Source organism: Sphaerisporangium sp. NPDC004334 (assembly GCF_053602655.1).
The window spans coordinates 1-54631 of sequence record NZ_JBSGDZ010000045.1 but is presented as its reverse complement, the minus strand read 5'-3'; the positions used below and the strand labels follow the sequence as shown (position 1 = coordinate 54631).

Here is a 54631-nt window from a genome sequence, read left to right as displayed (position 1 = left end):
GCCGGCACGGCGGGCACGGCGGCCGTGGCGCCGCCCGGCGCGGGGGCGGCGGGCGGCGGGGCCTGGGCCGGGGCGGGAAGTGTCATGGCTCAGGCCCTCCGCACGGTGATGAGCGTCCAGGCTCCGACGTGCACGCGGTCGCCGTCGGCGATCGGGACCGGCACGTTGACCTCCAGGAGCTCGCCGTTGACCAGGGTGCCGTTCGCCGAGCCGGGGTCGACGAGCTGCCAGGAGCCGTCGGGCTGGGCCAGCAGCACGGCGTGCAGGTGGGAGACGCCGGGGTCCTCCGGCGGCCCGGACAGGTCGATCTCGGGAACCAGCGACCGGGACTGGCTGCGCCGCCCGATGCGCATCTCGGGACCGGCGAGAGGCAGGGTGCGCTCGGGACAGTAGGGCGGGAAGGCGACCCGCGCGGCGTCCGGGCCGCCTTGGCCGATCATGGCCTCGTAGTGCGCGCGGTCGGCGGCGACCACCGCCACCCAGCCCGCCCGAGCGGGGCGGCCCTGCGCCGTGCCGCCGGTCGCCGCCTGGCCGGTCGCCGGGCCGTTCGCGCCGGCCGGGCCGTTCGCGCCCTGCGGCGCGGGCGGCGACGGCTGCCACGACGAGGACCGCGACGAGGGCTGCACGGGCTGCGACGGCTGCCAGGACGGGGCCGCCTGCACCGGCTGGGACGGCTGCCAGGACGGGGCCGCCTGTTGGGGGCCCCGCACCGGCTGCGCCGGCTGCCACGGCTGGGCGGGCGCGGCGGCGGCGCCCGTGCCGGTCTGCGTGGCCGGTTGCGGCGGGGCGGCGGACCGGGACGACGCGCCGCCGCCGCCGAGCACGAAGTCGTACCCGCAGGTCTCGCAGAACCGGCCGGTGCGCTCGGCCCCGCAGTCGGGGCAGTCGCCGGTCGCCGCGCCGCCCTGCCCGGCCGCGGCCCCGGGGGACGCCGCGCCGGAGGCCGGGCCCGCGGGCGCCCCGGAGGCGGCCGGCGCCGGGCTTCCCGACATCAGCGCGCCGCAGATGTCGCAGTATTCCTCGTCGGCGGAGTCGTGCCCCACAGGGCAGATGGCCATCCTCAGTTCTCCGGGTCCTTGCGCATGCGGACGGTTCGGACGGAACGGGTGTCGAGCGCGATCTCGTCCGCCTTGTCAACGACGCGCTTGAGGCGGGCGGTTCCCGTCTCGGGGTCGACGTCGATGACCTTGTCGAGCAGTTTGGCGGTCTCCTCGTTGCCGGCCTGCTGGGCGATGCCGCGCGCCCTGCCGAGCCGGGCGGTCGCGGTGTCCAGGTCGCCCTCGTTGCGGGCCTGCAGGCCCTCCTGGATCAGCGAGGCGAGCTCCTGCTGGCCGGTGTAGTGGGCGACCCTGGGGTTGATGCGCGTGGACTGGACGGGGTCGTCGCTCCACTGCGCCAGGATGTTGCCGCCGGCCAGCACCTCCCCGGTGTCGGGCACCACCAGCTTGACCAGGCCGGCGCGCATCTCCTGGCCGACGTTGCCGGCCGGCACGCGCACGCTGACGTGGTACTCGCGGGTCTCCCCGCCCCAGGAGCCGGTCGGGTAGTCGCCGGTGAGCGCGTCGACCTCCGTGCGGCGGCCGGTCAGGTCCTCGAGGGTCGGCGACACCTGCTTGACGAAGTTGAGGGTCGCCGCCCGGGGCGTCCACACGCGCAGCGCGACGTCGGCGACGGTCTTGCCCATGGCGGCCTCGGTCATGGCGCGGAAGTCGGCCTCCAGCTCCTCGGGCCTGCGCACGTCCATCACGCTGCCGAGCAGGGTGGAGCCGATCCTGCGGACCTCGGCCACCACCCAGTCGGTGCCGACGCCGCGGCAGTCGCAGACGAACTTGCCGGCGCAATAGGCGAGGTTGGCGTCGAACTCGGGGGCGGGCTCGTGCTCGTTCTTGCCGTCGGTGAGCAGGATGGCGTGCCGGATCGCGCCCGGGTGGCTCATCTGGTGGGCGCTGAACAGGTCGGCGGCGCGGCGCAGCCAGCGGCCCATGGCCGTGCCGCCGTCGGCTCGAAGCTGGGCGACGGCGTCCTTGGCGGCCTGCCGGCTCTGCGGGGTGGCGGGCGCGAGCTGCCCGTTGGGCGGGAAGACGACCTCGGCCTGGTGGTCGCCGGAGATCACCGCGAAGTACACCCCGTCGCGCAGGGTGTCGATGGCGGCCTGCGCGGCCTTGCGGGCATCGGTGATCTTGCCGTACGCCATGGAGCCCGAAGTGTCGACGATGATCACCTCGGCCGCCTCGGCGACGGGCCCCCGGTCCACCGGGCCGCTCGCCTCGACCGTGATGATGCCGTGGACCTCCTGGCTCCCCGCGGGCAGGTACTTGTTCTGGTCCACACGGACGCTGAAGTCAGTCACTTGTCTCCTTCGGGAATGCCACCGTCGTCTCGCCCCGCTCCCCCTGTCCGAACGGGATCACCGCGACGGTGATGTTGTCGTGACCCCCGGCCTCGTTGGCCAGCCGCACGAGCCGCCGCGCCACCGCCAGAGAGGGGCCGCTCAGGGCCGTGGCGGCCAGCGCCTCCGGCTCGGGGTAGTAGTTCCACAGGCCGTCGCTGCACAGCAGCACCACGCCGGGACCGTCGGTGGTGAAGGTCCTGACGTGCGGCACGACCTCTCCCGCGTCGGCGCCGAGCCAGGCGGTGAGCATGTGGGTGCCCGGGGTGGCGTCGTCGGTGGTCAGCAGCGACGACTGCTCCCCCAGCCAGTACGCGCGGCTGTCGCCCACCCATCCGACGGTGACCCGCCGCCGCTCGACCACCGCGGACACCAGCGTGCAAGCGGGCGAGTCCTCCCCCGGCCGGGCGGCGGAGGCGACGGTGTCGGCGGCCAGCCGCACGGCCTCGCGGGTGGCCGTCTCGGGGCCCTCTCCCTCGGCCAGGCGCTTGGCGATGGTGACCGCCGCGATGTCGGCGGCCGCCTGGGAGGCCTCGTCGGGGCGCGGCGAGGTGGACACCCCGTCGCACACGACCGCGACGACGGCGTCCTCGCCGGCCGTGAGCAGCGCCATGGCGTCCTCGTTGCGGCTGTGCCGCAGGCCGCGGTCGCTGACGCCGGCCATCGGGCCGAGCTCCATCTCCACGTGGTCGCGGCCGGTGGGCTGGAGCATGCCGCAGTTCTCGCAGTAGCCGTCGGACCCGATGGCGGCCGACCCGCATACGGTGCAGGCCCTCCCCAAGGACGGCGCCGAGCCCCGCGGGGCACCTGGCGCCGAGCCCGGCGAGGCCGACCGCGCGGAGACCCGCGCGGCCGCGGACAGGTCGTGCCCGCACTGCTCGCAGAACGCCTCACCGGGCAGGACGTGGGTGCCGCACACGGGGCAGGAGCCGCTCACCTCTGCCCCGCTCGTCTCCGGGCCGCTCACCACATCGTCCTCGGCCGCACGGCGTTGGCCCTGCCGATGAGGGCGTGACGTTCCTCGGTGGACCCGGCCGAGCGGGCCAGGGACCGGTAGACCCGTTCGAGCTCGCCGCGCACGCCCTGCTCGCTGAGCGGGGTGCCGAGCAGCGTCCCGTTGCCGGGCACCGCCTGCCCGGTGACGAACCGGGCGAGCGCGCTCTCGAGCACCTCCGAGGCCAGCCCGGCGCGGTCGCGCGCGTCGAGCTTCAGGCCGCGCAGCCGATCCCCGGCGGCGACCAGCTCGGGCTCGGCGGGAGCCTGGCCGCGCACCACCACCGCGACGGCCGCCACCTGGGCGGCGGTGCGGTGGATGGAGGTGGGCGGCATCTGGTCGAGCACGCGGATCGCCCCCTGCGGATCGCCGGCGGCCAGCCGGATGCGCGCCTGGGCGAAGCAGGCGCTGACGTAGGAGCGGTCGGTCTGCCAGATGGCGGCGTAGTGCCGTTCGGCGTCGGCGAGGGCGCCGAGGTGCTCCAGGGCGAACGCCAGGGCCAGCCGGGGCGCCGCCTCTCCGGGGAACCACGAGTAGATGCCGTCGAAGAACTGCGCGGCGCCGCCGGCGTCCCCGGCGGCCAGCGCGGCGACGCCGCGGTACCACCACAGCCGCCAGTCGCCGGGCAGGTCCCTGGCCACGGCCGCGTACAGCTCGTCGGGCACCGGGCGGCCCTGCTCGCTCATCACCCTGATCAGCGCGAGCCTGGTCTCGGGGGTGGGCGGCGCGGACTCCAGCAGGCCGATCAGCTCCTCGGGGTTGCCGGCGGTGAGGCCGGCGAGCAGGCCGGCGGCCGGGTCGAGCGGGTCGACCAGCGGCACGGGGAGCGCGGAGGCGGCGTCGGCGGGGTCGAGCGCCGGGAAGGCCCGCCCGGTGGTGGCCGGGGCGAGCTCGGTGCCCACGGCGGCCCGCTCGGGGCCGAACACCCCCGACTGCGCCGGGTGCGGCGTGCCGTCCTCGATGGCCCTGACCTCGCGTAAGACGCCGACGAGCTGGTCGGACATCTCGGCCGCGCTCTGGAACCGCCTGCCGGGGTCGGGGTCGGCCGCTCGCCGCAGGAAGCGCTGGAAGGACTCCTGGCGGGGGCCCATGTCGGGCAGCGGGGCGCTCTTGCCGCCGCTGGTCGGGCTGAAGGGGAAGGCCAGCACCGCGAGCGTGCGGCCCACGGTGTACAGGTCGGAGGCGACGGAGGGGCCGTGGGAGGCGATCTCGGGCGCCTGGTAGCCGATGGTGCCGTAGATGGCGCTGTCGGCGTCGTCCACCCGCCGCACGGCGCCGAGGTCGATGAGCTTGAGCTGTTCCTCGACCTGGATGACGTTGGCCGGTTTGAGGTCGCAGTAGAGCATGCCGCGGTCGTGCAGGTATCCGAAGGCCCGCAGGATCTCAAGGCCGTAGGCGATGACCTGGGCCAGCGGCAGCGCCTCACGGTTGTCGGACTCCCGCAGCCTCCTGCGCAGCATCTCCTGCAGGGGCTCGCCGCCGACGTACTCCATGACGATGTAGCCGACCATCGTCCCGGTGCCCGGGTCGGGGTGGTTCACGAAGTTGAAGATCTTGACGATGTTCGGGTGGTCCATCGCCGTCAGGTAGCGCCGCTCGGCCTCGGCGGCGGCCAGCGCCTCCAGGTCCCCGGTGTCGAGCAGGCCCTTCATGACCACCCAGCGGCCGTCGAGGTTGCGGTCGGCGGCCAGGTAGATCCAGCCGAGACCGCCGTGGGCCAGGCACCCCTTGACCTCGTACTGGCCGGCGACCAGGTCGCCGGAGCGCAGTTTGGGGGTGAAGGAGAAGCGCTGGCCGCAGTGCGGGCAGAAGCCCTCGGGACGGCCCGGGCGGCCGTCCCGCGTGCGGCCCACGGGCTTGCCGCAGTCGGGGTTGCCGCAGAACCGGCGGTCCTCGGGCACGACCGGGTCGGAGAGCACGACCGCCGAGGGGTCGCGGTAGGGCACCGGGGGCACCTCGACCAGCCCCATGCCGAGCATGCCCCGGCGGGAGCGGCTGCTGGTGCGGCGCGAGCCGCTGGTGAAGCCGGTGATGCCGCTGGGCGCCGAGCCGGTGGGCATGGTGACGGGGGGCATGCCGGCGGAGGGCGCGGTCAGCGGCCCCGGGACGACGCCGGAGGGCGGCGCGCCCGTGGCGGAGGACGGCCAGGCCGTGCCCGGGCGTCCGGCGCCGCCCGCGGGGGCGTTGGGGATGCCGGGGGCGTTGGGCGGCGACGCGGAGGGCCAGGCGGTCCCGGGGTGGCCGGAGTTGCCGAACCCGGGAGGCGCCGGCGGCGCGCCCGGGGGCGCCCAGTGGCCGCCGGGCGGGCTCTGCGGCGCGCCGGGACCGCCGGGCGGCGGGGCCTGGGCGGGCGCCGAACCCGGGGACGAGCGCGCGGCCTCGGGAACGGGCGCCATGCCGCATGTGTCGCAGTACCCGTCCACCACCGTCCCGGCGCAGCCGGGTTGCGTGCATCTGGTCATCCGGCCGCTCCTATTCGAGTGATGGCCCGCTGGTATTCGGCGACCGCCACGGTCGCCCGCCGCAGATCGCACGGCGCCGTCCACAGAAGGTCCCGCGCCGCCCCGTACAGGCCGGCGAGGGCGAGGTCCTCGGCGTGCCCGAGGCGCACCGCCTTGGCCTGGTAGGCGGACAGGCGCCCGCGCAGTTCGTCGCGGCGGCCGATCAGGCCGGCGACCGACTCGGTGGTGCGCGTGGCGTGGGCCAGCGCCTCCTCCACGCCGCGTTCGAGGGAGGTCAGGCGCTCGGCCAGCTCCAGCCAGCGGCCCGTGCGGGTGTCCAGAGCGGCCAGCCGGTCGCGCAGCGTGGGCGCCTGGTCGGGCATCTGGGGCAGCGACGGCGACTGGATCTTGGTGAGGACCAGGTCGCGGACGCGCAGCGCCTCCCGCTCGGCCTCGGCGACCGCGTCGATGCGCTCCGCGAGCCGGCGGGCGCGGCCGTCGAACTCCTCGCGCACGCGAAGGGCCTGGTCCAGCTCGGCTCGGCGCGCGCCGGCGGCCCGGCCGAGCGCCTCCAGCTCGCCGAGCAGACCGGCCGACCCCAGCGGGTCGGTGGTGACCCGCGCGCGCAGCCGGGCGGCGGTGTCGTCGAGCCGGTCGAGCTCGGGGTCGGGCGCGCCGAGCGAGGTGGCGGCCTCGCGCGCGCCCCGGCGGGCGGCGTCGGCCGCGTCCAGCGCGGGCAGCAGGGTGTTCCACGCGGCGTCCACGGCGCCGATCAGCTCGGCGACCTCACGGTAGGCGCCGTCCATCCCGGCGAGGGCGAGGTCCAGGGTGATCCACTCGCCCTTCTCCCTGAGCAGGGAGCGCTTCTCGATGGGCACGTCGTCGGGCTTGAGCTCCACCGAGGGGCCGGTGAGCAGCGCGGTGAGCAGGCCGAGGTCGGGCCGGCCCGCGGCCCTGGCCTCCTGGGCGAGGTCGAGCACGCGGCGGTAGGCGTCGAACAGCCACCACAGCCTGACCAGGGTGACCTGCGCCTGGTCCCATCGGCGCGCGGTCTCCCCGGTGGGGGTCATGCCTTTGAGCAGCCGGTGGCTCGGGTGGTCGTCCAGGTCGAGCATGTCGCCGGCGACGCGGTCGCGTTCCTCCATGCGCCGGCGCAGGGCGTGGTCGACGCCCTCCAGGCTCATAGGCGGGCCGGCGGCCCCGGGCATCCCCAACGCTCCGCGCCTCCCCCGGTGCTGGGACGTACTAGTCCGTCTCTATCCACATTCTTTCCATAATTCAGGGGCGCGCGTGCGGTCCGGGAGGGCGGCGCAGGCGGGTATTCGATCACATACCGGTCACGCAGGTGTCACGGCGCGGTCGTCCGGCGCCAAACGGAGGGCGGGGCGGAGGGCGGTCAGCGGCCGACGAGCCAGTTCCACACGCTTCTGACCACGTCGGATCCCACCTCGGCCGGCGCTCCGAGCTCACGGGAGACCGCGTCCTTGATCAGCCGCTCCATGGCGGCCTCGTCGCGGTACTGGACGGCGTAGTCCAGCCGCGTGGCGTACTCGGCGTCCTCGCGGCGCCGTTCGTCCACGGCCCGCAGGATGTCGGCGTCGTCGATCATGGGCGTCAGAAGGGGAAGCGGGCGAGGTCGAACGCCTTGACGCCGCGCACGCCGTCCCACACCAGGAAGTTGCCGTATTCGCGCATCGCCTCCACCGGCACCCGGGCCAGCTCGGTGACGTCGCCCAGCAGCCGCTGGAAGCGGAAGACGGCCGCCGGCCCGAGCTTGTTGACCACGCCGGCCATCAGCCGCACGAGGTTGTAGCGGAACAGCGCCGAGCAGGGCAGGACGCGGTGGTCGTCGCGCAGGCGGGAGAACACCTCGGCGTGTTCGGGGTGGGCGGCGCGGTAGGCCTCGCACACCTCGGCGGAGAAGTGGCCGCGGTAGCGGACGGCGTGCCCGTCGAAGCTGAGCCGGTCGTCGCCGATCGCGAACTCGCCCGTGGTGTAGGTGGCGGCGCCCAGCAGGTCGGCCCACGGTTCCAGGAAGGCGCGCTCGAACCGGGCGGCCCTGGTTGAAAGGCGGTCGGCGAGCGCGGGGCTCGGCAGGAACGCGCCGTGCGACCCGCGCATGTCGAAGATCCAGGGCGGCGGGGTGAGGGTGTCGGCCTTGGTGAGCACGACGGTCAGCTTGGCCAGCAGCTCGGCCCTGGTCTGCCGGTCGGCGCCGGCGAGGAGCGCGCGCAGGCATCGGGCGTCGGCGGCGGTGGAGGCGCTGTCGGCGTGGAGGGCCCAGATGACGACATCGGATTCGACCAGCCGGTCGCGATACATGGCGTGATATCCGGGGTCCGCGGCCAGCGATTCTCCCATTCCAGGCATATCCCAAAATGTCAACATATGGCCGGAATTACCGGGGACGGAAATGCAACGCGGCTCACACGTTCCCGTTTTGCCGTCGCCGACCGGCAGCCGGGTGCCGAACAACGCGTTGAGCAGCGACGACTTCCCCACTCCCGCCTGCCCCATTATGGCCACGCTCAACGGCCTGCCCGATTCGGCGTCCCGCTCCCGGCGCACTCCCTGTCTGACCTTTTCCAGCCGCTCCTCACCGAGCGCGCCGACGGAAACACGCTCCATCCTTGCCACGGGCTCACCTCAGGTCATAGCGTTGACGACTGTTCAGGACCATTTCCCGCCCCGCCCATCGTGGCCACCGATCCTTGCGATGACCTTGCGGAAAGGCCGCCGACGTGACGATCGCGAACCGACCGCCTCGGTAAGACGTGGCGACCTTCGACATCCGCCTGCTCGGTGACGTATCGATCCTCGTCGACGGAACCGCGCGCAAATTACTGCCGCAGACGGCCAAGGCCCTGGCCATGCTCGTCTCCGCCAGGAACCCGGTGCCGCAGAACAACCTGGCCGCGGCGCTCGGCCAGGGTCCCGGCTGGCCGGTCACCGACGTGGCGCCCCCGCTGTCGCGGCTGCGCCAGGCGCTGACCGGCAGCGCCCTGGACATCCCTCCCGCCAAGTGGTCGCACGCCTACGAGCTGGTCGAGCGGGAGCCGGGCTATCTGGCCGCGACGGTGGACGCCGCCAGGTTCGAGGCCCGGCTGCGCCGGGGGCGCGAGCTGTACGACGACGGCGACCTGGCCGGAGCGCTGCCCGAGCTGCGCGCGGCCGCCGCCGAGTGGCGGGGCGCGCCGTTCGCCTCGCTGTCGGCCGGATGGACGCTGCCGTGGGTGTGCGAGACCTACCGCGCCAAGCTGGAGGACCAGCGCAAGGAGCTGGTGCGGCTGGTCGCCCGCGTCGCGCTGCGCCTGGGCCGCTACAACGAGGCGGCCTTCCTGTCCGAGGGCCCGGTCGGCGAGGGCGGCGAGGACACCACGGCCGTGTGGCTGCTGCGCTTCCTTGCCTCCCTGCGCGAGGACGGCCCGGCCGGCGCGCGGCGGGCCGTCGAACTGCGGCGCCGGGTCGCGCCCGGCGACGACGCGGCGCGCCGCGCCGAGGACCTGCTGGCGCTGCACGAGCACGGCTTCGACGTGTGCGCCCCGCTCGCCGCCGCGGCGGAGGCGGCCGGCGGTACCGGCGGCCCGGCCGTCCTGGTCGGCCGCCGCCGCGAGGTCACCGAGCTGTCGCGCCTGGTCGAGCGCCTGCGCGCGGGCGAACCCGCCTCGCTCGCCCTGTGCGGCCCGGGCGGCATCGGCAAGACGCGCCTGCTGAGGGAGGCCGCCCGCCTGGCGGCCCGCGCCCGGGTGGAGGCCGTCACCGTGATGTGCCGCGACCTGGACGGGCTGCAGCCGTGGCGCGAGCTGGCCGGCCTGCTCTGGGCGCACCTGCGGCGCGACCCGTCCAGCCCGCCCGAGCCGATCAGCGCCCAAGAACGCGACACCCTCGGCAAGCTCATGTCGGCGGGCACGCCCGGCTCTCCCGCCGGCCCCGGCCACGAACGCGACCCGCGTGAGCTGACCTTCCTGCTCACCGGCCTGGTGCGCCGGGCCGCCGGGCGGGGGCTGCTAGTGGCCTTCGACAACGCCCACCTGCTCAGCCCGTACGCCGAGGAGCTGCTCCAGCACGTCAGGCGGGGGCTCGGCGCGGTGCCGGCCGGGTTCCTGCTCGCCACCCGCGACGAGGCCGCGCACTGGAAGGAGGCCATGGAGTCCCTCGCCGTGGCACCGCTCACCCAGCCTGAGGTGGCGCAGTGGCTCGGCCGGGTGTGGCCGCGCGAGCCGACGCCGGGCGAGATCGAGCGGGCCGCACGGGTCACCTCCGGCGTCCCGCTGGAGCTGTGCTCCCTCAACGAGGCCGGCGACCTGCGCTCCACCCCGGCCGCGCCCCGCTCCGAGGCCGGGCCCGCGTTCCACTGGCTGGCCGCCGCGGCGGTCACCGCCCTGGGCCTGGACGTCGACGCCGCGCTGGTGGCCCGCATGCTCGGCCTGGAGCCCGCCGAGGCCGACCGCGCCCAGGCCCTCGCCGCCGCCGGCGGCGCCGTGGAGTGCCGCGACCGGGTGCGCTTCCCGCACGACCGCTCCCGCGAGGCCGTCCTGGACGAGCTCGACCGCGACCCGGCGCTCGCCCGCCACCTGCACCGCCGCGCCTTCGAGGCGCTGACCGACCGCATGGCCTCCGGCGGCTGGGCCGATCCCGCGCTTCCCGTCCGCGTCGCCCAGCACGCCCGGGCCGCCGGGTCCGACGTCCCGCAGGAGCGCGCCGCCGCCGCGTGCCTGGACGCCGCCCGCGCCGAGCAGCGCGGGTTCGGCGTCGAGACCGCCGTGGAGTGGGCCCAGTACGGCCTGCGGCTGCGCTGCGACCCCGCCACCCGCGTCGGCCTGCTCATCACGCTCGGGGACGCCCTCAGCGACGGCGGCGACATGGAGGAGGCCGGCCGCCGCTACCTGTCGGCCCACCAGGCCGCCGAAGGACTGCCCACGCTCGCCGCGGCGGCCGCCGTCCGGCTGGCCCGCAGGTGGTCGGCCCCCGGCCAGGTCGACCGGCAGCTCATCCACCTCATCGGCGAGAGCCTTGCGGCGCTGGAGCACGACCCGGGCGACGAGGCCGCTCTGCTGCGCCTGCAGCTCAAGGCCCACCTGGCCAAGAAGCAGACCATGGCGGTCGCCCGCAGCACCGCCGATCCCGTCCCCGACGGGCCGCCCGAGGGCGTCGAGCTCGCCCGCGCCACCCTGCGGGAACTGCCCGCGGACGTCGACCGCCTGGTGCGCTGTGAGGTGCTCAACGAGTGCCGGTGGGCGCTGTACGACCACGCCGACCCCAGGGAGCTGCTCGGCATCGCCGCCCGGCTCCGCGAGGCCGGCGTCCAGGCCGGGTCGGCCTACTTCCAGAGCGAGGGCCTGGTCGCGCTCGCCGTCGACCAGCTCAGGCTGGGGCTGCTCGGCGACGCCCTCGGGACGGTGGACGACCACCGCCGGCACGTGGCGCGCAACCCCCGCGCGCTCGGCCCCTGGCTGCAGGGCACGCTCGACACGGTCATGGACATGTGGAACGGCGACTTCCGCCGCGCCGAGGAGCGTCTCATGGGCGAGGCGCTGCGCATGGTGGAGGAGCTCACCGCCGGCCACGCCGTGCCGGGCGAGACGCTGCGCCAGACCTGGATGGGCCAGTACTTCTGGCTGCTGTACGAGAAGGGCAGGCTGGAGGAGCTGTTCACCTCCGGGATGACCCGGCAGATCGAGCAGCACGGGTACTTCCCGGTCTGGCGGGCCGCGCACGTGCTCGCGCTGTGCGAGACCGGCCGGCACGACGAGGCCGCCGACCGGCTGTCCGCCTTCGTCCGCGACACCTCCGGCCTGGCCGCGCTGCCGCCCCACGGGTGGGCCGTGTCCACCCTGGCCATGCTCGCCGAATCCTGCGCCCTCATCGCCGACGCCCTGTCCACCGCCCCGCCGGCGACCGCCCCCGCCACGGGCCACCTCGGCGCCGTGGACGACGGCGTGCCCCTCCCCGGACGTCCCGCCGACTCGGCCGGCGGCGTGTCCACCCCGGCTCACCTCACCGGCCTGAGCGGCGGCAGGTCGGCCCCAGGTCAACCCGGCGGGCTGGACGACGGTCCCGCCTCCTACGTGCCCCTGCTGCGCCGCCGGCTGGCCGCCCATGCCGACGAGATGGTGCTGGCGGGCTGGCCGGCGGTGCTCGTCGGGCCCGCGGCGCGGTTCCTCGGACTGCTGGCGATGATCACCGGGGACGCCCGGGAGGCGCTGCGCCACCTCGACCAGGCGACGCGCATGGTGTCGGCCGCTCCCCCGCACATGGCCAGGCTCCAGCTCGACCGCGCCAGAGCCCTGCGCCTGCTGGACCCCTCCGACGCCTCCGGCGAGGCCACCCGCCTGCTGCACCGTTCCCTGCGCCTGTCCGACCGCCTCGGCATGCCCACCCTCGCCGCGAAGGCCCGCGCCCTGCTCACTCCCTGACCGGCGCCCCGAGCCCGACCGCCGGCCGCCCATGGGCCCCGCCACCGGCCCAAGGGCCGTCACCGCCGGACAAGGCGGCGGGGTGGACCATAATGGCGGCATGGCGGTGGGGTTGCCGGGGCGGTATGACGATATCGCCGGCAGGGTGCCGCGGTCGCTGGGCGACCTGCGGGGGCCCTCGGCCGGTGAGGTGGCGTTGCCGCTGCATCTGTGCTGGTCGGGCATGCGCGTGTACGACGTAGGTGATCCGGCGATCCGCCTGGGCATGTACCAGGTCGTGATCGCCGAGGGCATGCTGGCCGACGTGGAGGCCCACCTGGACGCGCGCCTGCTCATGGAGGTCTGGCCGCGGCTGCGCCGTCTGATCCATTCGGCGGCGCGGGCCGAGTGGGAGTCGCGTTTCCCGGCGCTGGCCGAGCACGCGCGGGCGCACGCCGCCGAGGTCGCGGCGGAGCTGCGCCGGGCCCGCGAGGCGGTCCGCGCCCGGGCGGAGGAGGCGCGCTGATGGACATGCCGCCCTTCCACCGGCGCATCCTGGACGCCGCGCTGCAGGTGTGCGACGCCCACGGCCTGGTGCTCGCCGGCGGGTACGCCATGCGCGCGCACGGCCTGGTCGAGCGGCCGAGCCAGGACCTGGACTTCGCCACCGTCGCCTTCACCCCGCTGGAGGAGATCACCGGCGACCTCGCCCGGGCGCTCGAGCGCGACGGCCTGGAGGTCCGCCACCAGCGCGACAGCGCCCGGCTGGCCCGGCTCACCGTGAGCGACCCGGTCACCGCGCAGTCGGCCGCCGTCGACCTGATGAAGGAGCCGCTGCAACGCCCCGCGGTCGACATGGAGATCTGCCCGGTGGCGAGCATGGACGACGTGGTGGGCATGAAGGTCGGCGCCCTGTGCGGCCGGGCGCTCCCCCGCGACTTCATCGACGTGCTGTCGGTCGCCGACCGGTACGCCGACCGCTACGGCCTGCCCGACCTGGAGCGGCTCGGCGCGCTGTTCGAGGACGGCTTCTCCCTGGAGAACCTCGCCTTCAAGCTGGAAAGCGGCCTCACCCTCGACGACGCGCTTTTCGCCCAGTACGGGCTGGACGAGCGGGAGATCGCCCGGGTGAAGGCCTTCATCCTGTCCTGGTACGAGGACCTGTCCCTGCGCATCGCCGAGGAGACCGAACTCGACCCCGACCAGTGAGGCCCCGCCCACCACCCGCGCCGCCCCGGCTCCCACGGGACGCGACGGGTGCGATGCGGCGGGACGGACGGGACGGGGCGGCGGCGAGCCGAGGAGGCGGCGGGGTCACCACTCGACCGGCAGCGACTCCACTCCGTAGATGACCGAGAAGGCGCGGAAGGCGATCTCCTCGATCGGCACCGCGGCGCGCAGGCCGGGGAAGCGGCGCAGCAGCGCCGGATAGGCGATGCGCATCTCCATGCGCGCCAGCGAGGCGCCGAGGCAGTGGTGGACGCCGTGACCGAAGGCGACGTGCGGGATGATCTTGCGGGTGAGGTCCAGGTGGCCGGGGTCCTCCAGCAGGGCGGTGTCGTGGTTGGCGGCGGGGAGAGAGACGGCGATCATCTCCCCCGCCTTGATCTCCTGTCCGCCGAGCACCACGTCCTCGCGCGCGTAGCGGGGCATCACCGTGTGGACGACCGACAGGTGGCGCAGCAGTTCCTCGACCGCCGTCTCGACGTGCTCCTCCTCGCGCATCAGCGCGACGCGGGCGGGATCCTGGAGCAGGAACAGCGTGCCGAGCCCCAGCATGTTGGAGGTGGTCTCATGCCCGGCCAGCAGCAGCAGGTCGGCGACGCCGGTCAGCTCCTGGTCGTCCACCTCCTGTCCGTGCTCGCGCACCAGCATGCCGAGCATCTCCTCGCCCGGGTCCCTGCGCTCCTTGGCCACCAGGCCGGCCATGTACGCCTGCGACGCGCGCGCCGCCGCGGCGCGCTCCTCTAGAGGGAGCCCCATGTCGAGGCGGGCGCGGCTGAGCCGCTGGAAGTCCTCCCGGTCGGCGTAGGGGACGCCGAGCAGCTCGCAGATCACCAGCGAGGGGACGGGCAGCGCGAAGGCCGGCACCAGGTCGGCCGGGGGCCCTGCCTCCTCCATGGCGTCGAGGTGGTCGGTGACGATGCGCTCGATGCGCGGCGCCAGCCGCTGTATGCGCCGGACGGTGAACTCGGGGGTGAGCAGGCGGCGCAGCCTGGTGTGGTCCGGCGGGTCGTAGGCGAGCAGGAAGCCGTGCCGGGGCGGGGCCGTCCCGGCGCCCTCCCCGCTGTGGCCGGAGACGGCGATGGACGCGTAGGAGCGGTGGTCGACCGGGTCGTTGCCGAACCGGGTCGCGTCGCCGAGCACCTCGCGGACGTCCTCGTACCGGGTCACGAGCCAGGCGGTTCCCGCGGGCGTCGTCAACCTGGACACCGGCTGCTCCGCGCGCAGCCGGCCGAGCTCGGGCACCGACTCGAAGCGGTCGCGTGCGACGTGTACCGGTATGACCTGCGGCTCGGCCATCAGGCGAATCCTTTCGGTGGGCCGTTGGTACAGGAGGCGATGGTACGGGGCGAACCTGGGGGTCCCTGGACGGCCCCGCCCGGGGCCGGGCCGCGGCACCCTTCCCCCTGATGTGCCGGAAGATCACCGGGCGGGACCGTCGCGGCGGGAGGCCGGGTGCAGGGCGTAGCCGGCGGCGATGAGGGCGACCCCGCCGGCGACGGCCAGCAGGATCCACCCGGGGTGGAGGCGCCGGAGCAGCACCGCGCCCGCGCAGGCGCCGCAGAAGATGGCCAGGACCGAGACCGCCCGGCGCAGAGCGCGGGGGTCGGTCCCGCCGGCCAGGAAGGACTCGGCGGCCAGGCCCGTGAGCGTGCGGGTGAGCACGGTGGTCGTCATGTCCGGGACCCCGAGCACCCGCACGATCGCGTTCTGCAGCCCCATCCCGGCGGCGACCAGGGCGATCACCACGCTGCGGTGCCCCTCGGCGGACAGGCCGAGCACGGCCGACGCGCCGGCGGCCAGGCCGGCCAGCGCCGCCTCGGCGGCCAGGGTGATGACGATCCGGGAGCGGCGGGAGCGGGCGTGGCGGTGGATCCGGCCCCCCGCGACCGCCCCCGCGAGGAAGGCCAGCAGAGAGACGAGCGACCTGGACGCCGAGAATCCGGGCGCTCCCGCGGCGGCGAACCCGAGGATGACCACGTTGCCGGTCATGTTGGCGGTGAAGACGCGCCCGAGCGCCAGGAAGGCGACCGCGTCCACGCAGCCGCTCAGCACCGTCAGCAGCCCGAGAGCCACCGGCAGCGGGTCGCGCCCGCCGTCCCGCGCCCGCCGCCTCACGATCGGCCCCTCCGCGTCCGCACGTCCTTCGCGTGACGTTAACGCAGGTCAGCCTCATCTCACCGGACGATGCGCCCTCCGGCGTGTGGTGCCGTCCGCCACCGCGCGGGCGGCCATGGACCGCATCGCGCCCCCGGGAGACGCAGGTCACATTCGCAGGCTGTCACACCTGGCCCGGCCGTTCCGTCAATGGAGGTGCAAGCCACGAACGGACACGCAAGGAGATCACCATGGAAGCCCGTCTCAACCTCTTCGCCAACCCTGCCGCGGCGAAGTTCGCCAAGCACCTCAACGCGGCGGGCAGGGCGGTGTCGGAGTCGACGCTGCCGGCCGCGACCCAGGAGCTGGTGAAGATCCGCGCCAGCCAGATCAACGGCTGCGGCTTCTGCCTCGACATGCACACCAAGGAGGCCGCGCACGCCGGGGAGACCTCGGTGCGCCTGCACCTGGTCGCCTCATGGCGCGAGGCCACGGTCTTCACCGAGGCCGAGCGGGCCGCCCTGGAACTGGCCGAGCAGGGCACCCGCATCGCCGACGCCGCCGGCGGGGTCACCGACGAGGCGTGGGCGAACGCCGCCAAGCACTACGACGAGGACCAACTCGCCGCCCTGGTGTCCATCATCGCCGTCATCAACGCCTACAACCGCATGAACGTCATGGTCCAGCAGCCCGCGGGCGGCTACCAGGTCGGCCAGTTCGCCTGACCGGCGACCCCGGCCGTCTCTGAGCGGCCTCGTCCACGTCCGGGCACGGCCTCCCCGCCGTGCCCGGACGGGGTCCCCGGACTGACCGCCGGGCAGGGGGCCGGGACGGGGCCGTCGTCATCCTCAGGTTGGGGGATGAGGGCGGGGCGCGGACGGCGAAGGATGGGAGGCGGGCATGGTCCGTGCCCACTCGCACCCATGTCGGGAGGAGCGCGATGATCGGCATCGACATCCCTCTGTGGGCCGCGCGGCTGCGGGCGTGGCGGCGGGGCCGGCTGTGGAGCCGCGAGGACCTGGCCGGGCGGATGGCCGGCGCCGCGGACGACGACACCCGTGACCGCCTTCCCGCCGGGGAGGGCCTCACCGCCATGATCCGCGCGTGGGAGACCGGCGAGGCGCGACCGGCGCCCCGGTACGCCGAGCTGCTGTGCGGGGTGTTCGGCGCGCGGGAGCGGGAGCTGTTCGGCCAGGAGAGCGGGGAGCCCGCCGGCACCACGCTGTGGCACCACCTCACCGGCGTCCCGCTGCTGCCCGGGCGCTTCACCGCCGAGGAGGAGGAACGCACCGGGCGGGCGATCGAGGACCCGCGCCGGGCCGACGAGCCGACGGTGGCCTACCTGTCGGCCGTGGTCGAGGCCTGCGACCGGCCGGACCTGCGGCCCGGCGAGCAGGCGGGCGCGCTGTCGGCGGTGTTCGGCGTGCTCCGGGGGTTCCGCGGCGAGGCGGGGAGCGGCGTGCGCAGGTCGCTGATCACGCTGTCGTCCCGGGACGCCGACGCCGTGAGCCGCATGTGGTACGAGGCCGGCGACCTGCGGCGGGCTCTGTGGTGGTCCGACGTCGCCCGGCGCTCGGCCGCCCAAGCGCAGGACGAGCGGCTGGTGGCCTTCACGCTGGCGGGTCGCGCCGGGCTCACCGGCCCGGAGACCGACCCTGGAGAGGTGGTGGAGATCGCGGTGGCGGCGCGGGAGCGCCCGGCCCGCGAGCACGCCGTCCCCTCGCCGGGCCTCGCGGCGATGGCGCGCCTGCGCGAGGCGCTCGGTCACGCCATGGCCGGGGAGGAGGATCTGTGCCGCCGGCGCCTGGAGGAGTCCGCCGAGCCGCCCGGGGAGGAACCGGAGGAGCGCCCGAGGTTCGGGTGGGACTACTCCCGGACCCTGCACGACCTGCTGGCCGCCGACTGCCTGCTGGACCTCGGCCATACCGGCGACGCGATCGAGATTTTGGAGCGGGAGCTCGCCACGGCCGGGCGCAGCCGCGAGACGGCCTACGACCTGGCCCGCCTGGCCCACGCCTACGCCGACGCCCACGAGGGCGAGCGGTGCGCGCAGGCGGCGCGCCGCGCTCTCGATCTGGCCAGGCAGACCGGCGCGGCGCGCGCCCTGCGGGAGCTGGACCTCACGCTGGCAGCGAGGTCCCGAGCTCCAGTGTCGACGGCAGCTCCGCGCGGCTGGTGATGTCCAGCTTGCGGTAGGTGCGCGTCAGGTGCTGCTCGACGGTGCTCACGGTGACGTAGAGCTTGTCGGCGATCTCGCGGTTGGTGTATCCGGCCGCGGCCAGCACCGCGACCCGCCGCTCGGCGTCGCTGAGAATGGCCGTCACGTCGGCCGTCTCGGCGACCGCGCCCGGCGCCGGGGCGGCGTTCGCGTCGCCCTCGCGGGCGAGCGAGCGGGTCAGCGGGTCGGCGTGGCATTCCTGGGCGACGGCGCGCGCCCGCCCGCCGATCATGCCGGCCCGGCGGTACTCCCCGAGCGCCTGGAAGGCCTCGGTGAGGTCCACCAGCACGCGGGCCAGCTCGTACCGGTCGCCGCCGGACTGCAGCAGGTCACCGGCCTGGCGCAGCAGCATGGGGCGGTGCCGGGGCTCGCTGGTGGCGGCGAGCAGGCGCATGGCGATGCCGTGCACGCGGGGCGCGCTGGTCCCGCACCGCCTGATCTGCTCCTCCACCAGCCGGCGGGCCTGGTCGGGCCGGCCCAGGCGCAGGCACGCCTCGGCGGCCTCGGCCCGCCACGGGATGAGCCAGGGGACGTCCAGGTCCCAGCGGCCCATCAGTTCTCCGCAGCGCTGGAAGTCGCGCAGCGCGAGCTGGGGGTGGTCGGTGGCCATGCTGTACCGGCCGCGGGCGTGCAGGTAGTGCAGGCCCCACCGGGTCTGGAACATGGCCTCGGGCACCGGCTGGTCGAGCAGGTCGTTGACCACGTCGTACTTGCCCATGGCCGTCGAGGCGATGATCAGGCTGGACAGCGGGCCGCCGACGGCGACGCCCCAGCCGCTCAGCGGGATGATGTCCAGGGCCAGCCGCCCGTGGAACTCGGCGCCCAGCATGTCGCCCTGGCGCAGGGCGATCTCGGCGCGGATCGCCGACAGCCTGGCCTGCCTGCTCGGGGCGTGCCGGGAGGAGGCCTCGTCGATGAACAGGTCGCACCAGGGGGCGGCCTTGTCCGGACGGCCGCCGTAGGTGAGCGCGAGCAGGGCGCTCTCGACGGTGTCCATGGACATCTCGTCCAGGCGGGACCCGCGCAGGATGCGCTCGACCACGTTGACGATCTCGTCGCGCGGCCCGCGGGTGAGCACGGCGGCCAGCGTGATCGACGACTCCAGCCTGCGGTAGGCGGCCACGGACAGGATGGCCGCCCGTGACTGCTCGCCGCTCACCTGGGGCAGGTGGGACAGGAACGGGGTGTAGGAGCAGCGCAGCCACGGGCGGGTGACCACCAGTTCGGTGACGGCGTCGGCGTCGAGCTTCTCCCCCGCCTCCCCCGCCTCGCCCAGGTGCTTGAGCACCTCCTCGGCGTCGGCGAACCTGCCGTGCCACAGCAGGGCCTTGGCCAGCACGACGGCGTCGCTGCCGCGCAGCTGGCCGCGGTGCAGGGCGTCGGTCAGCTCGGAAAAGTGCCCGGTGGGCGTGCTGGGGTTGATCCGCCACTCGGCGCGCATCAGGGCGGTGGTGATCCTGACCCGCTGCTGGTCGTCGGTGCAGATGCGGCACGCGAGCCGCAGGTAGGCGACGGCGGGCTCGACGCGGCCCTCGCGCAGGGCGTGGCGCGCGGCGTCCTCCAGGACGTCGACGGCCCACGGTTCCTCCACGCGTCCGGCGTTGAGGATGTGGTCGGCGATGGTGGAGGTGGCGCCGCCGTCGTCGTAGGCCAGCACCGCGGCGCGGTGGTGCAGCTCGGCCCGCTGCTCCGGCTCCAGCTCTGCCAGGACGGCGGTCCGCGCCGACTCGTGCCGGAAGCGGCCCATGGACAGCAGGCCGGCGACCGACAGGGAGTGCAGCTCGCGGTTGACGTACTCCTGCCCGGTGCCGAGGAGCCGGTCCAGCGAGTCGGACTGGTTCAGAACGGCCAGGCCCGAGGCCACCTGGAGCATCTTGACGTCGGCACGGTGCAGGCAGGAGACGACCGCCTGCCCGTACCCCTCTCCGGGCACCAGCTCGGCGGGCGGCCGCCCGCTGCTTCTGGCCGCGGTCTGGTAGTCCTCGACCAGACCGGAGACCAGCAGGGCGTTGCCGCCGCTGAGCCCGTACCACTCCACGGCGAACCGCTCGGCGGCGTCCTTTCCGACCTGTTCGGCGACGACGCTCATGGTCCCGGCCTGAGTGAGCGGGGCGAGCTGGATGCGCCGGCAGTGCGGCTGGCGCAGAAGCTCGGTGGGGAAGGAGGTCTCCGCGTACCGGCCGTGGGTGGAGTGGCTGAAGACCGCGACGATGGAGGCGAAGCGCACCCGGCGCGAGAGGTAGGCCAGGCACAGCAGCGAGGCCCGGTCGGCGTGGTGCACGTCGTCCACGACGATCATGAGGGGGTAGCGCTCGGACAGTTCGAGCAGCACGGTGCACAGGGCATGGACGATCTGGGCGTCCACCTGGTTGAGCGGTTCGCCGCCGGGGGCCGACAGCATGACGGTGCGCGCCCCCTCCGCGAGAAGGGCCATGGCGCGGTCGCGCTCCTCCATGACCAGCGGGGCATCGTGAATGAGCTGCCCGAGCACGCCGAGGGGCAGATCCCTCTCCGCCAGCGAGCCGGTCGCGGTGATCGGCAGCGCGCCCAGCTCGGCGGCCTGCTCGGCGAAGGAGTGCAGCAGGTCGCTCTTACCGGTCGCGACGGTGCCGCTGACCAGCGCCACCCGTCCCTTGCCCATGATGGCGCTGGCGAGCAGACCTTCCAGAGAGGTCAACGCTTCCTGGCGTTCGATCAGGCTCATGACGAGCCTCCCTTTTTGACGTCTTCACATGTCGCCGCGTGGCGCCTTCCATTTGTCCGTACTTGTCCGTATTTGTTGTTACTTGCCACGCTAGGTCGGCGCGCCTTTCAGCTGTTATCGAGCGGCTATCCGGGGTGATGCCGGCGCCGGACGGGACGGACGGGAGCGGGGACGGCGGCAGGGACGGCGGCAGGGACGACGGGAGCGGCGGCGGCCGCGAGCGCCCGCACGCGCGCCGCCGGAGCCTCGCGCACGACGGGGGCCCCGGGAACGGCGGTGATGGCGTCCAGGCGGGCCCGGGTCATCGCCGAGCGGACGGCCGACAGGGCGGCCGCGCCGGCGTCGGGGGCCACGCCGGCGCCCCACGTCGACCTGCCCCCGGCCCTGCACTGGGCGTAGACCACCACCTCGGCGCTCGCCTCGCGACCTCCCCGCGCCCCCTCACGGGCGGTGTGGTGGACGGCCCGCACCTCGACGCCCCAGCCGGCCAGGGCCTCCTTCAGGCCGTTCAGGCGGGCCGTCCACGCGTCGCCGGGGTCGAAGCCGCCGGCGTCGATGTGCAGCTCGGCGCTCACCGGGTCACCGGCGAAGACCAGCGGGACGGGCAGCGCCGGGTACTCCAGGTACTCGCGGTCGAACAGGTCCTTGACCCGCTCGGGGGTGACCTCGCCGCCCTCGGCGTCGGCGTGCGCCTGCACGACGCGGGCGAAGTCGGCCTGGAGCGGGCGCGGCAGGTCCATCCCGTGCCAGGCGCCCATGATGTAGGCCACGCCGCCCTTGCCCGACTGGCTGTTGATCCGCACGACCGCCTCGTAGGTGCGGCCGACGTCCAGCGGGTCGATCGGCAGGTAGGGCATCTCCCACGGCAGCTCCCGCGGGTCGGCGCCGGTCTCGGCGGCGGCGCGCTCCAGGGCGTCGAAGCCCTTGTTGATGGCGTCCTGGTGGGAGCCGGAGAAGGAGGTGTAGACCAGGTCGCCGCCGTAGGGGTGACGAGGGTGGACGAGCAGTCCGTTGCACTCCTCCACGGTGTGGCGCACGCCGTCCAGGTCCGCGAAGTCGATGCCCGGGTCCACGCCCTGCGCGAGCATGTTCAGCCCCAGCGTGACCAGGCAGACGTTGCCGGCCCGCTCGCCGTTGCCGAACAGGCAGCCCTCGACGCGCTGCGCCCCGGCCAGCAGGGCCATCTCGGCCGAGGCGACGCCGGTGCCGCGGTCGTTGTGCGGGTGGACCGACAGGCAGACGTGCGCGCGGCGCGACAGGTGCCGGTCGAGCCACTCGATCTGGTCGGCGAAGACGTTCGGCATGGAACGCTCGACGGTCGTGGGGAAGTTCAGGATGATCCCCCGCGCTTCGCAGGGGTCCCACTCGTCCATCACCGCCTCGCACACCTCCAGCGAGAACTCCGGCTCGGTGTCGTTGAACAGCTCCGGCGAGTACTGGAAGCCCAGGTCGCAGCCGCCGAGCAGCCGGTCGGCGTACTTCATCACCAGCCGGGTGCCCTGCACCGCGAGGTCCTTGCACTCGTCGCGGTCCATTCCGAACACCACCCGCCGGAACAGCGGCGAGGTGGCGTTGTACAGGTGGATCGTGGCGGCGCGGGCGCCCTCCAGGCTCTCCACCGTGCGCCTGATCAGCTCGTCGCGCGCCTGCACCAGCACCGATATGCGCACGTCGTCGGGGATGAGGTCGCCGTCGATGAGGGCGCGCACGAAGGTGAAGTCGTCCTGGCTCGCCACCGGGAAGCCGATCTCGATCTCCCGGTAACCCATGCGCACCAGTAGGTCGAACATCGCCATCTTGCGCTCGGGCCCCATCGGGCGGGCCAGCGACTGGTTGCCGTCCCGAAGGTCGGTGGACAGCCAGCGCGGCGCGCGGGTGATGGCGTTGCCGGGCCAGCGGCGGCCGGGCAGGTCCACCTGCGCGGACGGGCGATAACGAGCGGCCGCGCGGGCGCCGGGGCCGGCGGGCGCGGGATCGGCTGTGGTCACTGTCGGGTTCCCTTCTCCCCTTACTCCGCTGTGCGCCGCCGCGCGCCGCCCGGGAGCGAGAAGGCCGGAACGGGCACGGCGGGAATACCGTCGCTCACGCGATCCGGAAATGCGTGGAATACGAATACGGGGACAGCATCACCTGGATCTGGTAGGCGTCCGTCTCGTCCTGCATTCGAAATGTCACGATTATTTCCGGGTACGCCGCGCTGACACCCAGGCCGACGAAGTAGTAGTCGCTGTCGAAGACGATGCGATAAAGGCCGCGCTCGAGCTTCTTGTCGCGCCACTCGCTGATGCGGCCCTCGCTGTCGGTCTCGGCGTCGGCGAGGTCGTGCCACCCGCCGAGGCCGTCGCGCTCCAGGCGTGCGCGTACGCCCGCGGCCGACCGGCCGTAGACGCCGTCCAGCGCCTGCGCGGTAACACTCATGTCCAGCACACCCATCTGCCGTGCCCGCCGCAACGGACAGCCTCCAGCACCATCGCGGTCGCGGGCTGCGGAGCGGCGCTCCTCACCGCGAGCACGCACGTGAGCCTGGGGCGTCTTTCGTCAGGACCACCGTCCCTGGCCCGACGCGCGTACGACGGGACGGACGGACGCCCCTGGGCGCCGGCCGATCCCGGCCTGGGGGCAAGAATGCCCAACGGCACTATCGATCCGCTTTCCATTTTCTATCCGTCGCCGCCTCCGGCGCGCTCCGCGAGAACGTCCGGGCAGCTCAGACCGCTTTTCGCCCGGCCCGGTGGGTGCTCTACCGGGCGATTTGTCCGGCGGTAACAGGAAAACGCACAAATAGGGGGCACGCAAACCCCTGAGCTGCCCCGATGGCCACGGAGAAGCGATCCGATAAGGACAGAATGGTGGCGGTTTCTACGTTGACGGTGTTCCCAGCGAACGGCTGATGGACGACCCGCACCACCGACACGGGAAGAGGCCAGGAAATGAGCGCTCAGAGCAGTGGCCGAGTGGCACGGTTCCTCCTCTCATCCGTCGCCATCGGCGGACGGGACGCCGCCGCGGGGACGCGAGGCCGCTCACACGGAGCGACCGCCCACCGCGCGGCCGCCGGCGGCAACACCCCCTGGGGATGACCGTCCCGCCCCCTCTTGCACGCCAGCGGCATGAATCAGACGTCCACATCCGGACACACCTCCCAGCGGACCTCCGGCACAGCCTTGACACAAATCCCCCACAACGGGACAAACCACCAAACAGATCGCCGCCTGCCCCCCGCGATCCCGTTGCACACGCGAATGAACACCGTCAGTGCGAGAAGTATCCGTCGACTCTCTATAGATCCGAACCTCGTATAGTTGTACGATCCAGACATAAGTGACATTGCCATAAGTAACCAGCTCGCACCCGACAGTAGATGCCGGGCAATGGTCATAAACTAAGAGGCGATGTTCACGACGAGAGCGGATCTCCTGGCGCCACGCGTTTGTCGTATCTCTCGCATCGGAGGGTGATCGAACACTTCCGGATGGGCCGCGAGTCTTATTGCGAGGAGATGCAGTGCAATTCGGGATTCTTGGGGCGCTTGAGGCGGTCGCCGCGGATCGCCGTCTCGACCTTGGCGGCATCCGGCAGCAGATCGTGCTCGCCGTGTTGCTCCTCGACGCCAACCGGGTGGTCACCATCGGCCGACTCATGGAGGCGATCTACGGCGACGAGCCGCCCAACACCTCCCGCGCCCAGGTCCAGATCTGCGTCTCCGCCCTGCGCCGGCTGTTCGCCGCCAACGGAAGTCCCGACATCATCACCACCCAGTCCCTGGGCTACTCCATCCGCGTCGCCGCCGACCAGGTCGACGCCCAGTGCTACGAGAGCCTGGTCCAGCGCGCGCGCCGCGCCCGCGAGGCCCGCAACCTCAACGAGGCCATCCGGCACTACCGCGAGGCCCTGTCGCTGTGGCGCGGGCCGGCTCTGGACGGCATCGAGAGCAGGCTCGTGCAGTCGGCGGCCAGCAGGCTGACCGAAAGCCGCATCACCGCCAACGAGGACTGCATCCAGCTCGAACTCGACCTCGGCCGCCACCACGAACTGGTGGGCGAGCTGAGCGAGCTGACCGAGGAGTACCCCCTGCGCGAGCGGCTGCGCGGCCTGCTGATGACCGCGCTGTACCGCTCGGGCCGCCAAGCCGAGGCGTTGCAGGTCTACCGCAACGCCCGCCGCACGATGATCGAAGAGCTGGGCATCGAGCCCAACGAGCGCCTCCAGCAGCTCGAGCACGCGATCCTCACCTCCGACGAGAGCCTGGCCGCCCCGGCCCCGCCCCCCTCGGAGAGGATCGAGGTGCAGGCGCCGACCGGGACGACGATGCCCAACGTCCCGGGGATGCTGCCGACCGACATCGCCGACTTCACCGGCCGCACCAAGCAGATCGAGGACATCCGCCAGCGCCTGATGCTGGCCTCGGAGGACCGCACGCGCTTCGCGGTCCCGATCATCGTGATCGTCGGCAAGCCCGGCGTCGGCAAGACCACCATCGCCGTGCACGCCTCCCACGCCATCGGAGAGCGCTTCCCGCACGGCACGCTGTTCGCCGACCTGCACGGCGGCGGCTCGCGTCCCACCAGCCCCATGCAGGTGCTCGAGCGCTTCCTGCGCGTGCTCGGCGTCGCCGGCACCGGCATCCCCGACGGCCTGGAGGAGCGGGCCGAGATGTACCGCGCGCTGCTGGCCGACCGCAAGATGCTCATCGTGCTCGACAACGCCGGCAGCGAGAGCCAGGTGCTGCCACTGCTGCCGGGCACCCCTTCCTCCGCGGTGCTCATGACGAGCCGGAGCCGCCTGGCCGGCCTGGCGGGTGCGAGCCACATCGACGTGGAGATCTTCGACTCCGACCAGTCGGTCAACCTGCTCTCCCGCATCGCGGGCATCGAGCGGGTGCAGTCGGAGATCGAGGCCGCCGAGGCGCTGGCCGAGCTGTGCGGCCATCTGCCGCTGGCGCTGCGCATCGCCGGCGCCCGGCTGTCGGCCCGCCCGCACTGGAGCATCGAGCAGCTGGTCAGCCGCCTGGAGGACGAGACCCGCCGGCTGGACGAGCTCAAGCACGGCGAGATGGGCATCCGGGCGAGCATCTCGCTGACCTACGACAGCGTCGGGGAGGACGCGCGCCGGCTGTTCCGGCGGCTGACGATCCTGGACTCCCAGATCTTCTCGGCCTGGGTGAGCGCCGCCCTGCTCGACCGGCCGCTGCCCATCGCGCAGGACCTGCTCGACGACCTGGCCGACGCCCAGCTCATCGAGACCACCGGCGTCGGGTACGGCGTGCACAGCCAGTACCGCCTGCACGACCTGATCCGGGTGTTCGCGCGCGAGCGCCTGGCGGCCGAGGAGACCGCGGCCGACCGCAACGCGGCGCTCGAACGCGTCCTCGGCGGCCTGCTGTTCCTGGCCGAGGCGGCCCACCGCCGCGAGTACGGCGGCGACTACGTGCAGATCCACAGCCACGCCCCGCGCTGGCCGCTGCCCGACAAGCTGGTCGGGCAGCTCGTCGCCTCCCCCCTGCAGTGGTACGAGCGCGAGCGCTCCATGCTGGTGTCGGGCATCCGCCAGGCGGCCCAGGCGGGGCTGGTGGACCTGTGCTGGGACCTGGCGATCAGCTCGGTGACGTTGTTCGAGTCCCGCGTGTACCTCGACGACTGGCGCGAGACCCACCAGATAGCGCTGGCGGCCACCCGGCAGGCCGACGACAGGTGCGGGCAGGCGGCCATGCTGTACTCCCGCGGGTCCCTCTACATCACCGAGCAGCGCTTCGGCGACGCCCGCTGCGACTTCGAGGCGGCGGTCCAGCTGTTCGAGGAGGTCGGCGACGGCCAGGGGACGGCCCTGGTCATCAGGAACATCGGCTTCCTGGACCGGCTGAGCGGCCGCTTCGCCGAGGCCGAGGCGCACTACCGGCGGGCCCTTGAGATCTTCCGCGGCAACGGCGACCAGGTGGCCTCGGCGTACGTGCTGCACAACCTGGCCCAGCTCCGGCTGGAGTTCGACGACCTGCCCGGCGCGCAGCGCCTGCTGACCGAGGCGCTGGAGCTGAGCCGCAGCAGCGGCAGCAGGCGGGTGGAGGCGCAGGTGCTGCACCGCATCGGCCACACCTACCTGCAGGCCGACCAAGCGGCGCTCGCGGTGGACGTGTTCGAGGAGGCCCTGACGGCGGTGCGCAACATCGGCGACCCCACCGGCGAGGCCTACGCCCTGCACGGGCTCGGCATCGCGCGCATGCGGCGCGGGGAGCTGGTGGAGTGCGAGAGCGCCCTGACCCGTGCGCTGATGCTGGCCAGCGCCTCCAGCGAGCACCTGGTCGAGGCGCGGGTGCAGCTCGGGCTGGGCGAGCTGGCCATGACCCGCGACGACGCCACCCAGGCGGTCATCTACCTGGAGCAGGCGCTGTCGCTGTTCCGCCAGATGCACATGCCCCTGCAGGAAGCGCGCACGCTGATCAGGCTGAGCGACGCCCAGCAGGCCGCCGGCGACCTGGAGGCCGCGCAGGACTCGCTGAACCAGGCCCTCACGCTGACCGACAAGATGGACGCCCCCGTGGCCGAGCAGATGCGCGGCCAGCTCGGCCAGCGCCTCGGCGAGGGCCGCTGAAACCGCCGCCCGGGCGGCTCAGCCGGTGGGGTCGCCGGGGCGGGCGGCCAGGGGGCGCAGGCGGTTGAGGCGCAGGGCGAGCTGGATCTCCAGGGCGCGTTCGGGAGACTGCCAGCCGTCGCCGAGCAGCCGGCCCACCCGGTCCAGGCGCTGGGTGACGGTGTTGACGTGGATGTGCAGCCGCTCGGCGGTGCGCGACAGGCTGGACCCGGTGCCGAAGTAGGTCTCCAGGGTCCGCACCAGCGCGGTGCCGCGGCGTAGGTCGTAGGCCAGCACCGGCCCGATGGCGCTGTGGAGGAACCCGCCGACGTCGCGGTCGCGGCCGATCAGCAGGCCGACGAAGCCCAGCTCGTCGCTGCCGGCGCCCTCGCCTTCGCGTCCGAGGGCGAGCAGGGCCTCGGCGCAGCGCCGGGCCTCGCGGTAGGCCTCGGCGACGGCGGCCGGGCCGTGGACCGGGCCCGCCGCGCCGGCGGTGACGGGGGTGCCGAGCGAAGCGCCGAGTTCTCTGGCCACCCGGCGGGCCGCCGCGGCCGGTTCGGTGCCGGGCAGCAGCAGGATGGTCTCCTCTCCCCTGGCGGCCACGAGCCCATGGCGCGAGGAAGCGTCGGAGGCGGCCCAGAAGGCCGTGCGCTGGGCGGAGAGCGGCTCCTCGGCGCGGTGGCGGGCGACGACGAGGATGTGCGGGGCGTCCAGGTCGACGCCCAGCAGCCGCGCCCGGCCGTGCAGGGCGTCGGAGTGGACGGCCCGTCCGGTGAGCAGGTCGTCCAGCAGCTCGCCGCGCACCCGGCCCTCGGCCGCCGCCGCGGTGCGGCGGAACAGCAGGAGCAGGGCGGTGACCAGGGCGGCGCGTTCGAGGATCCGCTGGTCGGCGCCGGAGACCTCGTCGGGGGTGCGCAGGGCGAGCGTGCCGAGGTTCTCGGCCCCGGAGGCGACCGAGGCCACCCACAGCTCGCCGCGCTGGACGGTGCGGCCGAGCCGGCGGGAGGCGGCGGCGGCCGCCGCCACCTCGGCCTCGTCCAGGTCGCCGGCCGACCCCACTTCGGCCAGCCGCCGCCCGTCGGCGTCCACCACCACGATGGCGCCGCCGAGGATGTCGGTGACCACCGCGGCGACGTCCTCCACCCCACCGCCGCGCACGACCAGGCCGGTCATGCGGTCGTGGGCCTGCGCGGCGCGCTCGACCGAGGCGCTGTGCGCCTGCAGGAGCCGGTTGGCGGCGCTCAGCTCGCCGAGCGCCGTGCGGGTCTCCTCCAGCAGGCGGGCGTTGTCCAGGGCGACGGCGGCGTGGGCGGCCAGCGAGGCCAGCAGCGCCACCTCCTCCTGAGCGAAGGGGCGGGCGCTGCGGTTGGCGGCGAACAGCACGCCGATGATCTGCGCGCCGAGCCGCATGGGGACGCCGAGGATGGCGACCAGCGCCTCCTCCTTGACGGCGGCGTCGATGTGGGTGCGGTGGCGGAAGCGCTCGTCGGAGAAGTAGTCGGCGCTGGCATACGGGGTGCCGGTCTGGGCGACCAGGCCGCCGAGACCGGCGCCCATGGGCAGGCGCAGCGCCCGGAAGGCCGCCGAGACCGATCCGTCGGTGACCCGCATGTAGGTGTCGCCGTGGTCGGGGTCGTGCAGGGTCATGTAGGAGATGTCGGCGTGCAGCAGCCGGCGGGCGCGGCGGACGATGGCCTCCAGGACGGCGCCGACGTCGCGCAGCCCCGCCAGGTCGCCCGCCGTCTCGAACAGCGCCGACAGCTCGGCCTCGCGGCGGGCGCGGTGCTCCAGCAGCGCGCGCACGCGCAGCGCGGCCAGTTTGGCCCGGTCCAGCTCGGCCAGCACCTCGGGGGCGGCGCCGGCGGCCCGCGCCTCGACCAGCGGGGCCTCGAACTCCACCGGCGGGGCCTCGCGGGCGAGCAGGTCGAGAAAGACGGTGCAGCTCATGGGGTTCATTGTCCCCTTGATCACGATATTTCCCCCGATGCGTCGGCTCGGGCCGCGGCCACGCCGGCGCGGCCCCGGATGACCCCCCTCAGTGCGCCGTCCACCCGCCGTCGATGGTCAGGGAGGCACCGGTGATCATGGACGCCTGCGGCGAGCACAGGTAGGCGACGGCCTCGGCGACCTCGTCCGGCTCGATCAGCCGCCTGATGGCCGCCGGGGCCAGCATGATCTGCTCGACGACCTCCTCGGGCGGCAGGCCGTGGACGCGCGCCTGGTCGGCGATCTGCTCCTCCACCAGCGGGGTCCGCACGTAGGCCGGGTTCACGCAGTTGGAGGTCACGCCGTGCTCGGCGCCCTCCAGCGCGATCACCTTGGACATCCCCTCCAGGGCGTGCTTGGCGGTGACGTAGGCGACCTTGTACGGCGAGGCGCGCAGCCCGTGCACCGAGGAGATGTTCACCACCCGCCCCCAGCCTCGCTCGTACATACCGGGCAGGACCCGCCTGACCAGCCGGAACGGCGCCTCCACCATGATCTTGAGAATGGCGGCGAAGATCTCCGGCGGGAACTCGGGGATCGGCGCGACGTGCTGGAAGCCCGCGTTGTTGACCAGGATGTCCACCGCGCCACAGTCGAGCGCGTCCACCGCCGCCATGTCGGTCAGGTCGGCGCCCAGCGCCATCCCGCCGATCTCCCCGGCGGTCTCGCGCGCCTCCCGCTCGCGGACGTCCAGGATGAGGACCTCCGCTCCCGCGTCCGCCAGCCGCCGGGCGCAGGCCCGCCCGATGCCGCTGGCCCCGCCGGTCACCAGGGCCCGCCGGCCCGTCAGGTCCACCTCGGCTACCTGCCCGGCGGTCACGCTCGTTGAAACCACAGCGAATGCTCCTAGAAGTACGGGGATGCGGTGAGCGGCCTGCGACCGGGCCGGTGCCGTCAGACCGGCGAGCCGACGCCCTCCGGCCGGGCGGGCGAGCCATCGGGCGCCTCGCCGGACGGTGGCTCGGCGCGCCCGCCGCCCGCGCGGGAGCGAAGCAGGTCGCGGGCCGTGCCCCAGATGCCGCGCCGGAAGACCAGGACGATGATCACGAAGATGGTGCCGGTGACGATGCCGATGCCCTCGAACCCGGAGGTGACCAGGTAGTCGTTCAGCTCGACCACCAGGGCCGCGCCGAGCACCCCGCCCCACAGCGTGCCGATGCCGCCGAGGACGACCATCATCACGACCTGGCCGGAGGTGGTCCAGTACACGCTCTCCAGGGAGGCGAAGCCGTGGCCGATCGCGAACAGCCCGCCGGCCAGCCCGGACAGCGCGGCCGACAGCACGAACGCCAGCAGCCGGTAGCGGTCCACCGGGTAACCGAGCGCCTGCGCCCGCGCGGGGTTGTCCCTGATCGAGGCGAGCACCCGCCCGAACGGCGAGCGCACGATGCGCCACACCACGACGAACCCGGCCAGCACCAGCGGCAGGCCCGCGTAATAGAAGACGAACGAGTCCGACAGGTCCAGGCCGAACAGTTCGCGCGGCACGCCCTGCAGGCCGTTCTCGCCGCCGGTCAGGTCGCGCCACTGGTTGACCACGAAGTACACCATCTGCGCGAACGCCAGGGTGACCATCGCGAAGTAGATGCCGCGCAGGCGCACCGACAGGTAGCCGATGGGCAGGGCCAGCACGGCGGCGAACGCCGCGCCGCCGAGCACGGCCACCGGGAAGGGCAGCCCGGTGCGCAGGGCGATGATGCCGGCGACGTAGGCGGCGCCGCCCCAGAAGGCGGCGTGCCCGAACGACAGCAGCCCGGTGAAGCCGAGCAGCAGGTCCAGCGCCGCCGCGAACAGCGCCCAGCAGGCGATGTCGAGCGCGACCGGCGGATAGACCATCCAGGGCAGCGCCAGGGCCAGCAGCAGCCCGGCGGCGAGCAGGAGGGGCCGGGCGGCGAGCCGGGAAAGGATCACGACGGCGACTCCTCGCGTCCGAACAGGCCGGCCGGGCGCCACAGCAGCACGGCCGCCATCAGGATGAACACCAGCGTCTGCGACAGCGCGGGCACATAGAGGTTGCCCAGCGCCGAGACCAGCCCGATGGCGAACCCCGCCGCCACCGAGCCGAAGATCGAGCCGAGGCCGCCGATGACCACGACCGCGAAGACCGTGATGATCAGGTCGGCGCCCATCAGCGGGTTGACCGCGCGCATCGGCGCGGCGAGCACCCCGGCGAAGCCGGCCAGCCCGATGCCGAACCCGAACACCGGCGTCACCCAGCGGCCCACGTCGATGCCGAGCGCGCGGGTGAGCTCGGGCCGTTCGGTCGACGCCCGCACGATCATGCCGACGCGGGTGCGGGTCAGCACCACCCAGACCGCCGCGCAGACGACCAGGGAGACCGCCAGCACGAACACCTGGTAGGCCGGGTAGGTGAACAGCCCGAGGTCCACGGTGCCCGACAGCAGCGCGGGGCGCGGGTAGGGCTGCGACTGCACGCCGTACTCCCGCTTGACCAGGTCCTGCAGGACGAGCGCGAGGCCGAAGGTGAACAGGAAGTTGTACAGCGGGTCCAGCGGGGCGAGCCTGCGGATGAACAGCCGCTCCAGCAGCGTGCCGGCGAGCCCGAGCACGACCGGGACCGCCACCAGCGCGACCCAGAAGTTCACGCCGAAGGAGTCCAGCAGCACGTACGACCCGAACGCGCCGAGCATGTAGAAGGCACCGTGGGCGAAGTTGACGACGCCCAGCATGCCGAAGATGACGGCCAGGCCCAGGGCGAGCAGGGCGTAGAAGGCGCCACCCACCAGGCCGTTGAACGCCTGTTGGAGCACGGTGACCTCCAGGGGGACGGGAAGGACGGGCGCGCGGGCCGGGGGGTGCCGGCGCGCCCGCCGGGGATCAGAGCTTGCAGGCGGGGCTGACCGGCTGGAACGCCTGGTCGGCCGGGATGGTGCTGAGCACCTTCTCGTAGTCCCAGGGCTCCTTGACCTCGCCGGCCGGCTTGACCTGCGCCAGCGAGACGTCGTGCAGCAGCAGGTGGTCCTGGGCGCGGATGGTGGCGTTCTTGGCGAAGGCGTCCTCGAACTTGTAGCCCTCGAGCTGCTTGACCACCGCGTCGGGGCCGTCGGTGCCGGCCCGCTGCACGGCCTCCAGGTACTGGGTGGCGGCCGAGTAGTTGGCGGCATTGGGGAAACTCGGCCGCTTGTTCGCCTTGGCCTGGAACTTGTCGGCCCAGGCGCGGTTGTCCGGCGTGGCGTTCCAGTACCAGGCGTCGGTGAACTTGGTGCCGGCCAGCGCGTCCGGGCCGAGGGAGTGGATGTCGGTGATGAACATCAGCCCGACGGCGAGCCCGACGCCCTTGTCGCGCAGCTTGTACTCGTTGTACTGCTTGACCAGGTTGACCAGGTCACCGCCGGCCTGCATGGCGCCGAGCACCTGCGGCTTGGGGTCCAGCCCCGGGGCCTTGAGCAGGAAGGTGGAGAAGTTGTCGTTGGGGAACGGCGCGGGGTCGCTCTGGATGACCTTGCCTCCGGCCCCGGTGACGGCGGCGGTGAAGTTCTTCTGCATGTCCTGCCCGAAGGCGTAGTCGGGGTAGACGATGTACCAGTTCTTCGAGCCGTCCTTGGTCACGGTGTCGCCGGTGCCGTGGGCCAGCATGTAGGTGTTGTACCCATAGTGGAAGGTGTACTTGTTGCACTGGGCGCCCTCCAGCTCGGTGGTGGCGGCGCCGATGTTCATGTAGATCTTCTTCTTGCTCTTGGCGACGCCCGCGACGGCGAGCGCCGCCGCCGAGGAGGGCACGTCCAAGATGACGTCGGCCTTCTGGCGGTCGTAGAGCTCCTGCGCCTTGGAGTTGGCCACCTCCGGCTTGTTCTGGTGGTCGGCGGACACCACCTCGACGTCCTTCACGACGGCCTTGTCGCCGTACTTGGCCTTGTAGTCCTCGACGGCCATCTGCACGGCCGTGACGCTGCTCTTGCCCGACAGGTCGGCGTAGACCGCCGACTGGTCGTTCAGCACGGCGAGCACGACCTTGCCGTCGCTGATCTTGTCCCCGCTCCCCCCGCCGCCCGGTCCGCCTGCGCAGCCGGCGAGCGTGGCTCCCGCCGCCACCAGGGCGGCGGCTCGGCCCAGAGCTTTCATATGTCTCTCCTTGCGATCTTTTCCGGGGCGTGGAACTCCGGGGGGTGCGGATGCCGGGCGGCGGGCCCGGGTCAGATGCCGAGGTGGTCGAGCAGCTCGTGCTCGCGGGCGCGCATCTCGTCGTTGTCCAGCGACTCGACGACCCGCCCCTCGGCGAGCAGGTAGTGGCGGTCGGCGACCGTCAGGGCGAAGTGGACGTTCTGCTCGATCAGCAGCACGGTCGTGCCCTGCCGCTTGACCTCGCGCAGGATGTCGCCGATCTGCTGGACGATCAGCGGCGACAGCCCCTCGGTGGGCTCGTCGCACAGCAGCAGCCGCGCCCCCATCCGCAGCACCCGCGCCAGGGCGAGCATCTGCTGCTCGCCGCCCGACAGCTTGGTGCCGGGGAACGCGCGCCGCTCGGCGAGGCGGGGGAAGGTCTCGTAGACCCGCGACAGCGGCCAGGGGTCGGGGCCGACGCGCGGCGGCAGGGTGAGGTTCTCCTCCACGGTGAGCGTCGAGTACACCCCCCGGTCGTCGGGGACGTAGCCCAGGCCCTGCCGGGCCCGGCGGTGCGCGGGCAGCCGGGTGATCTCCTGGCCGAGGAACGAGACGCTGCCCGAGTAGCGGCCCTGCAGGCCCATCAGGCAGCGCAGCAGCGTGGTCTTGCCGGCGCCGTTTCGACCGACGAGCGTGACGATCTCGCCCTGCCCTACCTGCAGGGACACCTCCCGTAGCACCTGGGCCTCGCCGTACCAGGCCGACAGGCCGCCGACGGCCAGCAGGGGGGCGGTGTCAGTCCTCGGCATGGGGGTCTCCCAGGTAGGCGCTGATGACCCGTGGGTCGTGGCGGATCTCGGCGTACGGCCCCTCGACGAGCACTCGGCCGCTCTGCAGGACGGTCACCCGGTCGGCCAGGCTGGACACGACGCTCATGTTGTGCTCGACCATCACGACGGTGCGCCCGGCCCGCACCTTCCTGACCAGTTCCACGGTGCGGTCGATGTCCTCGACGCCCATGCCGGCGGTCGGCTCGTCCAGCAGCAGCACGCGGGGGTCCAGTGCGAGGGCGAGGGCGAGCTCCAGCGCCCGCTTGTGGCCGTAGGCGAGGGTGCCGGCCGGGGTGCCGGCGTGCGCGCTCAGGCCGACCTCGGAGAGCAGCTCGGCGGCCCGATCGGCGTACCGGTCCAGCAGCCGCTCGGTGCGCCAGAAGCGCCAGGTGAGCCCGGTGGCGCCGGCCAGGGCCAGCTCCAGGTGCTCGCGCGGGGTCATCTGCGGGAACAGGCTGGTGATCTGGAAGGACCGGGCGACGCCGAGGCGGGCCACCTGCTCGGGCCGCCGGCCGGTCAGGTCGCGGTCGCCGAGCATGATGCGCCCGGCGGTGGGCTTGAGGAAGCCGGTCAGCAGGTTGAACAGCGTGGTCTTTCCGGCCCCGTTCGGCCCGACCAGCGCGTGGACGCTGCCCTCGGCGACGTCCAGGTCCACCCCGTCGACGGCGCGGAAGCCCCGGAACTCTTTGGCCAGGCCCTGCGCCCGCAGGACGGGACCGTCCATCTGGCCTTCCTCCTCGTCGTCTCGATCCGGCATCGCCGCCCCCGTCCCGGCCGGTGCGCGGTGTTACCCGCGGATAACCTGGCGGTTAACGGACGAAGTCGTTGTGACGCGGAACACTAAGTGAGCCGGCGGGGCCGTTCCATGTGGCGCCGGCACACAATCTCCGCCGCGAAGACGGGTTCGCGTCACATGTCCCGCAGGTCAGGGGGCACGCCACCCCGTCCGGTGCGCGTGTGTGTGGGGCCGCCACGTACGCCGGGCTCCCCCGGACGGAGGGCGCGGCACGCCGGATGGCGGTCCGGCACGGCGCCGGGCGGGAGGTCTCATGGGGGCGCCCGACATGATCGGCCGGGCGATTGTGGGGACGGGGGACGTGGCCCGGCCCACAACCGATGAGCACCATGGCGGACACGCTCGGGCCCGATGTCACCCGCGTTGTCACCCGCGATGCCACCCCGATGTCACCCGAGTGTCGCCGATATCGCCGCCTATGTGAGGAGCCCCCCATGCGATCCTTCCGACGACGCCCGGGCCGGCCGCCGGGCCTGGCCGCGGCCCTCCTGGCCGGCGCGGCACTGCTCGGGCCGGTGCCCGCGGCCGCGGCGGCCGTCGCCCCCTGCCCGGGACTGAACCGGATCACGGTGCCCGGGGCCGAGAAGCAGATCTCCGCCTCCCTCACCGACCTGACCACGGCCGCCACCGTCGCCTCCGGCCACTCGGTCGCCGCCGACTTCGCCGGGCTCACCTCGGCCGGCGCCAAGAACCCCACCGGCGTGCCCGGCGCGCAGATCGACGGCTACTTCCCCGACTCCTCCACCTTCAACACCGCCCACGGGTGGAACCACGACAGCCAGTTCGTGATCCGGCTGCCCGAGCACTGGAACGGCGGGCTGGTCGTCGCCGGCACCCCCGGCGTGCGCCGCCAGTACGCCAACGACTACGCCATCTCCGACTGGGTGCTGGCGCGCGGCTACGCCTACGCGGCGACCGACAAGGGCAACAGCGGCGCGACCTTCTACCAGGACGGCGTCAGGCCCGGCGACGCGCTGGTGGAGTGGAACACGCGGGTCACCCAGCTCACCCGCGCCGCCAAGGCCGTGGTCGCCCAGCGGTACGGCCGCGCACCGCGGCGCACCTACGCCGCCGGCATCAGCAACGGCGGCTACCTGGTGCGCTGGCAGCTGGAGAACCACCCCGAGCTCTACACCGGGGGCGTGGACTGGGAGGGCACCCTGTGGCGCGAGCAGGGCCCGAACCTGCTGGACTTCCTGCCGCCGGCCCTGCGCGAGTACCCGAAGTACGCCGCCACCGGCGACGCCGCCGCGCACGACGCGATCATCGCGGCGGGCTTCGCGCCCGGCTCGGAGCCGCTGTGGGACTACCACGCCAAGGTGTACTGGGACCTCACCCAGCGCATCTACCGCGAGGAACTCGACCCCTCCTACGACGGGGCGGCCGAGGCCGGCACGCCGTTCTGCGCGCCCGGGACGCCGGCCTGCGACGCCGACTACGACTACGCCTCCCGGCCCAGGGCCGTGCACTGGGCGGTCGGGCGCATCGCGCTGACCGGCCGCATCGGCCGGCCGCTCATCACCCTGCACGGCACGCTGGACACCCTGCTGCCGATCACCGAAGACTCCGACGTCTACGACGAACTGATCAGGGCGCGTGGCCGCGACCGGCTGCACCGCTACTACCGCATCGAGGGCGGCAACCACGTCGACGGTCTGTACGACGCCCAGCCGGGGCTGCTGCGGCCGATCCTGCCCTGCTTCCGTGACGCCTTCGAGGCTCTGGAGGGCTGGACGACCCGCGGCGAGGCGCCGCCCGCCGACGCGACCATCCCGCGCCCGGCCACCGGAGACCTCGCCAACTCCTGTTCCCTCACGGGCTGACGCCCGCGTCGGCGGCGGCGCACTTCACCGCGAACGCGGCTGAAACGGGCGCCGTCCGCCGATCGGTTGGGACGCCAGATCGGCCGGCGTGGCGCGCCGCGCCGGCCGGCGCGCTCCCCCACCGGAAACTCTCCGTGGTCATTTCATCACCCCCCGGTTTCCGGTCTCAGTCAGGGAGCACAATCGGATGACAACCATCGACCGCCGCGGGTTCGGGCGGCTGGCCGGACTCGGCGCCGCCGGGTCCCTCGTGGGCGCCGCCCCCGCCGCGCCCGCCGCCGCCTCCGCCACCCCCGTCCTTCCCGCGGCCCCGGCCCGCGGCCCCGCCGCGCCGAGCTGGCGCACCTGCCTCGACGTGGCGCGCGACCTGCTGCTCGTCGGCGAGGACGGCTCGGACCTCAAGCTCTCCTACCTTCGGGTCCTCATCGACACCGGCCTGCCCAGGGCCCGCAGGCCGAAGAAGGTCCTGATCATCGGGGCGGGCATCTCCGGCCTGGTGGCCGCCACGCTGCTGAAGCGGGCCGGCCACCAGGTCACGGTCATCGAGGCCAACGGCAACCGCGTCGGCGGCCGCATCAAGACCTTCCAGACCGGCTTCGCCGACCCCGCCCAGTACGCCGAGGCGGGCGCCATGCGCGTCCCGGACTTCCACCCGCTCACGCTCGCGCTGATCGACAAGCTGGGCATCCCGCGCCGGCCCTTCTACAACGTGGACGTGCGCCCGGGCTCGGCCCCGAGCGGCCCGGTCCCGCCCGTCGTCTACACCTCGCGCCGCGGCCGGGTGTGGCGCTCGGGCCCCGGCAGGGGCGAGTTCGTCGCGCCCCGGCGGCTCAACCACACCTGGATCCACGTCAACGGCATCCTCCAGCGCCGCGACGAGTACGCCGCCGACCCGCGCAGGATCAACGCCTCGTTCGGCCTGAAGGACCGCAGGACCACCGCCGACATCCTCGACCAGGCGCTGGACCCGGTGCGCGACCACTTCTCGGTGGTCCGTGGCGGCAAGCGGGCCGACAAGCCGCTCCCTGAGCTGATCAAGGGCTGGGCGCGGGTGCTGCACGAGTTCGACGGCTACTCGATGCGCCGCTTCCTCACCGAGCGGGCCCATCTGAGCGAGGCGGCGATCGACGCCATCGGCACCGTGGAGAACCTCACCTCGCGGCTGCCGCTGGCGTTCATGCACACCTTCCTGACCAGGAGCCTGGTCAACCCGTCGGCCACCTACTGGGAGATGGCGGGCGGCAGCCGCCTGCTGCCCTACCGGCTGCAGGCCGATCTGCGGCAGGAGATCCGCATGGACCGCCGGGCCGTGCGCATCTCCACCTCCGGCGGCGGCGTGCGCGTCGAGACGGTCACCGAGAAGGGCAGCGACGAGTCCTCCTCGGCGCCGCAGGCCAGGGCCGAGACCTTCCAGGGGGACGTGGCGATCATCACGGTCCCCTTCCCTGCGCTGCGGCACGTCGAGATCGCCCCGGCGCTGTCGTACCCCAAGCGCCGCGCGATCATCGAGCTGCACTACGACTCGGCGACCAAGGTGCTGCTGGAGTTCCGCAAGCGGTGGTGGGAGTTCGAGGAGGAGGACTGGAAGCGCGAGCTCGGCGCGCGCTACCGCCCGGGTCCGGTGACCCACGTGACCGGCGGCGGCTCGGTGGCCGACAACGCCAACCGGTTCACCTACTACCCCTCCCACCGGGTGCCGGGCAGCGAGGGCGGCGTGGTACTGGCCAGCTACGTGTGGGCCGACGACGCCTCCCGGTGGGACTCCATGGACGACCGCGAGCGGTACGGGTACGCGCTGCGGGGCCTGCAGGAGGTGCACGGCGACCGCGTCGCCGAGTTCTACACCGGGCACGGCCAGACCCAGAGCTGGCTGCGCAACCGGTACGCCTTCGGCGAGGCGGCCGTCTTCCTGCCCGGCCAGATGACCGAGATCCACCCCGCGATCGCGGTGCCCGAGGGTCCGCTGCACTTCGCCGGGGAGCACACCTCGCTCAAGCACGCCTGGATCGAGGGCTCGCTGGAGTCCGCCGTCCGCGCCGCGCTGGAGGTCAACGGCTGACGCCCGTCACCGGCGGCCCACCCGTGCGCCCGTTCCAGGCTCCGCGGGTGGGCCGCCGGCGGCGTTGACCGTCCTATTGCCTGTCGCGGGAATGGCAAAGGAAATGCCACGCGAAGGTGAAGTAAAGTCCGTTATATCGTCATGCGCATCCTTACAACACGGCGACATTGGCCAAATTGGGCTAACCGGTCTTGTAAATCGCCCATAACGTGATAACTTGAGTCTTTCCAGATAACCAACGATTATGCCGCCCGTAATGAACATGACGGGTGCGGCACGGACAGGCCTGGCCCGGCTGGAGGAGGGCGAGATTTCCGATGGAGTTCTCTGAGCAGCACCTCCGTCCCTCCCGTCCCGTCCGGCCGCCCCACGCGACCGGCCACCCGCGAACTTCGGGAACCCGAACGCCAACTACTATGGAAAGCGCTTTCCGTCTCTTGCATGCCCGGGGCAGACCCGCCGCAGCTGAACCCGTGGAGAGCAGGATGAAAGAGTCACCCGGTGATCCGCATCCGCGAACCGCATGGCGCATTCGCACGCGCGCGCTGATCCGCCCGCGCTCCATTCGCGGGCGGATCACCGCTTTGGTCGCCCTCCTCGCCGCCCTCCTGCTCATACCTTCGGGGCTGCTGGCCGGCATGGTTGCACATCAGTCCGTGGGCGGTGACACCTGGACGGCCGCACGGCGGGAGTCGGCGATCGTGGCCGCCGCCGATCGCCTCGGCCAGGTCACCGGACCCATCGGCCGGCACGTGCCGGGGGTGACGCTGGTCCAGGTGGTCGCCCCCGGACACCGGGTGATCGCCGCCTCGTCCATGGCGCGCGGGCTGCCGGCGCTGACCCGCGTGTGGCCGACGCCGCAGGAGCCGCAGCAGGACGTGCACACCTGCGCGCAGGCGCGCCTCGGCTGCGTCAACCTCTCGGCGCGGCGGGTCTCCGCCGCCCCCGACTCCCACGTCGTGTACGCGGGCAGCACCGCGCCGGCGGAGAGCATCACCGGCGTCATCGACTGGATCTTCGTCATCCAGGGCGTCGCGCTGATCCTGCTCGCCATCACCATGGCATGGAAGGTGACCGGCCGGACGCTGCGGCCGGTGGAGGCCATCCGGGCCGAGCTGGCCGCGATCAACGTCAACGATCTGAGCACCCGCGTCCCCGAGCCTCCCGGCTACGACGAGGTCGCCCGGCTCGCCCACACCATCAACGGCACGCTGTCGCGGCTGGAGCACGCCAAGGACGGGATGCAACGGACGCTGGACCATCAGAGGCGCTTCGCGGCGGACGCCTCGCACGAGCTGCGCACCCCGGTCGCGGGCCTGCGCGCGCAACTGGAGGAGGCCCAGCTGCATCCCGAGGACACCGACCTCAAGGAGCTGCTGAACCACTCCCTGCGGGACGTCGACCGGCTGCAGGCGATCATCGCCGACCTGCTGCTGCTGGAGAGGGTGGGCGCGGGTCCCTCGCAACCAGGGACCGGTCTCGACCTGGCCGACGTCGTCCGCTCGGAGGTCGCGCGACGCTCCGACCCGCACCATGTGCGCCTGGAGCTGGTCCCCGGCGTGAGGGTCGAGGCCGTGCGCACCCATATCGGCCGCGTCCTTGGCAACCTGATGGACAACGCCGCGCGGCACGCCAGGGGGACGGTGACCGTGACGGTCCGCCGGACGGGCGACGCCGCCGAGCTGATCGTCGACGACGACGGCGATGGCGTCGCGGTCGAGGACCGCGAGCGGATCTTCCAGCGGTTCACCCGGCTGGACGCCGCGCGCAGCCGGGACAAGGGAGGCACCGGACTCGGCCTGGCCATCGCGCGCGACCTGGCGCGGACCCATGGCGGCACGATCACGGTGGACGCCTCCCCGCAGGGCGGCGCGCGGTTCGTCGTCCGTCTGCCGTTGTCCCGGGACAACGCGCACGACCCTTCTCTACCGGGCAGCAGAGTGTGAGGAACGCGCGATCCCCGCCGGCCCGGAGGCTCAGAGCGGGTGCGGCCTCCGCGCCCGGGTGTGACAGGGGGTGCGCTTGACCGGTACGTGACATCACACCACTAGTCTTTTGTCTGGTTTGCACCCTTTTGGGGCTTCTGCTATGTTGGCTGTAGCCCTAGGAGACATCCGACGGGCCGTGCGGCATCACCGCCGTCCGTTCCCCGGGCCGCCGCACAGTTACGGCACCACGCCGTACCCCCTCCGGTGTCCCGCCCCGGAACTTCCGCCCGATCGGGCGCATCCCCCCCATCGCCCCTAGTGACCGGCGCCGCCGGTCACCGCGAGGAGGAGTCGCGTCCCATGAGATCGTCCTTCCGGCCCCCCGGGCGCCGCGTCCCCCGGCCGTGGCGCCCCCGGTCGATACGCGGGCAGGTCACCGCACTGGTCGCCCTGCTGTCGATGCTGCTGCTCGTCCCCTCCGGAGTGCTGGCCGGAATGGTCGCGCGCCAGGAGCTGGCCAACGCCGGCTGGCTGGACGCGCGCCGCGCCGCCGGCCTGATGGCCGCCGCCGACCGGGCCGGACGGCTGCACGACCCGGTGGTCACCAGCAGCGTGCCGGGCGTCAACGTGGTCCAGGTCGTCGCCGCCGACGGGCGGGTCCTGGCCTCCTCCCCCGACGCGCGCGGCCTGCCGCCCCTGTCCACCCTGCGGCCGACGGCCGACGACCCCCAGCGCGACGTGCAGACCTGCGCGAACACCCGCCTGGGATGCGTCCGCCTGTCGGCGGTGCGGGTCAGCGCCGACGACGATTCCACCGTCGTCTACGCCGGCGGGCCCGTCCGCACCGTCATCGCGACGGGCGTGTTCGACGCGCTGTTCGCGGTGCAGGTCGGGGTGCTCATCTCCATCGCCATCTGGGCCGCGTGGAAGATCACCGGCCGGACGCTGCGGCCGGTCGAGGCCATCCGCGCCGAGCTGGCCGCCACCAACGTCAACGACCTGAGCAGCCGCGTCCCCGAGCCGGCGGGCGACGACGAGATCTCCCGCCTGGCCCGCACGGTCAACAGCACGCTGGAACGCCTGGAGAACGCCAAGGGGCGCATGGAGCAGGCCCTTTCCGCCCAGCGGCAGTTCGCCTCCGACGCCTCCCACGAGCTGCGCACCCCGGTCGCCGGCCTGCGCGCCCAGCTGGAGGAGGCCAAGATGCATCCCCAGGACACCGACCTGGACGCCCTGCTGGACCGCACGCTGGGCGACGTCGACCGGCTGCAGGCCATCATGGCCGACCTGCTGCTGCTGGCCAAGATCGGCGGGACGCCGCCGGCGATGGGCGAGGTCGACCTGTCGGAGACCGTCCGCATGGAGGTCTCCCGCCGCGCCGACCGGCTCCCCGTCCGGCTGCGGCTGGCCAGGGCGACCATCGTCCAGGGCGTCGACACCCAGATCACCCGCATCCTCACCAACCTGCTGGACAACGCCCAGCGGCACGCCAGGAGCGCGGTGATGGTGGAGGTGCGCCACGACGACCGCCACGCCGAGCTGGTGATCTCCGACGACGGCGACGGCATCGCCGAGGCCGACCGGGAACGCATCTTCGAGCGGTTCACCCGGCTGGACGCCTCCCGCTGCCGCGACCGGGGCGGAACCGGCCTCGGCCTGGCGATCGTCCGCGACATCGTGCGCGCGCATGGCGGCACCATCGGCGTGGACACCGGCGACGCCGGAGGCGCCCGCTTCACCGTCCGCCTCCCCCTCCACCCCCGCCCCTCCGACGCCCGGGCTCCCTCGGGGACCACGATGAGCCTGGCCGCCTTCTCCGCCCACTGACGGAGGTGAGGGACCCGGCCATCGGCGACTCCCGGTGTCTCAGAATCCGATGGCCTCGCGCAGCAGCAGGACGGTGCCGCGCCCGGGGTGAGGTTCGGCGTTGAGGATGAGCAGGCGGTTGACGGCGCTGGGCTGCCCATAGGCCTGCTGGGCTCGGACGGTCTCCAGCGGGAGGGCGTGCTCCTCCACGCGGCGGAGGGCGGTGCTCAGGTCGGGCACGATCTTCTGCGCGCCGACGATCCAGATCGCGTGGGCGGCGCCGCCCGCGTAGGCGGGCAGCTGGCTGCCACTCGCGGAGGGGATCACCAGGGAGCCGGTCTCGGTGACCGCGGCGACACTGCCCACGACGACGTCAGGGCTGGCGAGCAGCCGGCGGATGTCGTCGGCCTCGGTGACGCGATCCATGCTAAGCAGGCGCGGCCTGAAGCCCTGATATCGCCCGCCGGCGTTGATGTCCTCGTCGATGCCGGACAGGCGCAGGGTCTCGCTGGCCGCGGTGAACACGCCGGTGCCCGCGGGGATCAGCTCTTGGACGCGGGTACGCGCGGCGGCGGCGTCGTCGAGGATCTCGACGGTGAAACGGTTGGCCCTCAGCGCGGCGGCCGCCCGCTCCAGGCGCTCCGCGGATGCCGGTTCGGTGAAGGACCCGTCCCCGGCCGGCGGGCCGGCGACCGTCTGCGGCACGTCGGGGGAGCCCGGGAGCGGAGTGGTGTCGAAGTACCTCACCTCGAAGACGCGTTCGGCGAACTTCCAACCGCCCGGAGTGCGCTGGTAGCGGTCGTGGAACAGGGCGTAGTTGAGAATCGAACCGCCGTCGCGCAGGCGCCCGAGCTCGAAGATGTAGGCGCGGCCGGACGCGATGTCGCCGTCGAACTCGACCGCGCCCGGGTGCGTGGTCTGCACGAAGTACTCCCACGCCTGCCCCATCCGCCCTGTCCCGGCGCGGATCTGCTCCCGGCCGACGTGCTCGATCCCCGCGTCAGGGATCCGGTACACGGCGTCGTCGGTGAACAGCGACACCAAGCGGTCGTGGTCCCCCATCATCGCCGCGTCGGTGAACTCGCCCCGTAGCGCCTCGATCTCGACGCGGTCGGCGATGGCCTGCATGTTGTTCACGGGTTTCCTCTTCGTCGAGTCGCAGGGTGTGGACAGCGGTACTCACCAGCACCCCGGCTCAGCGATGTCATCGGCGATGTCAACGGTGAACCCTGTGCCGCGGTGGCTGTCACACCTGACCGACGAGCAGGCTCGGCACGCCGGGACGCCCGCAGAACGTGACGTGCGTCACTCCCGTCCGGCGCCCGCGGCGCGTGCCGGCACATCGGCCGCGAGATGGGCAGGCCTTCTCGGCTGACACCCGACGCGCGCGCTCGAACCGTCAGCCCAGGTCGGGATGGGGGAGGTAGCGGTCGAGGCGGATCGCGGACGGGTCGGTGGCCATGAGGGTGTCCATGTCGTCGATCCGCCAGCCGGCCCGCACCAGCCGGGGCAGGATCGGGTGCGCCCCGGGCACGGCCACCTGGACCTCGTCGACGCCCGGGTGCGCGGCGACGGCCGCGGACAGCGCCTTGGCGCAGTCCTCCGGGGTCTCCCCGCCCGCCGGGCCCATCTCCAGGTCGCCGCCCTCGGTCACCCGGGCGAAGGCGTACCCCGTGCCTGTGGTGTGGACGGTGACCCCGGGCAGGCCCGCGTACCAGGACAGTGACCCGGCCCGGTCGCCGCCCGCGAGCCCGGCGTCCAGCATCGCGGCCTCCCGCACGTCCGGCCGGTCCCCCCGCGCGCGGGCCGCCCGGCGAACGGGCCGCCCGTCCGGCGCCGATGCCCGGGGCGTTTCGGGCGCGTCGGGGCGGGCGGAGCCGGGGGTGAAGGTGAGATAGAGCAGCGGGCAGACCGGACGCATGCCCTGTCTGACGTACAGGGCCAGGGCCCGGCCGTCGTCGGAGGCGAAGGTGACCCCGGGCGTGCCCGGCGGCAGCAGCAGGGCGAGGATCTCCCGGCCGATGCCCGACGACTGGTGCTCCGGCAGGACGAACAGGTCACCCAGATGGGAGACCCGGGCCCGCCGGAGGATCCCGCCGAAGCCCACGACCCGTCCGTCTGCCTCGCCGACGACCAGCGCCCCGAACTCCCGCTCGGCGTCCAGGAAGTCCGGCATGTCCGCCCAGTCGTCCAGCAGTTCGTAATGCGCGGCCACCTCCCGCACGCCCGGCATGTCCGCGTCCGTCGCGACCCGCACCACCGATCCGCCCATCACCGCGCCCCACCTGCCGCTATTCGCCACCACCCGCCCACCTTAGAGCGCCGGTGAGCCCCGCTCCCCCAAGGCGGGCGGGCAGCGTGTCGCGGCAGGTGTCACTTGGTGAGGGTGAAGGTGTCCACGTCGAACAGCGAGCCGGAGCCGCCGGTGAACACCAGGAACACCGGCCCGGACGCCGAGCCGGTCAGCGTCGTGGACACGGTGGTGAAGGTGTCCCAGCCGCCGGTGCTCGCGACGTTCACCGAGCCCAGCAGGGTGCCGGTGGCCGAGCCCGAGCGGATCTGGATGGTGCCGCCCGCGCCGCCCGAGGACACCCGCGAAGAGAACCCGGTCGCCCCGGCCGTGCTCACCGACGCGTACCCCGCCCAGTCGCCGTTGTCGATGTACCCCACCGTCTTGCCACCGCTGGCCCCGGCGTGACCGGCGACCTGCACCCCGGACTGGGAGGTGAACGCCTCGCCCTCGACCGGGGCGGCGGCGCTGGAGCGGGTGATGGTGAAGGTGTCCACGTCGAACAGCGAGCCGGAGCCGCCGGTGAACACCAGGAACACCGGCCCGGACGCCGAGCCGGTCAGCGTCGTGGAGACCGTGGTGAAGGTGTCCCAGTTCCCCGTGGACGGAACCTGCACCGACCCCAGCAACGTGCCGGTCGCCGACCCCGAACGCACCTGGATCGTCCCGCCCGGACCACCCGAGGACACCCGCGCCGAGAACCCGGTCGCCCCGGCCGTGCTCACCGACGCGTACCCCGCCCAGTCGCCGTTGTCGATGTACCCCACCGTCCTGCCGCCACTGGCCCCGGTGTGAGAGGCCGCCTGCACCCCGGACTGGGAGGTGAACGCCTCGCCCTCGACCGTGGTGGAGCCGCCGGGGTTGCCGGTCGGCGGGGCGCAGTTGGCCTGGACGGCGCCGGCCGCGTACTTGATGCCGCCGAGCAGCAGGTTGCGGAAGGCCGGGTCGGCGTAGGACTCGATGGTGTGGCCGAGACCGGTGTAGAAGGAGCGGCCGGACTGCTGCGGGTGGCACCAGGTGATCGGGTGGTCGCCGCTCATCTCGCCGCCGCTGTAGGTGGACTCGTCCAGGCTCTGCAGCACGTGGACCGAGGCGCGGGGGTTGGTGCGGTAGTTGTACCACTCGTCGGTGCGCGTCCAGGTGGCCGCCAGTCCCGAGGTCGCCGGGTGCGTGCGGTCCTCGTTCTTCACGGTCGCCTGCTGGATGGCCGGGTGGCTCTTGAACCAGGCGCCGACCAGGCCGCCGTAATAGGGCCAGTCGTACTCGGTGTCGGCGGCGGCGTGGACGCCCACATAGCCTCCGCCGCCGTCCACGTAGGAGGTGAAGGCGGTCTGCTGGGCGTCGTTGAGGACGTCGCCGGTGGTGCTGAGGAACACCACCGCCTTGTACTGGGCGAGGTTGGCCGCAGTGAAGGCGGCGGCGTCCTCGGTCGCGGTGACCGTGAAGCCGTTGGCCGTGCCGAGGTCACGGATGGCCTGGACGCCGGTGGGGATGGAGTCGTGCCTGAAACCGGCCGTCTTGGAGAAGACCAGCACCTGGTAGTCGGCCGCGTACGCGGCGGACGGGACGAACTGGGCGGCGATCACCGCGGTGGCGACCAGCGCCAGTCCGCGGCGGATGACGTTGAGCATTTCTGTCCCTAGGGGTCGGCGGGCCGTCGGCGCGGCGCGGGCACGTTCGCGAGGTGCCCGCGCCGCGCCGGTCCGGCTAGCGGGTGATGGTGAAGGTGTCGACGTCCAGCAGGGAGCCGGAGCCGCCGGTGAAGACCAGGAACACCGCCCCGGACGCCGAGCCGGTCAACGTCGCGGAGACCGTGGTGAAGGTGTCCCAGTTGCCGGTGTTGGCGACGTTCACCGAACCCAGCAGGGTGCCGGTGGCCGAGCCCGAGCGGATCTGGATGGTGCCGCCGGCTCCGCCGGAGGACACCCGGGCGGAGAATCCGGTGGCGCCCTGCGTCGTCACCGACGCGTACCCGGCCCAGTCGCCGCTGTCGATGTAGCCCAGCGTCTTGCCGCCGCTCGCGCCGGCGTGGTCGGCCGGCTGCACGCCGGACTGGGAGGTGTAGGCCTCGCCCTCGACCGTGGTGGAACCGCCGCCGGTCCCGGTGCCGAAGGTGAAGGCGTCCAGGTCGAACAGGTTGCCCTGGCCCGTCGGGCCCTTGAAGACCAGGTACAGCGTCGTGGTCCCGGACGGGGCGTTGGTGATGGACGCGCTGACGTCGGCGAAGGTGTCCCAGCCGCCGGTACTGGCGACGTTCACCGAGCCGAGCAGCGTGCCGGTCGCCGATCCGGCCCGCACCTCCAGGGTGCCGCCGGCGCCGCCGGAGGAGACCCGGGCGGTGAAGGTCTTGGCGTTGCCCAGGGCGTAGGGCGTGAAGGAGATCCAGTCGCCGTTGTCGGTGAAGCCCACGGTCTTGGCCCCCTCGGCGCCGGCGTGGTCGGCGAGCTGGACGCCGGACTGGGCGCCGTAGTGCTCGGCCTGGCGGTGCCGGGGCTGCAGGGTGCGGACGTTGTGGGTGACCAGGCCGCCCTTGTCGGTGTAGGCGGCGTCGAACACGCCGTAGATGTTGGCCGCCGCGTCGTGCTCGCCGTCGGTCGGGACGACCATCGAGCCGCTGCAGCCGGTCTTGGAGGTGATCTGGTGGCGGTGGCTGTCATGCCCGAGCAGGTAGGTGAGGCTCGCCCGGGTGCAGTCGATCGTGCCGTCCTCGGGGTCGGTGACCGTCATCTGGTACGGCACGGTGTCACCGAAGGAGAACAGCTGGCCGTCGATGGGCTGGGTGAGCGTCACCGTCGGCGCGGTGTTGCCGACCGTGATGACGACGCTCGCGGTCCCGGTGAGCCCCTGCGGGTCCCTGACGGTCAGCGTCGGGGTGTAGGTGCCGTTGGTGGTGTAGGTGTGGCTCGGGTTGGCCGCGGTGGAGGTGCCGCCGTCGCCGAAGGTCCACGAGTAGGTCAGCGTGCCGCCCTCGGGGTCGGAGCTGCCGGCGGAGGAGAAGGTCACGGCCAGCGGGTTCGGCCCGGAGGTCTTGTTCGCCGAGGCCTTGGCGATCGGGTTGCGGTTGGTGCCGCCGATGTACTCCACCCGGATCAGGGCCTGGTTGTCGCTGCCGGTGCCGTAGTCCAGCACGTACAGCGCGCCGTCGGGGCCGAAGGCCATGTCCATGACCTGCGTGCCGGTCCAGGGGAAGTCGCCGATGTCGCCGGGGGTGCCGTCGGACTTCACCTCGATCGCCTTGATCCACCGCCGGCCGTACTCGCCGGCGAAGTACCGCCCGTTCAGCGACTGGGGGAACTTCACGCTGGAGTTGAGCGCGGCGTCGTACCGGTAGACCGGGCCGCCCATCGGCGACTCCGAGCCGCCGCCGAACTCCGGCGGGGAGCCGGCGTCGCCGCCGTACTTGATCCAGCTCGGCTTGGCCGGGGGCAGCGTGGTCAGGCCGGTGTTGCGGAAGGAGTTGTTGGTCGGGCCGTTGGCGCAGTCGTACTTGGCGAGGGAGGGGCCGCTGGGGAAGGTGTACTCGTTGTAGGTCTCGCTGGTGGTGTTGGTGCCGGTGCAGTACGGCCAGCCGTAGTTGCCCGGGCCGGTGATGCGGTCGAACTCCACCTGCCCGCTCGGGCCGCGCGAGGCGTTGGTGCCGCCGGCGTCGGGGCCGTAGTCGCCGAGGTAGACGATGCCGGTGGCCTTGTCGACCGACATGCGGAACGGGTTGCGGAAGCCCATGGCGTAGATCTCCGGGCGGGTCTTGGCCGTCCCCGGGGGGAACAGGTTGCCCGAGGGGATCGTGTAGGTGCCGTCCGCCTGCGGCTTGATGCGCAGCACCTTGCCGCGCAGGTCGTTGGTATTGCCCGCGGAGCGCTGCGCGTCGAACTGCGGGTTGCGGTCGGTGCGCTCGTCGATCGGCGCGTAGGCGTCCGACTCGAAGGGGTTGGTGTCGTCGCCGGTCGTCAGGTACAGGTTGCCCGCGGCGTCGAAGTCGAGGTCGCCGCCGACGTGGCAGCACTGGCCGCGGTCGTTGGGCACCTTGAGCACGACCTTCTCGCTGGTCATGTCGATGGTGTCGTCGGACTTGAGCGTGAACCGCGACAGGTGCAGCTCGCCCTTCCACTGGTCGAAGTCGGCGGCGGTGCCGTTCTTGGGCGCGTCGCCGCCGGGCGTGCTCAGCTTGGGCGAGAAGTACAGGTAGATGTACCTGTTGGTGGCGAAGCCGGGGTCGGCCGCGACGCCCTGGAGCCCTTCTTCGTCGTGGGTGTAGACGTCCAGCCTGCCGGCGACCTTGGTGTTGCCGGCGGCGTCGGTGACGCGCACCGTGCCGTCGCGGGCGGTGTGCACCACCGAGCGGTTGGGGAGCACCGCGAGGGACATGGCCTCGCCCAGTTCGGCGCCTCCGGTGGCCAGGCTGACCTGCTGGTAGTCGGAGGCCGGGATGACCGAGGCGTGGGCCGCGGGGCCGGTGGCCGTGACCGTGGCCGCGCCGCCGACGACCAGCGAGATCGTGGCGAGCAGCCGTGCCCACGGCCGGGGACGTGGTGACATGGGAGTCCTTTCCTGACTTGGGGGGGAGTCAGGCAAGGCGCGCGCCGCCGCGCTTGCTGTCGGTCGTGCGGTGTCGTGAGGTTGTGGGTGACGCCTTCGGAGGGTGCCGCCTCCGGCTCGTGCGGTTCGTTGAGCAGGACGATGTCAACGGTTCCGCAATAATCGGATTGACCTTCGCAATTACCTGTTATAGAGCTGCCGGGCTGCGCAACCTCCCAACGACCGATGCCGAGGCGGCCTCGGGGCGAAGTCTTGAATGGAGTTCTAACACGGACGCACGGCGCCGTAAATCCCCGCTGCTCCACTGCTTCTCGCAACGGGCGTGAAACCTGACATCACCCCGGCCCGGCTCGGCGCGTTACAGAAGTGTTACAGACGCGATGGACTCCGGGCTTGCATCGGATGGGAGAGCGCTCTCTAATAGTCGGAAGGCATCGCAAAATCGCCTACTCTTCTTGCAACTTGCTCGATGATCGTTGCAAAAGATGAGCAGATGTCGCTCCATCGAGACTCCCGTCCGGCCGGCCGCCCCGATCTGTGCCGGGGCCGTCCCCGCCGACTTCGGCCTCGCCATGGTGGTGCCGCAGGCGCGGCCGGGCGGACGGGCACCCTCGTCCCGGCGAATCCCCCTTCGACGCGAGGAGTCACCATTCATGCGTAACTGGCGCCGAGCGACCGCGGCCGCCGTCCTGCTGGCGGCGTCGCTGCTGACGTCGGCCCCGGCGGGCCCGGCTCTGGCCGCCGCGGCCGCGCCCGTGGCGGCGGCCGTCCACACCTCCGCCGACGTGCACCTGTTCTACTACCCGTGGTACGGCTCCCCCGCCGTCGCCGGGAGCTACCGGCACTGGCCGCAGGGCGGCCACACCCCTCCGGCCGACATCGGCGCCGACTACTACCCCAAGCTCGGCCCCTACGACTCCGGCGACCTGTCCGGCGCCGTGGACCAGCACATGCGGTGGATCCAGCAGTCCGGCGCCGGCGTGATCGTCTACAGCTGGTGGGGCCAGGGGTCCTACGAGGACCAGCTCGCCGCCGGCGTGCTCTCCGCGGCCGCGCGCTTCGGGGTCAAGGTGGCCTGGCACCTGGAGCCGTACACCGGCCGCACCGCCGCCTCGACCGTCGCCGACATCCAGTACATCAACTCCCGGTACGGCGGCAGCCCGGCGTTCTACCGCGACGAGGCGCACGGGCGGCGGGGCGCGTTCTACGTGTTCGAGAGCCTGCGCGTCACCGACTGGTCCGCGCTGGACCAGGTGAGCTCCAGCAGCATCGTCCTGGCCCAGACCACCGACACCACCAAGGTGGCCCACTTCGGCGGCATGTACACCTACGACGGCATCGCCGGCGCGACCGCGCCCGGGTGGAAGGGCGCGAGCGACTACTGCAAGGCCAACGGCCTGATCTGGGCGCCGTCGGTCGCCCCCGGCTACATCGACGACCGGGCGGTGCCGGGCAACACCACGCCCACCCTCGGCCGCGCCGGCGGCGCCACCTACGACACCGAGTGGCAGAACGCCCTGACCCAGGGCGAGCCGAGCTGGGTCTCGGTCACCTCCTTCAACGAGTGGCACGAGGGGTCGGTGATCGAGCCGGCCACCTCCACCCCGCCGTCCGGGTTCGGCTACCAGACCTTCGACGGCGCCTACGGCAGGACCGGCGCCGCCGCCGAGACGGCCTACCTGGACCGGACCAGGTACTGGGTGGACCGCTTCGCCGGGACGAGCACCCCTCCCCCCGGCACCGACCTGGCGGCGGGCAGGCCGATCAGCGCCACCAGCCACACGCAGGGCTACGTCCCGGCCAACGCCAACGACGGCAACCCGGGCACGTACTGGGAGAGCGCCAACAACGCCTTCCCGCAGTCGCTCACCGTGGACCTGGGCGCCGTGACCGGCGTGTCCCGAGTCGTCCTCGCGCTGCCGCCTTCGTCCGCCTGGGGAGCGCGGACGCAGACGATCGCGGTGCTGGGCAGCCAGAACGGCACCTCGTACACCACGGTGGCGGCGGCGGCCGGCCGCCGCTTCGACCCGGCGACCGGCAACACCGCGACGATCACCTTCCCCGGCACCACCCAGCGCTACATCCGGCTGACCTTCACCGGCAACACCGGCTGGCCGGCCGGGCAGGCGGCCGAGCTGCGGGTGTACGCCGCGTAGGCCGGGGCGGGCGTCCCCCCTCCACCGCCCATCGGCGGGCCTCCCTTCCCGGAGGCCCGCCTTTCTCGTCATTCATCCGCCTTTCCGCCGCACTCGGGCGGGTAGCTGGAAATGAGTTTGCGCGGCGATGGGATTTGGCCGGTGATGTCCAGGAAATTGTGAGGGACAGTGCGGTTCTCCGGGTGCGCGGGAAAACGCGTGTGATGACGACGCCGTCCGCCTGTATGGAGACCGTGGAACAGTCCGATGCACCGTCGCCGACGGGAAGGTGTGTGGCGTGGCAAGCGTGGATACCACCAGGAACAGTCGCCAGTCGGAGAAATCAGTTGCGGGCACCGTGGGCCAGGCGAACGCCGGAAAGGTGGTGAGCGGCGGCAGGAAGCCGGACTCGCCCGCGGGCGCGTTCCCCACGGTGGAGTGGGAGCACAGGATGCTCGACGTCACGCAGGCCGGAGGCCCGCGGTCGCAGGACGTCAGGGCGCCCAGCTACGAGGAACTCCGGCCCTTCGGGCACCGCGAGACCGCGGGATTCCCGGTCTACAAGAACCTAGAAAGGCGGCTTCTGGAGGCCGGTGGCCATCCCGACCCGGAAATCGCGCATGTTCTCGCCACCTGCGCCGCGTACGCCTATTCGGACGCCAGGACGCTCTCCATGATCATGGCGAGAATGGGCCTGGAGGACAATCACTGCCAGATGATCCAGACGTCGGTCGACGCGATGCTCATCTGCTCGACCGCCTTCCTCATCCAGAGCAAGAGCGGCCGGGTCGCCATTCTGTGCTACCGCGGAACAGAGCCGCTCAATTTCATCAACTGGCTGAGCGACATCGACGTCGAGCCCGAGCGCATCGGCTACCAGATCGGGGACCCGCGCGCCACCGTGCACGCCGGCGTCTACCGCAACGTCCGGGCGACGCGGTACGAGGTCATGAACATGCTGCGGCGCGCCTGCGACCGCCAGGGAACCCACCCTCCGCGCGGCGACGGCGCCTCCCAGGTCCACGACTCCTACGGCTCGCCGCCGGCGGAGGGCAACCTCGAGGCCCTCTACGTCACCGGGCACAGCCAGGGCGGGGCGATGGCCGCGCTCATGGGCGTCATGCTGCGGCACGAGCGCAAGTACAAGGAGGCGCTCGGCGACCGGCTCAGGGCCGTCTACACCTTCGGCCAGCCCATGATCGGCGACCCGGCCTTCGCCGAGGCCTGCGAGCGCGACGAGTTCCTGCGCGAGCACGTCATCCGGTACGTGTACGACAGCGACATCGTGCCGCACCTGCCGTCCACCGCGTCGGGACCGTTCCGGCACTTCGGCCGCGAGTACCACTACCGCGTCCCGCACCTGCGCAACAGCCTCATCGACACCCTCACCCGTCCGAGGTGCGCCCCGCAGTCGAGAAGGGGCCAGTGGGAGACCAGGAGGCGCCCGACCTCGCAGATGCCGGGCCTGCTCGGCCTGCCTATGTCGGCGCTGTCCTTCATCGCCCGCAAGTTCGAGGCGACGCGCTCGCTGCCGGCCGTCTACTCGGTCGACGACCACCTGCCGCAGCACTACATCGCGGCGCTCACCCCGGCGGGCGTCACCAACGAATACGGCGACTGACCGGAGTACACGACGACCGACCGGTCACGCGGATCGCCGGCCCGCTCGACGGGACCGGCGATCCGCCATGTGCGGACCGCGGGACACGCCACGCCGGGCATCTCCGCCCACCGCGACCATATCATCACTCTCCGTTACGATGATCGTGGTGTCGATCCACAGTGGAGGAGAATGCCATGCGACGTGCCATGTCCGCTCTGAGCGCCCTGCTCGCCACCGCGCCCCTGACCCTCGCCGCTCCCGCGCCGGCCTCCGCCGCGACCGGGACGCTGGTCGTCGAGGGCGACGAGGTGCCGCGCACGCGGCTGGTGAATCCCGCGCCCGGGTGCTACGCGCTTCCCTGGTTCCCGCTGTTCACCCGTGCCACCGTGGTCAACTCGACCGACGCCGACGTGATCCTCTACTCGGGCGAAGGCTGCAAGGCGGGGTTGCTGCGCGCCGCGACCAGCGTGCGCGCGGGCACCACCCGCGAGCGCACGCTCAGCGGCACGCACAGCATCCTGGTGCAGAGCACCTGACGAGACGTCCACACGCTTCGAGGTGGACGCTGGAGCATGCGGGCGTCTCGCTCAGACGTTGAAGTATTTGGCTTCGGGGTGGTGGACGATCAGGGCGGAGGTGGCCTGTTCGGGATGCAGCTGGAACTCCTCCGACAGGGTGACCCCGATCCGGCCCGGATCCAGCAACTCGAACAACTGACGCTGGTCCTCAAGATTCGGACACGCCGGATAGCCGAAGGAGTACCGGCAACCGGCGATGTTGACCTTCAACATGTCCGCCAGCGCCTCATCACCACCGATACCCAGCTCCGAACGGACCCGGGCATGCCAGTACTCGGCCAGCGCCTCGGTCAACTGCACCGACAACCCATGCAACTCCAGATAATCCCGGTAGGCGTTCTTGGCGAACAACTCCCCCGTCGCCGCCGAGATCGCCGACCCCATCGTCGCCACCTGGAACGCCACCACATCCACCTCCCCGGAATCTTTGGACCGGAAGAAGTCCGACAGGCACAGATGCCGATCACGCCGCTGCCGCGGGAAGGAGAACCGGGTCCGCTCCCCACCGGTGTCGGCGTCCAGGATGATCAAATCGTCGCCGTCCGACACGCACGGGAAGTAGCCGTAGACCACCGCGGCCTGCAGCAGATTCTCGGTCTGCAACCGCTCCAGCCACATCCGCAGCCGCGGCCGCCCCTCGGTCTCCACCAACTCCTCATACGAGGGCCCGTCCCCGCCGCGGGCGGCCTTCAGCCCCCACTGCCCCATGAACGTGGCCCGCTCATCCAAGAACGCGGCGTAATCGCCCAGCGCGACGCCCTTGACCACCCGCTCCCCCAGGAACGGCGCCACCGGGACCGGGTTGTCGGCCGCCACATCCGAACGCGCCGGCAACGCCTCCACCGGGGTGCGTTCCAACGTCGCACCCGCCTTGACCCGCCGAGTCCGCAACGGCGGCAACTGCGCCCCCGCCACGCCGCGTTTGACGTCCATGAACGCATCCATCAACCGCAGACCCTCGAACGCGTCCCGCGCGTAACGCACCTGACCGTTGAAGATCTCCGCCATGTCCTGCTCCACGTAGGCGCGGGTCAACGCCGCGCCGCCGAGCAGCACCGGGAAACGCGAGGCGATCCCGCGGGAGTTCATCTCCTGCAGGTTCTCCTTCATGATCACCGTGGACTTCACCAACAGCCCCGACATGCCGATCACATCGGCGTCCTTCTCCTCGGC

Annotated in this window: 37 protein-coding genes; 13 read left to right on the top strand and 24 right to left on the bottom strand. The window is 72.8% G+C overall.

From position 1 onward, the window contains the following. Nucleotides 1-89: 89 nt before the first annotated feature. The 7 genes from ACWEN6_RS37925 to ACWEN6_RS37895 all read right to left on the bottom strand — a co-directional run bounded on the left by ACWEN6_RS37925 (nucleotide 90) and on the right by ACWEN6_RS37895 (nucleotide 8452). A complete protein-coding gene (locus ACWEN6_RS37925; protein WP_452576798.1) occupies nucleotides 90-1058 on the bottom strand; it encodes an FHA domain-containing protein in 969 nt (322 codons plus the stop codon). A gap of 2 nt (nucleotides 1059-1060) precedes the next feature. Then, on the bottom strand, nucleotides 1061-2350 hold the full coding sequence (locus ACWEN6_RS37920; RefSeq protein WP_452576797.1) for a VWA domain-containing protein: 1290 nt from the start codon (nucleotides 2348-2350) through the stop codon (nucleotides 1061-1063). Then, entirely contained in the window at nucleotides 2343-3356 is a 1014-nt protein-coding gene (locus ACWEN6_RS37915) for a protein phosphatase 2C domain-containing protein (RefSeq protein ID WP_452576796.1), read from the bottom strand. The genes ACWEN6_RS37920 and ACWEN6_RS37915 overlap by 8 nt, the downstream gene beginning before the upstream one ends. Further along, on the bottom strand, nucleotides 3353-5845 hold the full coding sequence (locus ACWEN6_RS37910; protein ID WP_452576795.1) for a tetratricopeptide repeat protein: 2493 nt from the start codon (nucleotides 5843-5845) through the stop codon (nucleotides 3353-3355). The genes ACWEN6_RS37915 and ACWEN6_RS37910 overlap by 4 nt, the downstream gene beginning before the upstream one ends. Beyond that, on the bottom strand, nucleotides 5842-7032 hold the full coding sequence (locus tag ACWEN6_RS37905) for a hypothetical protein (protein ID WP_452576794.1): 1191 nt from the start codon (nucleotides 7030-7032) through the stop codon (nucleotides 5842-5844). The genes ACWEN6_RS37910 and ACWEN6_RS37905 overlap by 4 nt, the downstream gene beginning before the upstream one ends. 188 nt (nucleotides 7033-7220) lie before the next feature. After that, the gene (locus ACWEN6_RS37900) at nucleotides 7221-7433 is read right to left on the bottom strand and encodes a hypothetical protein (protein ID WP_354846842.1); all 213 of its coding nucleotides are present in this window, start codon (nucleotides 7431-7433) and stop codon (nucleotides 7221-7223) included. Between the two features lie 5 nt (nucleotides 7434-7438). Next, on the bottom strand, nucleotides 7439-8452 hold the full coding sequence (locus ACWEN6_RS37895) for a GTPase (RefSeq protein WP_452576793.1): 1014 nt from the start codon (nucleotides 8450-8452) through the stop codon (nucleotides 7439-7441). Between the two features lie 146 nt (nucleotides 8453-8598). Here ACWEN6_RS37895 and ACWEN6_RS37890 point away from each other — a divergent pair, with 146 nt between their 5' ends. The 3 genes from ACWEN6_RS37890 to ACWEN6_RS37880 all read left to right on the top strand — a co-directional run bounded on the left by ACWEN6_RS37890 (nucleotide 8599) and on the right by ACWEN6_RS37880 (nucleotide 13428). Beyond that, nucleotides 8599-12240, top strand: a complete 3642-nt coding sequence (locus ACWEN6_RS37890; RefSeq protein ID WP_452576792.1) for an AAA family ATPase — start codon at nucleotides 8599-8601, stop codon at nucleotides 12238-12240. Between the two features lie 100 nt (nucleotides 12241-12340). Next, the gene (locus ACWEN6_RS37885) at nucleotides 12341-12745 is read left to right on the top strand and encodes a hypothetical protein (RefSeq protein ID WP_354920932.1); all 405 of its coding nucleotides are present in this window, start codon (nucleotides 12341-12343) and stop codon (nucleotides 12743-12745) included. After that, entirely contained in the window at nucleotides 12745-13428 is a 684-nt protein-coding gene (locus tag ACWEN6_RS37880) for a nucleotidyl transferase AbiEii/AbiGii toxin family protein (protein WP_354846850.1), read from the top strand. The genes ACWEN6_RS37885 and ACWEN6_RS37880 overlap by 1 nt, the downstream gene beginning before the upstream one ends. Nucleotides 13429-13533: 105 nt before the next feature. Here ACWEN6_RS37880 and ACWEN6_RS37875 read toward each other — a convergent pair whose 3' ends face one another. Then, a complete protein-coding gene (locus ACWEN6_RS37875; protein WP_452576791.1) occupies nucleotides 13534-14742 on the bottom strand; it encodes a cytochrome P450 in 1209 nt (402 codons plus the stop codon). Nucleotides 14743-14865: 123 nt separating this feature from the next. Then, nucleotides 14866-15561 (bottom strand): YoaK family protein, encoded by a 696-nt coding sequence (locus tag ACWEN6_RS37870; RefSeq protein ID WP_354920938.1) that lies wholly within the window; start codon nucleotides 15559-15561, stop codon nucleotides 14866-14868. Between the two features lie 230 nt (nucleotides 15562-15791). Between ACWEN6_RS37870 and ACWEN6_RS37865 the strand changes: the two genes are divergently transcribed. Together ACWEN6_RS37865 and ACWEN6_RS37860 are read left to right on the top strand one after the other, a co-directional pair. Beyond that, nucleotides 15792-16265, top strand: a complete 474-nt coding sequence (locus ACWEN6_RS37865) for a carboxymuconolactone decarboxylase family protein (protein WP_354920941.1) — start codon at nucleotides 15792-15794, stop codon at nucleotides 16263-16265. Between the two features lie 215 nt (nucleotides 16266-16480). Beyond that, on the top strand, nucleotides 16481-17719 hold the full coding sequence (locus ACWEN6_RS37860; RefSeq protein WP_452576790.1) for a hypothetical protein: 1239 nt from the start codon (nucleotides 16481-16483) through the stop codon (nucleotides 17717-17719). On the opposite strand, the gene ACWEN6_RS37855 is transcribed toward ACWEN6_RS37860, so the two are convergent. The 3 genes from ACWEN6_RS37855 to ACWEN6_RS37845 form a co-directional block, all read right to left on the bottom strand. Next, entirely contained in the window at nucleotides 17661-20462 is a 2802-nt protein-coding gene (locus ACWEN6_RS37855) for an AAA family ATPase (RefSeq protein ID WP_452576789.1), read from the bottom strand. The two genes, ACWEN6_RS37860 and ACWEN6_RS37855, sit on opposite strands and share 59 nt — an antisense overlap. Nucleotides 20463-20587: 125 nt before the next feature. Continuing rightward, entirely contained in the window at nucleotides 20588-22450 is a 1863-nt protein-coding gene (locus tag ACWEN6_RS37850; protein WP_452576788.1) for a 2-isopropylmalate synthase, read from the bottom strand. 94 nt (nucleotides 22451-22544) lie between these two features. Beyond that, nucleotides 22545-22895 carry a hydroxyisourate hydrolase gene (locus ACWEN6_RS37845; protein ID WP_354920953.1) on the bottom strand — a complete coding sequence of 117 codons (351 nt, stop codon included), beginning with the start codon at nucleotides 22893-22895 and terminating at the stop codon, nucleotides 22545-22547. Nucleotides 22896-23966: 1071 nt separating this feature from the next. Here ACWEN6_RS37845 and ACWEN6_RS37840 point away from each other — a divergent pair. Continuing rightward, complete coding sequence (locus ACWEN6_RS37840; RefSeq protein ID WP_354920956.1) at nucleotides 23967-27047, top strand: AfsR/SARP family transcriptional regulator; 3081 nt, start codon at nucleotides 23967-23969, stop codon at nucleotides 27045-27047. Between the two features lie 18 nt (nucleotides 27048-27065). Here ACWEN6_RS37840 and ACWEN6_RS37835 read toward each other — a convergent pair whose 3' ends face one another. The 7 genes from ACWEN6_RS37835 to ACWEN6_RS37805 all read right to left on the bottom strand — a co-directional run bounded on the left by ACWEN6_RS37835 (nucleotide 27066) and on the right by ACWEN6_RS37805 (nucleotide 34628). Next, nucleotides 27066-28973, bottom strand: coding sequence for a helix-turn-helix domain-containing protein (locus ACWEN6_RS37835; RefSeq protein ID WP_452576787.1), 1908 nt, complete (start codon nucleotides 28971-28973; stop codon nucleotides 27066-27068). A gap of 88 nt (nucleotides 28974-29061) precedes the next feature. Next, nucleotides 29062-29847: a 3-hydroxybutyrate dehydrogenase gene (locus ACWEN6_RS37830; protein WP_452576786.1), complete on the bottom strand. Its 786-nt coding sequence runs from the start codon at nucleotides 29845-29847 to the stop codon at nucleotides 29062-29064. Between the two features lie 59 nt (nucleotides 29848-29906). Continuing rightward, complete coding sequence (locus tag ACWEN6_RS37825; RefSeq protein WP_354920965.1) at nucleotides 29907-30923, bottom strand: branched-chain amino acid ABC transporter permease; 1017 nt, start codon at nucleotides 30921-30923, stop codon at nucleotides 29907-29909. Beyond that, nucleotides 30920-31783: a branched-chain amino acid ABC transporter permease gene (locus tag ACWEN6_RS37820; protein WP_354846936.1), complete on the bottom strand. Its 864-nt coding sequence runs from the start codon at nucleotides 31781-31783 to the stop codon at nucleotides 30920-30922. Before ACWEN6_RS37820 ends, ACWEN6_RS37825 begins: the two co-directional genes overlap by 4 nt. A 67-nt stretch (nucleotides 31784-31850) precedes the next feature. Next, nucleotides 31851-33095 carry an ABC transporter substrate-binding protein gene (locus tag ACWEN6_RS37815; protein WP_354846939.1) on the bottom strand — a complete coding sequence of 415 codons (1245 nt, stop codon included), beginning with the start codon at nucleotides 33093-33095 and terminating at the stop codon, nucleotides 31851-31853. A gap of 71 nt (nucleotides 33096-33166) precedes the next feature. Beyond that, on the bottom strand, nucleotides 33167-33883 hold the full coding sequence (locus ACWEN6_RS37810) for an ABC transporter ATP-binding protein (RefSeq protein WP_354920968.1): 717 nt from the start codon (nucleotides 33881-33883) through the stop codon (nucleotides 33167-33169). Beyond that, nucleotides 33870-34628: an ABC transporter ATP-binding protein gene (locus ACWEN6_RS37805; RefSeq protein ID WP_452576785.1), complete on the bottom strand. Its 759-nt coding sequence runs from the start codon at nucleotides 34626-34628 to the stop codon at nucleotides 33870-33872. Before ACWEN6_RS37805 ends, ACWEN6_RS37810 begins: the two co-directional genes overlap by 14 nt. Before the next feature lie 506 nt (nucleotides 34629-35134). Between ACWEN6_RS37805 and ACWEN6_RS37800 the strand changes: the two genes are divergently transcribed. The 4 genes from ACWEN6_RS37800 (at nucleotide 35135) to ACWEN6_RS37785 (ending at nucleotide 42337) form a co-directional block, all read left to right on the top strand. After that, a complete protein-coding gene (locus ACWEN6_RS37800; RefSeq protein ID WP_452576784.1) occupies nucleotides 35135-36523 on the top strand; it encodes a tannase/feruloyl esterase family alpha/beta hydrolase in 1389 nt (462 codons plus the stop codon). A gap of 187 nt (nucleotides 36524-36710) precedes the next feature. Further along, nucleotides 36711-38582, top strand: coding sequence for a flavin monoamine oxidase family protein (locus ACWEN6_RS37795; RefSeq protein WP_452576783.1), 1872 nt, complete (start codon nucleotides 36711-36713; stop codon nucleotides 38580-38582). Between the two features lie 638 nt (nucleotides 38583-39220). Continuing rightward, nucleotides 39221-40528, top strand: coding sequence for a sensor histidine kinase (locus ACWEN6_RS37790; RefSeq protein WP_452576782.1), 1308 nt, complete (start codon nucleotides 39221-39223; stop codon nucleotides 40526-40528). Between the two features lie 342 nt (nucleotides 40529-40870). Continuing rightward, a complete protein-coding gene (locus ACWEN6_RS37785) occupies nucleotides 40871-42337 on the top strand; it encodes a sensor histidine kinase (RefSeq protein WP_452576781.1) in 1467 nt (488 codons plus the stop codon). Nucleotides 42338-42376: 39 nt separating this feature from the next. Here ACWEN6_RS37785 and ACWEN6_RS37780 read toward each other — a convergent pair whose 3' ends face one another. From ACWEN6_RS37780 to ACWEN6_RS37765, 4 genes are all read right to left on the bottom strand, one after another. Further along, nucleotides 42377-43444 (bottom strand): LUD domain-containing protein, encoded by a 1068-nt coding sequence (locus ACWEN6_RS37780; RefSeq protein ID WP_452576799.1) that lies wholly within the window; start codon nucleotides 43442-43444, stop codon nucleotides 42377-42379. 271 nt (nucleotides 43445-43715) lie between these two features. Continuing rightward, nucleotides 43716-44621, bottom strand: coding sequence for a GNAT family N-acetyltransferase (locus ACWEN6_RS37775; protein ID WP_354846960.1), 906 nt, complete (start codon nucleotides 44619-44621; stop codon nucleotides 43716-43718). A 68-nt stretch (nucleotides 44622-44689) separates the two neighbouring features. Continuing rightward, nucleotides 44690-46237, bottom strand: coding sequence for a ThuA domain-containing protein (locus ACWEN6_RS37770; RefSeq protein WP_452576780.1), 1548 nt, complete (start codon nucleotides 46235-46237; stop codon nucleotides 44690-44692). Between the two features lie 76 nt (nucleotides 46238-46313). After that, nucleotides 46314-49142, bottom strand: coding sequence for a carbohydrate-binding protein (locus ACWEN6_RS37765; RefSeq protein ID WP_452576779.1), 2829 nt, complete (start codon nucleotides 49140-49142; stop codon nucleotides 46314-46316). Nucleotides 49143-49795: 653 nt separating this feature from the next. Here ACWEN6_RS37765 and ACWEN6_RS37760 point away from each other — a divergent pair. The 3 genes from ACWEN6_RS37760 to ACWEN6_RS37750 all read left to right on the top strand — a co-directional run bounded on the left by ACWEN6_RS37760 (nucleotide 49796) and on the right by ACWEN6_RS37750 (nucleotide 53416). Further along, nucleotides 49796-51298, top strand: coding sequence for a discoidin domain-containing protein (locus tag ACWEN6_RS37760; protein ID WP_452576778.1), 1503 nt, complete (start codon nucleotides 49796-49798; stop codon nucleotides 51296-51298). Between the two features lie 277 nt (nucleotides 51299-51575). Beyond that, entirely contained in the window at nucleotides 51576-52898 is a 1323-nt protein-coding gene (locus ACWEN6_RS37755) for a lipase family protein (protein ID WP_354920991.1), read from the top strand. A gap of 176 nt (nucleotides 52899-53074) precedes the next feature. Continuing rightward, complete coding sequence (locus tag ACWEN6_RS37750) at nucleotides 53075-53416, top strand: hypothetical protein (protein WP_452576777.1); 342 nt, start codon at nucleotides 53075-53077, stop codon at nucleotides 53414-53416. Nucleotides 53417-53467: 51 nt separating this feature from the next. On the opposite strand, the gene ACWEN6_RS37745 is transcribed toward ACWEN6_RS37750, so the two are convergent. After that, nucleotides 53468-54631: vitamin B12 dependent-methionine synthase activation domain-containing protein (locus tag ACWEN6_RS37745; RefSeq protein WP_452576776.1), on the bottom strand; the 1164-nt coding region annotated here is incomplete at its 5' end.

Coding starts and splice junctions, on each gene's coding strand:
- ACWEN6_RS37925 (WP_452576798.1), bottom strand. CDS start 1,058: ATGGCCATCTGCCCTGTGGGGCACGACTCCGCCGACGAGGAATACTGC.
- ACWEN6_RS37910 (WP_452576795.1), bottom strand. CDS start 5,845: ATGACCAGATGCACGCAACCCGGCTGCGCCGGGACGGTGGTGGACGGG.
- ACWEN6_RS37905 (WP_452576794.1), bottom strand. CDS start 7,032: ATGCCCGGGGCCGCCGGCCCGCCTATGAGCCTGGAGGGCGTCGACCAC.
- ACWEN6_RS37900 (WP_354846842.1), bottom strand. CDS start 7,433: ATGATCGACGACGCCGACATCCTGCGGGCCGTGGACGAACGGCGCCGC.
- ACWEN6_RS37895 (WP_452576793.1), bottom strand. CDS start 8,452: ATGGAGCGTGTTTCCGTCGGCGCGCTCGGTGAGGAGCGGCTGGAAAAG.
- ACWEN6_RS37885 (WP_354920932.1), top strand. CDS start 12,341: ATGGCGGTGGGGTTGCCGGGGCGGTATGACGATATCGCCGGCAGGGTG.
- ACWEN6_RS37880 (WP_354846850.1), top strand. CDS start 12,745: ATGGACATGCCGCCCTTCCACCGGCGCATCCTGGACGCCGCGCTGCAG.
- ACWEN6_RS37875 (WP_452576791.1), bottom strand. CDS start 14,742: ATGGCCGAGCCGCAGGTCATACCGGTACACGTCGCACGCGACCGCTTC.
- ACWEN6_RS37865 (WP_354920941.1), top strand. CDS start 15,792: ATGGAAGCCCGTCTCAACCTCTTCGCCAACCCTGCCGCGGCGAAGTTC.
- ACWEN6_RS37860 (WP_452576790.1), top strand. CDS start 16,481: ATGATCGGCATCGACATCCCTCTGTGGGCCGCGCGGCTGCGGGCGTGG.
- ACWEN6_RS37855 (WP_452576789.1), bottom strand. CDS start 20,462: ATGAGCCTGATCGAACGCCAGGAAGCGTTGACCTCTCTGGAAGGTCTG.
- ACWEN6_RS37845 (WP_354920953.1), bottom strand. CDS start 22,895: ATGGGTGTGCTGGACATGAGTGTTACCGCGCAGGCGCTGGACGGCGTC.
- ACWEN6_RS37835 (WP_452576787.1), bottom strand. CDS start 28,973: ATGAGCTGCACCGTCTTTCTCGACCTGCTCGCCCGCGAGGCCCCGCCG.
- ACWEN6_RS37815 (WP_354846939.1), bottom strand. CDS start 33,095: ATGAAAGCTCTGGGCCGAGCCGCCGCCCTGGTGGCGGCGGGAGCCACG.
- ACWEN6_RS37810 (WP_354920968.1), bottom strand. CDS start 33,883: ATGCCGAGGACTGACACCGCCCCCCTGCTGGCCGTCGGCGGCCTGTCG.
- ACWEN6_RS37805 (WP_452576785.1), bottom strand. CDS start 34,628: ATGGACGGTCCCGTCCTGCGGGCGCAGGGCCTGGCCAAAGAGTTCCGG.
- ACWEN6_RS37800 (WP_452576784.1), top strand. CDS start 35,135: ATGCGATCCTTCCGACGACGCCCGGGCCGGCCGCCGGGCCTGGCCGCG.
- ACWEN6_RS37795 (WP_452576783.1), top strand. CDS start 36,711: ATGACAACCATCGACCGCCGCGGGTTCGGGCGGCTGGCCGGACTCGGC.
- ACWEN6_RS37790 (WP_452576782.1), top strand. CDS start 39,221: ATGGTTGCACATCAGTCCGTGGGCGGTGACACCTGGACGGCCGCACGG.
- ACWEN6_RS37785 (WP_452576781.1), top strand. CDS start 40,871: ATGAGATCGTCCTTCCGGCCCCCCGGGCGCCGCGTCCCCCGGCCGTGG.
- ACWEN6_RS37780 (WP_452576799.1), bottom strand. CDS start 43,444: ATGCAGGCCATCGCCGACCGCGTCGAGATCGAGGCGCTACGGGGCGAG.
- ACWEN6_RS37770 (WP_452576780.1), bottom strand. CDS start 46,237: ATGCTCAACGTCATCCGCCGCGGACTGGCGCTGGTCGCCACCGCGGTG.
- ACWEN6_RS37765 (WP_452576779.1), bottom strand. CDS start 49,142: ATGTCACCACGTCCCCGGCCGTGGGCACGGCTGCTCGCCACGATCTCG.
- ACWEN6_RS37760 (WP_452576778.1), top strand. CDS start 49,796: ATGCGTAACTGGCGCCGAGCGACCGCGGCCGCCGTCCTGCTGGCGGCG.
- ACWEN6_RS37750 (WP_452576777.1), top strand. CDS start 53,075: ATGCGACGTGCCATGTCCGCTCTGAGCGCCCTGCTCGCCACCGCGCCC.